The following is a 57,671-nucleotide window of genomic DNA, read 5'->3' as shown; positions in this document are numbered from 1 at the left end:
GGGAGACATGGCGAAGGCGATTAAGTCGTAATTGGTGATGGTGACATTGCCCGTTTTGGCAATCAGATGGCGCAGTAGCCAACCAAAAGACGGGACGATAATACCCGCCGACACTAAGGTGAATAACAGTTCAAATTCAATGAGTTTTCTACCGCAGCGACGAATGGCTTTAAGCGTGTCATGCCAGTAACTGTGTTCAGGATTGAGCATGCAGCTTCCTTAATCGTGCGAGTTTAGGACTGTAATTTAGCAGCGTTTCAGGTTGATGGTTAGTCATCGAATTTATTACCTTGGGTAAGAAGATGATTTATGCCTGTCTGTTGCTTTCGGTGGTGTGCTTTGTAAAACAGATAATTACACTCAATAGTGTATGCCATATAGGGGTATGAACCTTTATAATCCTGATGGATGTAGGGATAACAGGTTGATAGGGACAATGAGTAAGTTTTTTTGGGTACTGATGGCATTTTCATTACTGGCAGTATTGATTGTGCTGAATTCTACGGGAGTGATAATCCATATCTCAACATCTCGAGTTTTGAATAATATTGCACATATTGCCTCCCCTTTGCTGCTGGTGATTTCTATTGTTGTTGCCAATATTGTGGGTATCGGGATCTTTATCTATTTCAAACATTGGGTATATGTGGTTGTGAGCACGCTGATGGTAATACCTTCTATTTTGTTTTTATGGTTGATTTTTAATATGTTTTAGCCCGTTGCTTTTAAAAATGTTGAGAGGTAAGTCATCGATATTTGCAACCGATTGCTAAATCTCCCAAGATGAAACGCAACCATCGTTAATTCGGCGCGAAAAATGAGTGCTAGCTCAAAGGTTTGTGCATTCGTGGTGGATTGGGATGATATTTGCTGAACTTCGGTGGTACAGGATTATCAGAGGATTAAGCAAGCCTCTGATTTTTATGTTAGCCAAGGAGTTATTGATGAGAAATTCCGTACTTTCAAGCCTTGTTCTTGCCCTGTGTTTGGGGGCTCCACTGGCGAATGCCAATATAGAATCGATCGAAAATCTTCAGGGTATTCGTGCATTACAACAGCAAGCGCCGCAGTTATTAAGCTCAGGTTTACCAAATGAGCAGCAATTTTCACTGCTTAAACAAGCTGGTGTGGATGTGGTGATCAATCTTATGCCGGACAGCAGTAAAGATGCCCACCCTGATGAAGGTAAACTCGTGACTCAGGCCGGAATGGACTATGTGTATATTCCCGTGGATTGGCAAAATCCAAAGGTCGAAGATGTGGAAGCCTTCTTTGCGGCTATGGATCAGCATAAGGGGAAAGATGTATTAGTGCATTGTCTCGCTAATTATCGAGCCTCAGCGTTTGCTTATTTATATCAGTTAAAACAAGGCCAAAATCCCAACATGGCACAGACCATGGCGCCATGGAATAATGAGTTAGCGATTTACCCTAAGTGGCAAGCACTGCTGAATGAGATTAGAGCGAAATATAAACTTTGATTTATGTTCCGTTATAAACACTCTCTAAAAAGGTGCGGGAGTAGATTAGTTGACACAATCAACTAATCTCGATATTGTTGATATAGTCAACTATATCGAGAGCCTTCTATGTCGTCATTGTCACTCAGTGAAACCTTACACAGATTAGTGCATGCCTACAAAAAGCAATTGCGTAGTGATATTGCTGCACAAGAGATTGATTTACCTGTCACTCATATCCGTGCCTTGAAGGGGGTTTGTCGTAATCCTGAATCGACGGCCCAGTCTATCGCCCTACGTATGCAGCGGGATAAAGCACAAATTACCCGTGTTCTCAATGAGCTACAGCAGAGTGGGTTGATCACTAAAATCGATAACCCTAAGGATGGCCGCAGCCAGTTACTGCGACCCACGGCTGAGGGGGAAAAGATCATGACTCAGATCAATGCCTCAGAACGTAAAACCGTGGCGCGCATGACGCAGGCGCTCAGTTCAGACGAAGTCGATACTTTTATTAAACTTGCCAATAGGATCAGTAAAAGTGTGGATGATGCCGCTGCCGCCAAAAGTGAAACTGATTGCCTTACTCAAAAAAGACCATCTAGTAAGCCAAAAGATACGGCTGGAAAAGGAGCCATTGAGTTGCGCTTAACGGCAGAAAACGCAATAGGAGAAAATCATAATGAATAAACCTGCACCACGTGAGCTTGAAGTGATCCGCTCCACTTATATCACCCCGCATATGTTACGCATGACCTTAGGCGGTGCGGGATTCGCTGGTTTTCCTATTGATCAAGAGAGTGCCTATATCAAGTTGTTATTCCCACAGGCGGGTGAACGTCCATTAATGCGAACCTACACGATTCGCCAGCAACGTGCTGATGAAATCGATGTGGATTTTGTGCTGCACGATACCGACGGCCCCGCATCGAGCTGGGCGAAAACGGCGAAGGTTGGCGATGTCATTCAAATTGGCGGACCCGGGCTTAAAAAACTGATCAACTTTGAGGCAGATTGGTTTTTACTCGCAGGCGATATGACCGCCTTGCCCGCTATCAGCGTGAATCTGACACAATTACCAAACAATGCCGTGGGTTACGCTGTGATTGAAGTATTGAGCGAAGCCGACATTCAGTCTCTGGTGCATCCCGAAAATGTTGAGCTGCATTGGGTGATTAATCCTGAGGCCGATCCAGAAGGTCGCCCTTTAGTTGAGCGAATAGCCCAATTACCTTGGCTTACTGGTGAGCCCGCCGTGTGGATTGCTTGTGAATTTAACAGCATGCGCGCGCTAAGAAGATACTTTAAGCAAGCGCATTCACTGCCCAAGAGCCATTTTTACACTTCGAGCTATTGGAAAATTGGCTGTAACGAGGGCGAGCATAAGCTGGTAAAACAAGAAGATGAGCAGTTAGAAAATGCTTAGTTTGAGATAATGGCCTTAAAACAACTTGGTATCAATTGTTTAACATTTTAAGGGTTGGTATGATGAGCTAATGCATAAAGCATAGTAATCAATCATGGATGTGAGGTTCATTGTGTATGGGAAAACTATTTAATAAATATTTAGGTCTAGCTTTAATCTTTATTCCGTTCTTTGTAAGTTCTAATTTTGAGCCAGCAATAAAGGTTTTTGATACAAACGACGCCATTGTTTTGCCTAGTGTTGATACTTCTAGTTCGAAAGTGATATCAATAAAGGATGGTTTTTTATTTACTGGAATTAACCAGAATGGCTTTACTTCGTTATATTATTTTGACCAATCTGCCACAGCTCCCATCGAAGTAAATATTCCTGTCGCTAACAAGGAAAAATTCACAGTATTAGACCATAACTCCTTACAGAAAATAGGGGATGATTTATACATATTTTACTTAGATACGACTGACGATATTTTTTACTTTGATTTAGAGCATAAAAAGCTAGTTAATTGGGGGTTGTATCATGATTTAAAAAATAATAAAGAAATTTCACGGATTAGAGATGGTGTAGGCTCTCAATTATTTTCTGAGTTAAGTTGGATATCTTTTATAAATAATGAAAATTTGATATTTGCGAGAAATAATAAAGTTTACTCATATAATAGTAAGGATGATTTGCTTACCAAGTTAATGGATGGTGATGACTGGGGTAGTGAATTGATCCAGAATAATGGTAGTAATATATATTTTGAGTATGATGGCATACTTTATAAGACTGACGGCGTAAGATTGGATGATTTGTATAGTTATCCTAATGGTGAACAAGCTTTTGTATATAGAGATTCGGGTGATATTACATTAAGAGATAAGTACAACGCTCCGCCAGCAGATTTAAATAGTAAAGGTTTTTTTGCCATTTCATTCGGTTTTGAACAGTCGAATGATTATTTGTACTTAAATGGAGGTGGCTATTCTGGAGAGATAAATCTGGGGAATGGTTATGGATTTTCAAGTAACTCTGGCATTATCTCAAGTGAGAATACTATTACATTCTTGAAAAAGAGCCGTGCTACTAACTATGGTGATAGCTATCAGATACAAAGTTGTAGTCTAAATAAAGAACTTACCTGTAAAAATATAAATGTGCTACCTGAGATTACTCAAGGGCTAGATAATGTAACCCTATTTAATGTAGATGCCAGTAATGTTTTAGTGAATGCTAGATATGTTGAAGCTGGAATGATAGTTGAGACTAAGATGGTTTTAGTCAATCTTGTTACATCTGAGGTTAAAGAGGTTGGTGTTAATATAGATAAAAATGTTGTTGCTGATATATTGGCAAAGTCTGTAGATGAAATATTTATTCTCACTACAGCTGTTTTGGACGATAAAAAACGTTATACAAGTACAAAATAAAAGAGGCTGCTTTAAGTAGTTTTCCTATTAAAAACTATCATGGTCAGTATCGTAGCAGCTTTATTGTTAGCGGGAGGTTGTTTTCTTTAAAGCGTGATGTTATTTCTGAAAATTTATTAAGTAATCAAAGATTTGAAGGGTTGTTTAATTTTGATGAAAATTATGATTTATTTAATCTGATATTTCTAAGCAATTTTGGACGGAATACTGGGCAGTTAAATTTCTCAGGTATCCATGGCATTAATAAAGTGCGCGATGGGATTGTTTCTTCTAGCGTTAAAACTCTCGAGAATAATTCTTATTATACTTTTATGGTTCATGATGATCTTACAAAGACTGATATTTTTAACGGTTTTGTTAATTATTGGCTTGACTCTAACGATGGATTTATATTTAGTTCATTAAATAACGTCTCCATTTTTAAAGATGGCGCGGTAAGAAGTTTGTATTCATATAATGATTCGTCAAAGATTAGGTTATTTAAACCAATTTCATACAATAAAGGTAATATTCTTTTTGATAATAATTATGTTTTAAATGTTAATGATTACAATGTATTTGATGTTTTTAAGCCAAATTTGAATGGTTACATGAGTTCAAATCCTGTTCAATGTGATGATAGTATATTTTACATTTGGAGTGATTCTAATGGTAATAGCCTTTGGAGGAGTAATAATAACTCTTTATCAAGGATAGACCTGAATGGTAGGAACATTAGTTTAGAACTTGATTATTATAGTTTGTTGGACTCTTTGCTGTTATCTAGTTACAACAACTCTACATCTACTGATGATAGTTATTTTATAATTAACTGTAACGATTTTACAATTAAAGATATTTCACTTAAGCCAAATGATGCTACTAGTGTTAGTATTGTGAAAAGTGAACAAGGTGACTCATATGCTTATGTCAACTATTCTGATAAAATGGAGATTTATTATCTTAATGATTATGACTTTAAATTAAATAAAATATATACAACATATCTTTCTGATTATTTTTATCCAGAATATAATGTGATTCATCGAACTGCAGCAGGATTTTTTTATAATTATCAATATCAGTTCAGTAATGGAAACCTTGTTAAGATTGATAATGCTGATAATGAGTTGGTGGTTGCTAGCACTGGTGACTGCCACAGTGATGCTGATGACCCTCGAGGGTGGATTGTATGTGCTGTAACTATAAAAAATGGTAATTTAATGGAAGATGCCATACGTATTTATGATCTAAAGTTACAGAAACATGTTTACGTTAAGTTGAGCTATCTGGAGCCAGAGGCTAATATCAGTAACTTTACATATAGTAAAGGAAGATATTTTTTTAATGCGAATGTAGTTGGAATTGGTTATGAATTGTTAGCTCTCGATCAAAACTGCCTGATTGAATTAGATAATGGCGCAGATAACTGTACGTTACCACTTCCAAACACAGCTCCAAGAATTTATAGCCATGAAATAGAAAGTTATTACAATGGACAATCCGTTTATTTCCCCATTAGAGCTGTTGATGAGGATTTAGACCTGTTGACGTATAAAATTATTAGTAAAGATGTAAATTGGTTATCTATTTCCAATAACGGTGTTTTAAATGGTGTGATTCCTAATAATGAAAAACCAAGAGTAATTAATTTAACTGTTGGAGTCTCAGATGGGAATGTTGAAACTACAAAGGAGATCAAATTAAAAATTTTAGAAAGCAATAACAATCATGATACCACGGAGAATCCGTCTACACCTCCAAGCAGTAACGGGGAGGGGGGGGGAAGCCTATCGCTATTTTTACTTTTTATCCTTTACCTAGTATCAACTTATCGCAGAAAATTCCAATTAGGGTTCTAGTAGTCAGTTTTGAATATTCAAAATATTTAGTTAGTTTTGCCATTGATGGCTTTGTTTGTGAAGCTATCAATGGCATTTTCTTTAACTGGTGTAGTTAGGTGTGTTGATGCACTAACTTGCCATTCTTCACCACATCTTTGCAGGGATTGACGCCGTAGGAATAGGCTAATTGTGCTGGAGTGGCGATATCCCACAGACAAAAATCGGCTTGTTTGCCAACGACTAAACTGCCGACGTTATCTTCAATCCCGAGTGCTTTGGCGGCATTTAAGGTGAGGCCTTTTAAGGCTTCCTCTGGTGTTAAGCGGAACAAGGTACAGCCCATATTCAGCATCAACAGGGTTGAGCAAATAGGGGATGAACCTGGGTTGAAATCGCTGGCCAGCACCATAGGTACGCCGTATTGACGCAGTAAATCGATAGGTGGTTTTTGGGTTTCCCGCAAAAAGTAAAACGCGCCTGGCAGCAGTACGGCGCAGGTGCCACTTTCACTCAAGGCTTTTACGCCTGCCTCATCTAAATATTCGATATGATCCACAGACTTAGCACCAAGACGTGCGGCCAGTGCGCTGCCACCCATATTAGTTAACTGCTCGGCATGGAGCTTAATCTCTAATCCCGCTGCTTTGGCTGCGCTGAGTACGCGTTCTGTTTGCTCAAGGTTAAAGGCGATATTCTCGCAGAATACATCCACCGCATCGGCAAGATTTTCGGCGATCACTGCGGGTAGCATCTTATTGATAATTAAGTCGACATAGCCGTCGCTATTGTCTTTATATTCTGGCGGAATCGCATGGGCGCCAAGAAATGTGGTCTTCACATCTACGTGGTGATGCTTGCCGAGCTCGCGGGCGACACGCAGTATTTTGAGTTCAGTTTCAGTATCTAAGCCGTAACCCGATTTGATCTCAACCGTAGTCACTCCTTCTTTGGCCAGCGCGTTTAAACGCTGACGGCCGAGTTCAAATAATTCTGCTTCATCCGCTTCGCGGCAAGCTTTAACGGTTGAAATAATGCCGCCACCTGCACGAGCAATTTCTTCGTAACTGGCGCCCTGTAGGCGTAACTCAAATTCATTGGCGCGATTACCGGCAAAGATTAAGTGGGTGTGGGCGTCAATTAATCCTGGGGTGATCCAGCCGCCTTTGCCCCTGTAAACGGGAATTGACAAAACATCGAAGGCGGGCAGTTCGCTGCGGGGGCCAAGCCAAGCAATTTTACCATCTTTTACTGCGATGGCCGCGTTGGTGATCGCACCATAAGGTGCTGATACGGAAGGGTCCATTGTGGCTAAGTTAACGTCTATCCAAACCTGATCCCAAGACATGTATTCCCCTCGCTGTGCTGGCAGATGTTAACCAAGTGATTAACGGTTTATTAAATTTATGTGAGCTGGCTTGTATTTACTTGTATATACAAGCTAGGATTGTAGCCGCAATTTTGAACGTTTGAAAGAGTGAATAGTACCTAGATTCTAGCGCTTTATATTGAGGAAATGTTTTGGCTACTCCTAAGTTTGCAGAAATTAAGCAATACATTATCTCCTCTATCGAGTCGGGTGAGTGGGAAGAGCATGCTCGCGTGCCTTCTGAGAATCAGCTTGCCGATTTGTTTACCTGCAGCCGAATGACGGCGCGACGTGCGCTAACCGAGCTGACGGATAGCGGCGTACTCGAACGCTCCCAAGGGCTCGGCACCTTTGTGGCTGGGCGAAAATCCCAGTCGTCTATGTTGGCGATTCGCAATATTGCCGACGAAATTAAAGACCGCGGCCACGGCTATAGCGTACAGCAATGGGTGCTAGAACAAACCGTTGCCAGTACAACTATCGCAATTTCCCTTGGACTTGAGCACGGTGCAAAGGTATTCCATTCGATCTTAGTGCATTGCGAGCAGGGTTTACCGCTGCAAGTCGAGGAGCGTTATGTGAATCCCGAGTTAGTGCCCGATTATTTATTGCAGGATTTTACCCAGCAGACACCCCACGAATATTTGTCCCAAGTGGCACCGCTGACCGAGGCGCATCACACGATTGAAGCGATTATCGCCAGTGAAGCATTACAGCAAAGGCTCGAAATCCCCGCCACTGAGCCCTGTTTACAGATTTTACGCCGCACTTGGTCACGCCAAGGCGTCGTGAGTTTCGCAAAATTAGTTCACCCAGGTAGCCGCTTTAAACTCGGCGGCCACTTAACCTTTAGCAAGTAACGCCAGTGGCGTTATTAACAATGTAAATCAGTAACTTTGATAGCTGTACCCTTATAAGTTAAAAGATAAAAACACAATAAAAACAATAGTGCTAACCCGTATTAGCGACTTAGCGAATACGAGTTAGCACCACAGGTTGAAAGAGGAAAGTTCAATGGATAAGCGCCACGACCCAAGCCGCCGTATTATTGCACCGCATGGCACACAATTAAGCTGTAAGAGTTGGCTCACAGAAGCGCCAATGCGTATGTTAATGAACAACTTACATCCCGATGTCGCCGAGCGCCCAGAAGACTTAGTCGTCTATGGTGGTATTGGCCGCGCCGCCCGCGATTGGGACTGTTACGACAAAATCATCGAAGTCCTACAACGCCTCGAAGACGACGAAACCTTATTAGTGCAATCGGGCAAACCTGTGGGCGTATTTCGCACCCATGCGGATGCACCGCGCGTGCTGATTGCTAACTCAAACCTAGTGCCACACTGGGCGAACTGGGAGCATTTCAACGAGTTAGACAAGCTCGGTTTGGCCATGTACGGTCAGATGACGGCGGGTTCTTGGATCTACATTGGTACTCAAGGCATAGTCCAAGGTACTTACGAGACCTTTGTGTCGGTCGCAAAACAGCACTTTGAGGGCATCTCTAAAGGCAAGTGGATCCTCACTGGCGGGTTAGGCGGCATGGGCGGCGCGCAAACGCTGGCGGGCACTATGGCCTGCTTCTCAGTGTTAGCCTGTGAAGTCGACGAAACCCGCATCGATTTCCGCCTGCGTACTCGTTATGTTGACAAAAAAGCCACTTCGCTCGATGAAGCATTAGCCATGATTGAAGAAGCGAACCAAGCTGGTAAGCCAGTATCAGTGGGCTTATTAGCGAATGCCGCCGATGTGTTTGCTGAATTAGTTAAACGCGGCGTTACCCCAGATGTGGTGACCGACCAAACCTCTGCCCATGATCCATTAAACGGTTATCTGCCGCAGGGTTGGACTATGGCTGAGGCTGCGGCCATGCGTAAAACTGATGAAGCGGGCGTAGTGAAAGCGGCGAAAGCCTCGATGGCGGTGCAAGTACAAGCCATGCTTGACCTGCAAACCGCGGGTGCAGCCACGCTCGATTACGGTAACAACATTCGCCAAATGGCGTTTGAAATGGGCGTTGAAAATGCCTTCGATTTCCCAGGTTTTGTGCCTGCTTATATTCGCCCACTGTTCTGTGAAGGCATTGGCCCGTTCCGCTGGGTGGCGTTATCTGGCGATCCCGAAGATATCTACAAAACCGACGCTAAAGTCAAAGAACTGATCCCAGATAATCCACACCTGCACAATTGGTTAGACATGGCGCGCGAACGTATCGCCTTCCAAGGTCTACCAGCGCGTATTTGCTGGGTTGGCTTAAAAGATCGCGCTCGCTTGGCGTTAGCTTTCAACGAAATGGTCAAAAATGGCGAGTTGTCGGCGCCCGTGGTAATTGGTCGCGACCACTTAGATTCTGGCTCCGTGGCTAGCCCGAACCGGGAAACTGAATCTATGCTGGACGGCTCAGATGCAGTATCCGATTGGCCATTATTGAATGCACTACTCAATACGGCCAGTGGCGCAACTTGGGTGTCATTACACCACGGCGGCGGCGTCGGCATGGGCTTTAGCCAACATTCGGGTGTGGTGATTGTGTGTGACGGTACCGATGCGGCGGCAAAACGGGTTGGCCGTGTGCTGTGGAATGACCCCGCGACAGGCGTGATGCGCCATGCTGATGCGGGCTACGAGATTGCGAAAAACTGCGCCAAGGAGCAGGGCCTCGATTTACCTATGCAAGACTAACCGATGCTAACGACTCAATAACAATAATAACTAAAAGCTTGGAGCTAAAAATATGAAATCTGTGAATCACTTAGTGTTAACGCCAGGCAGCTTGAGCCTAGCGCAATTGCGCGAAATCAGCCGTCATAAGTTGACACTGGAACTCGCACCAGAGGCCATTACTGATATCAACACCAGTGCGCAAATCGTGCAAAAAGTGTTGGATGAAGGCCGTACCGTTTATGGCATCAACACGGGCTTTGGCTTGTTGGCCAATACCAAGATAGCGCCCGAAGATCTGCAATTACTGCAACGTTCTATCGTGTTGTCACATGCCGCTGGCACGGGGCAATACATGCAAGATGCCGCAGTGCGCTTGATGATGGTGTTAAAAATCAACTCATTAAGTCGTGGTTTTTCAGGCATTCGTTTAGAAGTGATTAACTTCTTAATCAGTTTAGTGAACGCCGAAGTGTATCCCTGCGTGCCAGAAAAAGGTTCAGTCGGCGCCTCGGGTGACTTAGCGCCACTGGCGCACATGTGTTTGCCTATGCTGGGTGAAGGCGAAATGAGCTATCGAGGCGAGTTAATTTCCGCCGCCGAAGGTTTAGAAATCGCCGGCCTTAAGCCAATCGACTTAGCGGCGAAAGAAGGGTTGGCCCTGTTGAACGGCACACAAGCGTCGACTGCGCTGGCGCTGGAAGGGTTATTCCACGCCGAAGACTTGTTCGCAGCAAGTTCAGTGATCGGTGCCATGAGCGTCGAAGCGGCTATGGGCAGCCGTAGCCCGTTCGATCCTCGCATCCATGCGGCGCGTGGTCAGAAAGGTCAAATCGATTCAGCCATGGTGTTCCGTCATCTGCTGGGCGAAGAGTCTGAGATCAGCGTGAGCCATGCAAACTGTGAAAAGGTGCAAGATCCTTACTCACTGCGCTGTCAGCCACAGGTGCTGGGTGCTTGCTTGACGCAAATTCGCCATGCGGCCGATGTGTTAGGCACTGAAGCCAATGGCGTAACCGATAACCCTCTGGTATTCCAAGATACTGGCGACATTATCTCTGGCGGTAACTTCCACGCTGAACCCGTGGCTATGGCGGCGGATAATCTGGCGATTGCGATTGCTGAACTGGGCTCCATTGCCGAGCGTCGTATTGCACTGCTAATCGATTCTAGCCTGTCAAAATTGCCGCCTTTCCTGGTGAAAAACGGTGGCGTTAACTCAGGCTTTATGATCGCCCAAGTGACGGCGGCGGCATTGGCGTCCGAGAACAAAACCTACGCACATCCGGCATCAGTTGACAGCTTGCCAACATCGGCTAACCAAGAAGACCATGTTTCTATGGCGACCTTTGCGGCGCGTCGCTTGCGCGATATGAGCGAAAATACCCGTGGTGTACTGGCAATTGAATTGTTAGCGGCCGCTCAGGGTTTAGATTTCCGCGCGCCTTTAGCCCCAAGTGCTGCAGTGGCTAAGGCTAAAGCCGAATTACGTGAAGTTGTCGCTTATTACGATAAAGACAGATACTTCGCGCCAGATATCGAAGCCGCAACAGATTTGTTGTATACAGCGAGCTTTAACACTTATCTGCCAGCAGGAACGCTAGCCAGCTTTTAGGCGTTTGTTTTAGTTTAATGGCTGAACAGGTGTTTACTCCGCGGGAATAGGCTGCACTGAGGCGCTTTTGTTATCGCGCCCAGATTTTGCGCCTCAATGTGCTAAAAATAAGCGTTAAAAGGCAAAATTTAAGGTGCAGGCAGATTGCTTGTGCCTTTTTCTTTGGTTTTTATCTGCTTTTCCTCGATCTTTGTCTTTGCCATTTTGGTGTGTTTAACACCGCAGACTCTGCACTTTTTGCCCTAATCTTTACATTGTCAGTTTTTGTGGCTGTCTATCCATCTAGAAACCGTTACCTTTGTGTTTTTATCCGCCATCATTATGCATATTTGAATGCATATAATCATTTTTAATAACCATAACTCTATGATGTGGGACAATATGGGGTTGTCATATTGGACAAAATGTCTTTTGTGGTTTATTGGTTTTTAATTCCTTAAATTGTGCTTTTATTATTATTTGTTGGTCTTTAGTGCTTTATTTGCAACATTTTTTTGGAGTTAAGCTCTGTGGTTGTTTATTTGGGATCTTGATCTCATGTCATTATTTGTTATCTATTTCTTCTTTGGGGATAATCTTAAATTAAGTGTGGTCTTTAGTAGGACTCACTCAATCGGTTGCCATTTTTACCACAGCAACCACTAGACTCATAACGACAAGAGTGTGAGAGGACGCAATGAACAGACGCCAGTTTTTTAGACTGTGTGCTGCCGGAGCTGCCACCTCAGCAATTTCAGCGTTGGGATTGATGTCCGAAAAGGCCTATGCGGCCGTTCGAGAATTCAAACTCATTAGCGCGAAAGAAACCCGCAATAACTGCTGCTATTGCTCAGTGGGTTGTGGATTGCTGATGTACAGCAAAGGAAGTAACGGCAAAAACGCCGAACAAAGTATTTTCCATATCGAAGGGGATGCAGACCATCCAGTCAACCGCGGGGCCTTGTGTCCTAAGGGTGCTGGTCTAGTGGATTATGTGAACAGCCCTAATCGTCTTAAATATCCTGAGTACCGTGCGCCAGGCAGTAATGAATGGACTCGTATCAGCTGGACTGAAGCTTACCAACGCATCGCCCGTCTGATGAAGAATGACCGTGATGCTAACTTGATTGAAAAGAATTCTGCTGGGATGACGGTTAACCGTTGGCTTAGCACTGGGATGATGACCTCGTCGGCGATGCCGAATGAAGGCGGCTATATCACCCAGAAATTTGCACGGGCACTGGGCCTAGTTGCAATCGATACAATTGCGCGTAACTGACACTCTCCAACGGTAGCAAGTCTTGCTCCGACATTTGGACGTGGTGCCATGACCAACCACTGGATCGATATTAAAAACTCTAATTTGATCATTATTATGGGCGGTAATGCTGCAGAGGCTCACCCTGTCGGATTCGGCTGGGTTACAGAAGCTATGCAACATAACAACGCTAAACTTTTGGTGGTCGATCCTCGCTTCACCCGTAGCGCCGCTGTGGCCGATTACTATGCGCCGATCCGCTCGGGCACAGATATCGCCTTCCTGCTCGGGGTGATCCGCTATCTTATTGAAACCAAACAAGTGAACTACGACTATGTGAAGGCTTATACCAATGCCAGTTACATAGTGCGCGAAGACTTCTCCTTTAGTGAAGGTCTGTTCAGTGGTTTCGATGAAGAAACAGATAGCTACAATAAAGAGTCTTGGTACTACGAGTTAGACGAACAGGGTTACGCGAAAATCGATCCTAGCTTCGAACATCCACGCTGCGTGTGGAACTTAATGAAGCAACATGTAGAACGCTATGACTTTGAAACAGTAAGTAATATTACCGGTACGCCGATTGCGGACTATGAGATGGTTTGCCAACAAATTGGTAGCACTCATACCCACGATAGAGCCGCGACCTTTATGTATGCCTTAGGTTGGACTCACCACAGTAAAGGGGCGCAGAACATTCGCTCTATGGCCATGGTGCAGTTGCTGCTGGGTAACATTGGGGTGTTGGGCGGTGGTGTTAACGCTCTGCGCGGACACTCGAACGTGCAAGGCGCGACCGATATGGGTTTATTGTGTCAAAGCTTGCCCGGTTACCTCAAGTTACCGAACGAAAAAGACATTAATCTTAAAACCTATCTCCACAACTATACCCCTGTCGCTCTGCGTCCGGGTCAAACCAACTATTGGCAAAATTACCCTAAATTCTTTGTTTCGCAAATGAAGAGCTTTTGGGGCGATAACGCCACGGTTGAAAATGACTTTGGTTATGACTGGTTACCGAAATGGGACAAGCAGTACGACTTTACTAAACACTTAGATATGGCTTTCCACGGCGAAGTGAATGGCTACATTATCCAAGGTGTTAACGCCATTAACTCTATGCCAAACCGTAATAAGGTACTCAAAGCCTTGAGTAATCTTAAATACATGGTGGTGTTGGATGCCTTGGCAACGGAAACCGCAACCTTCTGGCAAAATGCCGATGGCTTCAATGAAGTCAATCCCGCTGAAATCATGACGGAAGTGTTCCGTTTACCTACGACATGTTTTGCCGAGGAAGAAGGTTCCATCGTCAACTCTGGCCGTTGGATGCAGTGGCATTGGAAGGGAGCTAACCCGCCGGGTGAAGCCAAGCCAGATGCTGAGATTCTCTCTGGCGTCTTAATGGCAATGCGTGAACTGTACAAACAAGAGGGCGGTAAGCTGCCTGAGCCAGTGCACGCGATGAGCTGGAATTACCACAATCCTCACTCACCGCACGCTGAAGAAATCGCTCGCGAGCTTAACGGTAAGGATCTCGTGACTCAACGTCAGCTCAGTAGTTTTGCTGAACTGAAAGCTGATGGTAGTACCGCCAGCGCCTGTTGGATTTACGCGGGTTCTTGGACCGAAGAAGGCAACTTGATGGCTCGCCGTGACAACCATGATCCTTCCGGTAAAGGTGTTACTCCGGGTTGGGCATTTGCTTGGCCAGCAAACCGTCGTGTGCTGTATAACCGCGCTTCTTGCGATATCAACGGCAAACCTTGGGATCCAAAACGCACTATCGTCGAGTGGGTTGACGGTAAGTGGCACGGTATCGATGTGGGCGACTTCAATATGAAGTTAACACCACAGGAATCCGCTGGCCCCTTCATCATGCAACCCGAAGGTGTGGGTCGTTTCTTCGCCCTTAAATTATTGGCCGAAGGTCCGTTCCCTGAGCACTACGAGCCGATGGAGTCGCCTATTGGGTTGAACCCGTTACACAAGATCACCAGTAACCCTGCGGTACGTATGTTACCGGGTGTGAAGGAAACCTTAGGCTCCCATAAGGACTTCCCTTATGTGGCAACTACTTACTGTGTAACTGAACACTTTAACTTCTGGTCTACGCATGCTCGTTTAGCTGCGATTTCTATGCCTGAAACCTTCGTCGAAATCGATGAAATGTTAGCGGCAGAAAAAGGTATCGCCAATGGGGATTGGGTCACTGTCAGCTCTAAACGCGGCAGCATTGAAACCAAAGCCTTAGTGACTAAACGGCTACAGCCGTTAAAGGTAAATGGCCAGTTAGTCCATACCGTCGGGTTACCCCGTCACGGCAGCCATAATGCACTCACTCGTAAGAGTTACTCCTGTAACGTACTCACCACGGAAGTGGGGGATGCAAATACACAGGTGCCTGAGTTCAAAGCATTTTTGGTTAACATCACTAAAGCGGAGGGGATCTGATTATGGCATCACAAGACATTATCCGCCGCTCCGGTACTTCAGCGGTGACGCCTGCGGCAAAGGGGCGTAATTCATCAGAAAAGGTCGCTAAGCTGTTCGACGCCACTAAGTGTAATGGCTGTAAAGCCTGCCAAGTGGCGTGTTCTGAGTGGAATGATTTACGGGAAGAGGTGGGCACCTTCCAAGGCAGTTACCAAAACCCTATGTCGCTATCGGGCCAATGTTGGACCCTGATGGAGTTCCATGAGGTGATGGAAAGCAACAAGCTGCGTTGGCAATTTACCCACTCGGCCTGTATGCACTGTGCTGACCCTGCCTGCTTAACGGCCTGTTCGACCTCGGGCGCGATTATCCAGCACGCCAATGGTGTGGTGGACTTCGATTCGGACAAATGTATCGGCTGCGGTTATTGCGCCAGTGCTTGTCCTTTCGATGTGCCCAAAATCGATCCTAAGGATAACAAGGCCTACAAGTGCACTATGTGCTCTGACCGTTTGGCGGTGGGATTGGAACCTTCCTGCGTTAAGTCCTGTACCACAGGGGCGCTGCGTTTTGGCACCCGTGAGGACATGTTGTTCTACTCGCAAAAACGGGTCGAAGAACTGAAGGAAAAGGGCTTTGCTAAGGCAGGACTTTATAACCCTGAGGGTGTAGGTGGCACGGGTATGATGATGATATTGCACGATATCGATCAGCCCGAAAGCTACAACATGCCTGATAACCCGCAGATCCCACTGTCACTTACTCTGTGGCAGGACTGGGTCAAACCTTTAGGCACTATGGGCATTCTTGCCACTGCCGCCGTCGCTTGTCTGCATAAGATCACCGTCGGTCGCAACATAGTCGAAGAAGACCAACCGGGTTATCAACCGCCAGAGGAAGAGGCTAAGCAGGAAGAGGGGGCCGACAAATGAGCAAGCATGATAAGCAAGAAATGATAGTGCGTCACAAGCTGTTCGATCGCATCTGTCATTGGTTCATTGTGGCGGTTGGCCTAGTGACATTTCTCACTGGCTTTTCCTTCTTCTATCCGTCGTTTCAATGGCTTGGGGCGATAGCGGGCACACCGCAATTGGCGAAGTTTATTCATCCCATTGCGGGCTTGATGATGTGCTTACCTCTGATGTTGATGTTGGTGCGTTACTACAAACACAACAAATGGGAAAAGCACGACCTCGCTTGGATGCTCGCCATTAAGGATGTGATGTTCGAGAACGAGGAGAAAATCCCGCCTATCGGCCATTACAACCCTGGGCAAAAGGTATTGTTTCGCGCCTTCGTGCTGACATCTATCACTTTAACGGTGACGGGAATCATCATGTGGCAGCCTTACTTTGCGCCCTATTTCTCAGCCACTGTGGTGGGTTGGGCCATTCTGTTGCACGCCATTTGTGCGCTCATCATGTTGATTTTTGTGATGGTGCATTTCTGGATGGCGACGTGGGTGGAAGGGTCGGTTACAGGCATGCTTTACGGCAAAGTCTCTAAGGCTTGGTGCCGCAAACATCACCCTGTGATGTTGGATGAACATTCGGACGTGGAGAAACATTAATGAGTCATACAGCCGAGATACCTCTGGCCCAAGGCAGCGAATCGCCGCTGGAACTTAAACCGTTAAAAGCGGCAGATCCCCAAGCTGTGTATCACAGAAGGGCGCAGCGTTTGCTGTCATTGGCCAAGGACTCGCCGCTGGCTGACTACTTTGAGCTATGTCGCCGTTTGGTCTCTATACAGGCCAGGTTAGCGCAGGAGGCTGACTTCGGTAAGCTTCTCGCTTGGGGGAAAGATGAGGCGACTCCGCTTTCCCTTTTGGGCTCAGAGGCAGATAGCTATTGGCAAGGACTGCTACAGCAACTGTTAAGTGATTTGTTGCCGCAGGTGGATGAATCCATAGCTCGGGTAGTGCGTTTGTTGATGCAGCAATCACCCGAGCAACTGAGTTCGTGGGGGCGTTCACTACGGCAAGGGCATGTCAGTGAAGTGCCTGCCCGTTTTAGCTTATTCATCTGGGCAGCGATGGGCGTTTATTGGTCGCATTGGGCACCTATGGTCATCAAGCGGATGGATCAGCGCAAGGTGGCGCAGCAGAGTATGTGTCCCGTGTGTGGATGTCATCCGGTGGCGAGTGTGATTGTCGATCAGCCTCGAGCTGGTTTGCGCTACCTGCATTGCAGTCTGTGCGAGAGCGAATGGCATTACATTCGCGCCCATTGCACCAGTTGCGGTCAGGACAAAGAGATGACGATTTGGTCGCTAGATGATGCCAAGGCTCAAGTGCGGATCGAAAGCTGCGATGAATGTCATGGCTATACCAAGATGATGTTCGTCGAAAACTCGCCGTCTATGGATGTGGCGGCAGACGATCTCGCAACCTTGATGTTAGACAGTGAGCTAAATGCTAAGGGCTTTGGGGCAACAACACTGAACCCACTGCTACTGGCCCACGAAACCACGTAAGCCACATAGCTTAAACAAATGCGGGAGGGAGTCGGGTTGCTGATCCCTTCCTGCTTTTTATAAACCAATGGCAATAATATAAACAAAATGACACAGATGATGACCCAAGCACCTGAAACACTACAAGTTCTGTACCGAGCTTTGCCTTCAATGGATAGCCTACTTGCAGAGCCTAGTTTTGTGGTATTGCAGCAGTCCTACGGCAAAGCGGCGGTAAAGGCCGCACTGGATACCCAGTTAAAGGCGGCGCGCAGCTTAATCGGCCGCGAGCACCGTTTGCCGACATGGTGTGGTGAGCTTGCGCAATTGCATAGATGTTTGGTTGATCAACTGTCTAATGATTACAGCCACAGCTTAAAACCCGTGTGGAATCTCACTGGCACCATATTGCATACCAACCTTGGCCGAGCGCAACAGTCAGAAGCGGCAATTCGAGCCGTGACTTCTGTTATGCGCTACCCCACACCGCTGGAGTTTGAGCTTGCGGCAGGTGAACGTGGTCACAGGGATAATGCGATCAGTGCTTTGATCCAGCGCTTAACGGGTGCCGAGGCTTGTTGTGTTGTGAATAACAATGCCGCAGCTGTGTTGTTGATGCTGTCAGCGGTGGCTGCGGGGAAAGAAGTCATAGTCTCCCGTGGTGAGTTGGTGGAAATTGGCGGCGCGTTTCGCATCCCTGACATTATGCGCCAAGCGGGCTGCACTTTAGTCGAGGTCGGCAGCACTAATCGGACTCATCTTAAGGATTATGAGCAGGCGATTACTGAAAATACCGCTGCAATAATGAAGGTCCACACCAGTAATTATCATATCAGTGGTTTTACTGCCGCAGTGGAGGAGGCAAGGCTGGGTCAGTTATGCCGTGAGCGTGGCATATCACTCATTTCAGATCTTGGCAGCGGTTCACTTACTGATCTGCGCCGCTTTGGTCTAAAGCAAGAACCTACGCCCCAAGCCATGCTAGCCGATGGAGTCGATCTAGTCAGTTTTTCCGGCGATAAACTATTGGGTGGCCCTCAGTCTGGTTTGATCGTTGGCAAACAGTCGCTGATTAAGCAGTTACAGAGTCATCCACTAAAGCGCGCCCTGCGTTGCGATAAGCTGATTTTGGCGGCGTTAGAAGCAACATTGATCCACTATCTTAACCCTGAAACCTTAGACATTGAGCTGCCTATTATGGCGAAATTTGCCCGTAGCCAAGAGACGTTATGGCAGATTGGTCGTCGCTTACAGCAAGCTTTGGTTCCACATTTTGAACCTTGTTATCGCATTGAGTTAGTCGAGTGCCAAACACAGGTCGGCAGTGGCTCGCAGCCAGATACTTTTTTACCCTCAGTGGCGCTGTGTTTTACCGCACTCAATGGCGGCAGTTTAAGCCTATTAGAGCAACATTTTAAGCAGGCGGCACGGCCTATCATAGGTCGCATGAGTCAGGACCAACTCAGATTAGATCTGCGCGGTCTTGATAGTGAAGCCGAACTCCTCGCCGAGTTGAGCACTTTAGGTGTGCAGTTGTGATCATTGTGACTGCGGGTCATGTCGATCATGGCAAGAGTACGCTTATTCGTGCTTTGACTGGGATGAATACCGATCGTCTGCCGGAGGAAAAACGCCGTGGTATGACGATCGATCTTGGCTATGCGTTTATGCCACTTCGAGATGGTTTGCGGCTTGCTTTTATTGATGTGCCCGGCCACGAAAAATTTATCAACAACATGCTGGTGGGCGTGAGTCATGCTCGGCATGCCCTGTTGGTGATGGCCTGTGACGATGGCGTAATGCCGCAAACCCGTGAGCATCTGCAAATTCTTGCGCTCTTACCTTTGCACAGTTTGACCTTAGTGCTAACTAAGCGGGATTTAGTTGATAGTGACAAGGCGGCACAGCTTGTCGCCGATGGGCTCACTTTGCTGGCCGAGTATGGCATTGAGGCCAGTGGTGTTTTTGAAGTGTCGGCGAATGGAACCGCCGACTTAGCATCTCATGGTGTGGCGGCGCTGAAGGCGCATATTCTTGATTTAGGTGAGCAAGAGTCAAAGCGGGCGGAGGATGCCAGCAGCTTTAGGATGACGCTCGATCGCGCCTTTAGTGTGAAAGGTGCGGGTTGTGTCGTGACGGGCACAGTGATCAGCGGCAGCGTATGTGTGGGGGATAGTCTTTTTAGCTCAGGGCAAAAGGCCAAACTCAGAGTGCGAGGCATACATTGTCAGGGACAAGAAGCCCAAAGGGCTGTCACGGGTACACGCGTAGCACTCAATTTAACGGGTGTCGATAACCATAGGGAGCCAGAGCGTGGCGATTGGCTGAGCAGTTTGCCTCAAGCAGAGCTCTGTAGCCGCCCCGTTGTGCACATTCGAGCCTTCGATTTTTTAGGCTGTGAGTCATTAGTGCATTGGCAAAATGTCCACTGTCACCATGGCGCCGATCATACTTTAGGTCGAGTTTCCCTGTTAAATGAAGCTGATGAAGAAGGCTTCTGTCTGGCGGAGTTAGTACTCGAAAAGCCACTACTCCTATGTCAGGACGATCGAATTGTCCTGCGACACATTGGGGGAAAACAGACTTTAGGTGCGGGGCGAGTGTTGGCGCTGAAAGTCCCTAATCGTAAGAAACGCACGCCTGAACGAGTCGCGAGATTGCTGCAATTAGCGCGTTTGGATAATCCTGCCCATGTGGTGGCTTTACTCGGCCAAACTCAGGCGCTAGAGCTTGATGAAATCGCGTGGCGTTGGCAATTAACTGACGAAGGGCTGGCTATGCTGTTAGCCCAAGCGGGTTTAGTCCGTTTTGGGGCATTTGCTATAGCGACAAGTTTACTTGAGCAAGAAAAACAACAGTTTATTACTTTACTTAGCGAGTTCCATCAACAGCATCCCGATCAACTTGGGCTTGGGCGTAATCGCCTGCAACGCATGAGCCATAGCGCTTTGCCGCCCGAATTAGCCAATAAAGTGCTCGATACGCTTTGCCAAGAAGGTCGCATGGTGCTGCGTGGTGCCTTGTTGCAGCTCGCTGAACACAAAATAGTGCTAGATGCTGAGGCTCAGCATTGTTGGCAGGCACTTGCGCCTTGGCTTGCCGAGCAAACCGCCCCCGTGTGGGTCACCGAAATGGGCGAATACCTTGCGCTGGAACCTGCCAAATTAAGGCTGCTGTGTTTCCAGCTGGTGCAGCAGGGGTTTATTACTGCAGTGGTGAAAGACAGGTATTTGCTCAGCGAACAAATCTGTTACTACGCCAGCTTAGTGCGTACTCATATTGCAGAACACGGCAAGCTCGAAACGGCAGAATTTAAAGACATGGTTGGGCTTGGGCGTAAGGTGAGTATTCAACTGCTTGAGTTCTTTGACAGAAGTGGTTTTACCCGTAGGAAGTATCGCAGTAATAGCCGAGAAGTTCGGGATGCGGAGTTGTTTTTTTCCCATGAGAATTGGCGGAAGAACATAGGAGTCGAACCTACCCAGGACTGCTGGCAGCCCTACCCGGATTTGAAATCCGGACGCCTCACCGGAGACGACGTTCTTCCAATAGAAGACTTAGGGATAGTAGAAAATGCGTAAGGATGATTCAAGGCGATTCTTATTTAGTTTATGGGTTTGTGATACAAGTCTTAAATTGTCATCAAACTAATTGTTTTTATTTGGTTTTGTAGTTTTAAAGGGGCGCTATGGAATATCATTCACATGAAGTGGTTACCGAAAGAAACGTAGTCTTGTTAGAACATGGGCACGCATCTGAGCTGACTGACTACTTAGCTAATGAAGTGCGGGTCGCACTGGTCTATAACGGCATAGCGCATACCGTGATGTTGGCGAGCCCTCAAGATTTAGAAGCCTTCGCTATTGGTTTTACGTTATCTGAACGTATCGTTTCCCATATCAATGATATCAAAGGGGTGGAGCTCGAGTTCACCAGTGAAGGTGTGTTGATCCAAGTGGAAATCAACCAACGATGCTTTATGGAACTCAAGCAACAAAGGCGCAATATGGCAGGACGCACAGGTTGTGGATTGTGCGGCGTCGCCCAGCTCGAAGAGGCCGTTAAGCCTGTGATGCGGGTGGACTCAGATGCCAGATTCGATATCGAACACTTACAGGTCGCACTTGGGCAAATTCAAGATAATCAACAACATTTTAAGCTGACGGGTGCCACTCATGCGGCCATGGGGCTTAACCATCAAGGACAGATCATCGCCGCCTATGAGGATATAGGCAGGCATATCGCACTAGACAAGCTAATTGGCGCCTTTTCCGCTCACAATGTGGAACGTCCAGTGGCCGTATTGCTCACCAGTCGCGCGAGTTTTGAGATGGTGCAAAAGGCCGCTAGTGCCAATATCCAAATTCTGTTTGCTATGTCCGCCGTGACTTCACTGGCGTTGGAATTAGCAGAGAAAAGCAATATCACGCTTATCGGTTTTTGCCGTAATGGCAGGGCAACGCTTTACACCCACGGTTATCGCCTGTTGGGGCAGCAGTGTGTCAGCTTAGCTAAAGCCATTTAAGCGTGAGGCCACTTGAGATTGAAGTTGTCGAACGACTTCAATCATTCTGGCACACAGGTTATAAGCGCATTGCGCTTATTTTTTATAGTCTCGTTCATTAGGGTAATGACATGACATGGCAACAATTTAAACAAGAATATTTAGTCCGTTTTTGGGCGCCTATGCCAGCGGTTATCGCTGCGGGTATCCTTTCTACTTACTATTTTGGTTTGACCGGAACCTTCTGGGCTGTTACTGGGGAATTCACTCGTTGGGGTGGTCATTTACTGCAGTTTTTAGGTGCAGAACCAGAAACTTGGGGTTATTTTAAAGTGATAGGTCTGCAGGGCTCTCCTCTAGATCGTATCGACGGCATGATGATTATCGGTATGTTTGGTGGTTGTATTGCCGCTGCGCTTTGGGCCAATAACGTCAAACTGCGTATGCCACAGAGCCGTATCCGTATTGCTCAGGCACTGATCGGCGGCATTATTGCTGGCTTTGGTGCCCGTTTAGCTATGGGTTGTAACCTTGCCGCCTTCTTCACGGGTATTCCTCAGTTCTCTTTACATGCTTGGTTCTTTGCTTTGGCGACTGCGGCAGGCTCTTACTTTGGTGCAAGATTTACCTTACTGCCGATGTTCCGTATTCCGATAAAACTGAAAAAGGTAAATAAAGCGACTTCAATCAAGCAGGACGAAAACCAAGCTAGAAGTCGTTTCCGTATCGGTATGCTGGTGTTTGTAGGCATCGTCGGTTGGGGGTTATTGACTATGTTCAATGCGCCAAAACTCGGCATTGCTATGCTCTGTGGTGTTGGTTTTGGTTTATTAATCGAACGGGCGCAAATCTGCTTTACCTCAGCGTTCCGCGATATGTGGATCACTGGTCGTACTCACATGGCGAAGGCGATTATCTTAGGCATGGCGGTCAGTGCGATAGGCATTTACAGCTATGTGCAACTGGGTGTGCCACCTAAGATCATGTGGGCTGGCCCTAATGCGGTGATCGGCGGCTTACTGTTTGGTTTTGGTATTGTACTGGCTGGTGGTTGTGAAACGGGTTGGATGTATCGTGCAGTCGAAGGCCAAGTGCATTTCTGGTGGGTGGGCTTAGGTAACGTGTTGGGTTCAACCTTACTGGCGTATTACTGGGATGATATCGCTCAGCCATTAGCAACGAACTGGGACAAAGTTAATTTACTGACCAGCTTTGGCGATAAAGGCGGATTATTGCTGACCTATGTGCTGCTGGGGCTCTCCTTTGGCGCTATGTTGCTGTGGGAAAAACGTTTCTTTGCTCGTAAGGCGAAGCGTGATGAACAATTGCTAGCGGAGGCGGCGTAATGGCTCAATATATTCCAGATTATCAACTCGATATGGTGGGTGAACCTTGCCCTTATCCCGCAGTGGCTACCCTTGAGGCTATGCCAAAGTTAAAGCCCGGTGAAATTCTCGAGGTGATCAGTGACTGTCCGCAGTCCATCAACAATATTCCCCTCGATGCTAAAAATCATGGTTATAAAGTGCTGGAAATTGAGCAGAATGGTCCGACTATTCGTTATCTGATCCAGCGTTGAGGATAGGACTATGTTGACTATTCTCAGTGGCTTAAGTATTGGCTTAGCCATGGGGTTTGTGATGCAAAGGGGGAGATTTTGTATGGCGGGCGGGATCCGCGATACCTATCTGCAACGGGACTTTACCATGGTGATCGCTATTTTGATTGCCATCAGCATCCAAAGTCTAGGGCTGTTCCTGTTTTACGAATGGGGTTGGGTTAAATTGCCAGAAGGGCATTTCCCTTGGTTGGCAACCTTAGTCGGTGGTGTATTGTTTGGTGTGGGTATGGCAGCAGCGGGAAGCTGCTCCACTGGCGCCTATTACCGCGCTGCCGAAGGGTTGGCTGCCAGTGTGATGGCCGTTCTCGGTTTTATTGCTGCCAGTAAATTAGTGCGTCTCGATGAGTTGAAAGGTCTACTTAAACCTTTTAAGCAGCATCAACTTGAGGACCAAACGCTCTATCAAACTCTGGGCGTTTCCCCTTGGGTGATCGTGCTTGTCCTCGTATTACTCACATTGTGGTTGGCATTGGGTTATCTCAAACGCCGCAAACGTCCGGTTGCACTGATGGCACCCCGTAAAACGGGTTTAGCTCATTGGTTGTTTGAAGCGCGCTGGCATCCCTTTGTAAGTGCTTTGCTGATTGGTTTACTGGCGCTACTTGCATGGCCTGCAAGTCTTGAAAGTGGCCGTGTAGGCAGTGTTGGGATCAGTGGCCCGAGTGCGCAGTTATGGGATCTTGTCACCACAGGTAACACTAAGTTCTTTAGTTGGCCGGGATATTTTCTCTTGGGATTATTTGTAGGCGCTTTTATCGCTGCCCGGGGCAGTGCTGAGCAGCGCTGGCGCTACCCAGGTCATAAAGTGGTGTTATTTGGGTTTGTTGGTGGCCTATTGATGGGCGTGGGGAGCGGGCTTGCCGGAGGTTGCATGCTTGGTAATGCGCTCGTTGGCACGGCTTATTTGTCGTGGCAAGGCTGGCTATTTATCCCTGCTATTTTATTTGGCAGTTGGTGCTTTAACTATTTTGCGCTACTGAGGCCAATGCGTCTTGCGCAGATTTAACGTTTATAAAGGAGCTGTATATGGAACAGTATCTCGACACAATGGGTAAGCTATGCCCTTTTCCTTTAATTGAGTTACAACGCTTAATTGCGAGTCTTGAGACTGGCGATAAAGTGGTACTGGATTACGATTGTGGCCAAGCAACTGAGAATATTCCCCGCTGGGCGGCTGAAGCTGGGCATGAGGTGACACACTTTGCCCAGAAGGGCGATGCTGCTTGGACTATGACGATTCAAAAAGGCTAACTCGTCCTCAACTAAAAAGCGCTGCATTTGCAGCGCTTTTTGATCTTAGCCTTGGCAATCTACTGGCAGATATTCATCCGGAATACCGTTGCTGCTGCAAACCCAAGTGATATTATTTTGCTCATCAACTTGAGGCGATAGATAGACTTCATAGCCTTGATAATCCCCGAGTGCTTCGCTTCCTATAAAACCGACTATGCCATCTGTGTACAGATTAAATGTCGCAATCTGCTCGTCCGTGAGTCCAAGCACATCCAATTCGGTTGGCCAAGCTTTGTTGGTTTGATAGTAACCGACTAAGATGTCAGTGATCGGTGCCAGTGCTTGATGTTGCTGGTCGATACTGGCAATGGCCAGTGCCGCATCGGGTACATTCAATGCTGCTGGTGTGGCTTCGGTCGTGGTTGGTGCCTCATAACTCGTGGTGGCACCCATTTTCTCTTGATAGTCCTTATACGCTGGCAACGCGACTGCTGCAGCAATACCAATAATCGCAGCGAAGATTATCAATCCACCGCCTGCTGTGCCTAAACGTGGCATAAAGAAGCTGAGTACATAGGCCCATGCACTGCGTGATGGCGGTGCATATTCCACTCCTTGTGCTTTGGCTTGGACTCTTGCCATGCGCTTGGTCAACCAAGGATAGCTGCCATTAAGCTCGTGCAGCGACATCCAAAAACCACTCGACTCACTGGCTTGGCGGATATATTGATCCACATTCATACGTTTCCATTGCTCGACACCAGCGGCTAACACAGCAACGGCATTTGTGGCTGAACGTAAGCTGTTGCAGCAACGTAATCCGTGGAGATCGCAGGTATATTCACAGGCGCGAGAATAAGCCGCACCTACTAAAGGTAACCAAGTGGCGAAGACTAAGAAGGGCGCTTTACCTATATGATTGCGGCGAATATGGCCTAACTCGTGGCCGATATAGAAGTTGAGCGCATCTTTATCTGACTCAAGCGCATCCACAATCGATGAAAATAGCACTATACTATATAGTTGCGACCGAGGAAGCGTGTCGCCAGTGCGTTTAACATGCCATCAGCTGCCAATAAGTAAGCGCGTGGTGGCTCGCGTATTTCTAAACGTTCGCAACACGCTAAATATTGTTTATGTAATTCAGGAAACTGCTCTGCATTGATTTCGACAGCCGTGCCTTTTAAGTAGCTGATAAAAGCGGAGTGGCTAAAGAGATAAATAATAAAAAACATCAACACATAGAGCAGCGCCATGCCAAAAGTGCCTATGATCAATGCCGCCCAGACGATCCCAGAAATAATAGCTAACAGAGTGAACAGCGATTTTTCCTTCGAATAGACAATATCTGTCATTTGAATGGGATTCTCGTTCCCTGCGGTAATAACTTGTTCCATGTTGATCCTTTTCCTTGTGAAGAGACAAACGGCGTGAAAGTAGTCAATTTTACTCGAAAATTCAACCACTATCGTGTACAAAGCAAAAAATTAACCGTTTTGTCATTCAGTTTAATCAGCTATGCGCAAATTGGAGTAGGTCGATTTCATCAGGATTTTGTGGTTTTTTGGCGCTAGAGAGTCCGATTATGCAGGCGGACACAGATTGGTAAGTGGCTCTTAGTCTCTGGGCATTTTCCTCGCAGCGCACTAGAATTAGGTGTTTTCGCAGCATATCGGCTGAGGGTTAAGTCTTAAGTTAGAACCGAGATAAAAGTAAATCACATCACTATGAGTGCACTTTAAGGCATGGTTCTTCAAGGCAGAGTGCTTTGAGTCAGGCTCGGTTAAGCCTATATAGGGTTAGCTATGGCAAGCGTTAAAACAAACCACAGAAATATAAAGGAATTGAGATGGCTAAGTTAACAAATAAGATGATAAGTAATCGATTGGGTTTCAAATGGTATTGTGCCGCAGGCGTGATGGTTAGCGCGTTAAGTGCGGGAGTAATGGCGGCTAACGCACCTTCTTTTGACTGCACGAAAGTGAATGCTGGCAGTATTGAAGACATGGTCTGTAAGGATGCAGGGCTGAACCAACTTGATAATCAGTTAGCTAAGGTTTATAGCCAAGCGCTTGAAAAAGCGAAGAATGAACAACCTCCTACTTTAAAGGCGATGCAACGTGGCTGGGTGAAAGGCCGTAATGAATGCTGGAAGAGCGACGATAAGCACGCGTGTATTGAATCTAGCTATCAAACTCGCATTGCCGAACTGCAGGCACAATATCGTTTAGTCGACATGACCGGCCCAGTGTTTTATGCCTGTGACGGCAATCCAGCTAACGAAGTAGTGGTGACTTATTTTAAAACCGAACCTGCCACCCTGATTGCTGAACATGGTGATAGTACTTCATTAATGTTTGTGCAACCCAGCGGCAGCGGCGCTAAGTATCAAGGCCGCAATGAAAGCCTATGGGAACATCAAGGCGAAGCGAAAGTGGTTTGGGGCTACGAAGCACCAGAAATGACCTGTAAACTGGTGACTAAATAGGATTGATTTAAGGTCGCCATGAAACAAGCTCTCGTGCATATCGCCTTGGTCGTAAGAGATTACGACGAGGCGATTGATTTTTATGTGAATAAATTAAAATTCGAATTAGTCGAAGACACTTATCAAGCCGAACAAGATAAGCGCTGGGTCGTTGTTGCCCCACCGGGTTCTAAGGGCGCTTCTATCTTGTTAGCGCGGGCGTCTAAACCTGAACAGTTCAATTTTATCGGTAATCAGGCGGGTGGTCGGGTGTTTTTATTTTTAAATACCGATGACTTTTGGCGTGATTATCGCCGCATGGTCGCCGATGGCGTGGAGTTTGCGCGCGAGCCGCAAGAACAAGACTATGGCATAGTCGCTGTGTTTAAAGATCTCTACGGTAACTTATGGGATTTACTGCAATTGAATCCGAATCATGTCATGGCTAAGCGAATGAGTTAAGATTCAGTATTTCGTATGAATTACCGCGTAAGCTATTTAATGGAGTCAAACACTGGGAATACTCTTTGTGTTTGACCTCTGTTAAGTTCGTCGAAAATTCTCAGTTATTGATCATTTTTATTGGGCATTCACTGTAAATTTCAATCTATTCTTATGGAACGGATAGATTTTATAATGGATTGGTCAATGCCATTATGTTTTTATTCAAAATTAAATATCTATCGAATAAATTATTCTTTGGTTTTTATAATTAACTATTCACTTTTTTCGTACTTTAGTATTTAACTCACATTTAAATTAATGAGCGTCAGCTTTTGTTGACAGTTTTATTCGTCACTTATTTGCATAGGCGATTATTGTCACTTAGCTTCTTTAATGTTCTCTAGCTATAAAAATTTAGTCGTGAATAACATTACGTCTAAAGCAAGCTGGCATTTAAAAATAATATTTAATCTGAGTGACTTACTAAAGGAATCTGATAAGTATGAATTTTTTTAAAGTACGTTGCACGGCATTATGGATAGGCCGCGCGTTAAGTGTCTCCGCGATAATAGCGTTACCATCGTTCGCATCTGATATGCCAACCAGTCAGTATCATATTGATGCAGAAGAAATAAAAATGGTAGATATGCCTAGCGTATTACTGCCATTTAATAATCTGATATTTTTATATGGCGTAGATGCGTCGCAGTTTGATTTAGCTGACTTTATTTACGTCAATGTTCCTGACTTAATTGATAAAGAAGAGGCGATTACGCATTGGGCTGGATATTATAGTATTAACCCCAAAGTCATACTGACTTTGATGGAAATGCAATCTCAGTTAATTTCGTCTCCGACAGCTGAAGCGCTTAACCGACCTTTGGGAACATTATCGGATAAACAGGGTTTTGAGGAACAACTCCAAGATGTATTGGCTCAGCTATCACAACGTTTTTATGCCTATGAAGAGTCTCAATTAAAAGGCCTATACCCGCCAAGTACCGACGCAGTTAACGCATCGAGTTTCGCATTATTGGCTTTGTTAAACGGTCGTAGGATAGAGCAACAGCAACATGCCGTTATGACGGGTGAGCACGCTTTGGGATTGGACCCATTCATTGAGCAGTTTAGATTATTATTTGGCAATACTGACCGTGAGTTGTTAATGAGTTCCGTTGCTCAAAATCCGCCAGTAGCAGATTCGACTCAGTCGATGCAACAAGTCGTCCCATTGGCGAATATTACCGCGAGTAGTCTGCCACCCAGTAACATGTTGCAAATGCCTTGGCGACAGGGATATTCATGGCAATCCAATGGTGCTCATTCGCATACTGGGTCTGGCTATCCGCTATCATCAATCGATGTATCCTACGATTGGCCACAATGGGGAAGTCCGACGTATTCGGTTGCTTCCGCACATGATGGGACTGTCAATGTGTTGTCTCGCTGCCAAGTACGGGTGACCAATGCTAACGGTTGGGCGACTAACTATTATCATATGGATCAAATTACAGTGCGTAATGGTCAATATGTAAACCAAAATACCGTGATGGGCATTTATGCAAATAATAAAAATGCAGCCTTGTGTGAAGGTGGGAGTTCAACTGGGCCCCATTTGCATTTTTCTTTATTAAAGGATGGCCGTCATGTGTCGTTGCAAGATGTACATTTGGGGCAATATAGAATCAACATTGGTAGTTACAACTATGACAATAACTGTAGTCGTTTCAATCTGTTTGATGTAAGTAACAATCGTACAATGTGCGCTTGGGCGCCGCTGTATAATGCAGGAAGTCTCTAATCCATGATAGAAAGCCCCTCAATCGAGGGGCTGATATAATGCGAGGAAACCGTTGATCGATAAGCTAGCTAGACCCTCAAATTATTTGGATATCCCCCTACTTTATTTCTTGAATACCGATGACTTTTGGCGTGATTATCGCCGTATGGTCGCCGATGGCGTGGAGTTTGCGCGCGAGCCGCAAGAACAAGATTACGGTACAGTGGCAGTGTTTAAAGATCTCTACGGTAACTTATGGGATTTACTGCAATTGAATGATGAACATCCTATGGCTCACAGGTTAGCGTATCGGGAGTGAGGATTAGAAATTAACCCAGCTGGTATCTCTCGTATTGCCTATCACTGTTTTAGTGTCATTGAAGTCATATTTAAATGACAAATAAATCCGCTGAGTTAGCAGATATTTAAGTCCTACTGTCGAGTTTGAGATGTAATCAATCGAAGGCATATCTGGGAAGGCAATTTGCAGATCGGCATAGGACTCTAAAATGCCACCAAACCAATATTGTTTATAGTTAAGTGAGGCCGCCCAAGCATTTAGTTCTAGTTTAAAGGACTGTTGTTCAAGCCAAAAATGGTTGTAGGTTACGACGAAGTCTAATTTATCGCGCCCAGCACCCCAAAAGCGATAACCAGGACCGAGCGCTGCATAATAGCTATGGCTATCGATGCCGAGTTTATCTTCTTCATAAAAATCTTCCTGACGTAACAGCCAATGCTCATTGAGTAGATAGTCTAATGAATAATGTCCTTCGAGGGTGTTGCGCTTAGTCACGTCATCTTCGGTTTCGTAGCGCACTTCGGTCTTGAGATTATGTCGCCATTGCAAGGTTTCCGCTGTGATATCGCCTTTGATATGTAGCTTCTGACTATTTTTCTTGTTTTTGGTGACATCAAGTGTGGTTTCTACACTACCGTTAAAATTCCAATCTGAGTTTGCATAGTGCTGCGAAAATCTCAACTCACTCACGGGAGTGCGCTGGTTATTAATTAATACCATGCCATGTTCATTAGAGGCTTGAATTCTTATGTCCTGTATGGAACGACTGACACTCCAAGGTCTAGTATCTGTGACTTCGAGGCTGAGAATGGCACTGCGTTGAATGGTAATTTTAGGGGCATAACTGGTGTTGATGATGAGATTTTGATCGTTAAACTCTTTAATTTCACCGCTAATTTTATCGCCATTGAGCAAAAAAACTGTGTCGGCATAACACAAGGGGCTGACACTGCAGAGCGTAGCAACAAGGTACAATGCTGGATTGGATATCAGATTATGCATCTTGCTCGTGGGCTCAAAATAAAGGGAGAGTAAGTGTTGTCATTCTACTCGAACACAGGCTCTACAAAGCAATAACATTTGATAAAAGTGTTGATAAGGGATTGAAAACGGGTTTGCAATCCCTTACTTCTTGGCCATGTTAGCGTGAGTTAATTTCGGTGATTTTGAGGTTAATGAGCTGCTTCTGCCATTGGGATTTATCTATGCCTTCGACCCAAATGACGCTGCTTTTACGCTGTTCGCCTTTGCGTAGATAGGTCTCAGGCATACGGAAAATGGCTTCCCACACTTCGAGTTTTTCGGTTTTGAGCAAAGTACCATTATCGGCGAAGAAGCTAGCTTCAACTTCAACTAAGGTAACGTGTTCATTGCTGGTGCTGGCGAGATCGAAGCTGAGTCCGAGTTTGTCGCCTTTCCATTGACCTTCAGCAAAGCTGACTTTGATCCCATCTTTTGCCGTTGAGCCTAATAGCTCAGGTTGGGTAATCGCAGTGGCGGTCAATGTGGTGACTGGCGCAGCAACAGTTTGAGTGGTAACTGCGGCACTTGGGACACTGGCAACATTGCTCGATGCACTTGCTACGGCTGTAGCGGCTAAGGCATTGGGCGCGGCTTTGGTTTCAGTGATCACGTATTCCCAGGTAAAGTCGTCTTTGAGCCTGACTTGGGCGCCATTTTCTAGGGTGATATTGGCTACGTCGGCGGCCATAACCGATGATGTTAGCAATAACAATGAGCTAAGTGCGCTAAGGCGTAATGAAGTGTGCATTAATTTTCTGGCTCCGATATCCGTCTGAGTCAATATTCTGCCCTAACATAAACAATTTGCCGCATGTTAGTCACTGTCTAAGTCGTGTTTTGATGAATAAAGTGGATTAATGGCGAGATTTTAACGCTAGTACAGATTGAGCTAGCTGACTGTGGCACTATTAGATAGGTGTACATGAGCGGTATGCTCAATGAATAAAGTAACAGGAGATTAAGATGCAGATGAAACATGGAATTTATGGCTTAGTGATTGGATTGGCATTTAGTACTGTCACTTTGGCTGCTGAAGCACCGAAAGTGGGTTGCGCGGCGAAATTAGATGCTATTAGTGCCGAACTTGCCCAAGCAAAAGCGGCAGGTAATAAGCATAAAGTCGCGGGACTTGAAAAGGCCTATGACGAAGTTTCAACCCATTGCGACGATGATAGCTTATACGCCGAGCGAGTCGCTAAAGTTGAGGCCTTAGAGGAAAAACTCACCGAGCGCCAAAACGAATTGGCCAAAGCCATAGAAGAAGGTCGTTCTATGGATAAAATCAACAAGAAACGCAATAAAGTCGCCGAAGTCGAGGCTGAACTTGCTAAGGCGCGAGCCGAGCTAACGCAATAAATAGCTCAAGCCCAATCGCTAGGAGCTTAGCCCGCGTAACCTATGCTTAAAATAGTGGATTCTGTGCTGGAGTTATAACCGGCACTCAGTATGAAGTGCTCAGTGATTCGATATCTTAGCCCAGCTTCTGCGCCCCAACGGGTTGTTTTATCTTCTTCCCATGTGGGTTTGCCATCGACAATTTTGGGTGAAATGTTATTCGTGTAAGACACTGTGCTGATATAGCCACTGCCGCCGGCATAAAAGCTTAAATCTGCCGTTAAGCTGTAGCTTAAGCCTAAGCGGAAGAGGCTTTCTTGGCGATAGGATTCCGCGGGTTCTGGCACGATAATATCGGTTTCACGACTGCGGGCATAGCCTAGGTAATAACCCCATTGTTGGTAATTATTATCGAAATGATAGGGGGCGATTGTAATGCCATAGAGATTATCTGTGGCGGGAATATAATCGAGCATGAGAGCGATATAAGGTGCATTGGCAGTTTCGTCTGATTTATCTGGCCTAACTAATTGCTTAGAAGTGCTATATTCGGCCGCTTGAAGCGGTTGGCATAGGCTCAGGAGTCCAATGCTAAGACAGGCTAGCGTATATGAATGACGACACATGGGATGGTTTCCTTAGGGATAGGGGAAATATTGTTCATTTTCCTGTGTGCGGGGTCAATTCAAAATGCTAAAATCTCTTTTAAAATAAGTATTTGTAAATATTTTGTGTTTTGATTTGAGTGTTTTCTAGGGTGATATTTAACCGAGGTCAACTCGGCAGTTACCTTTGTATGGGTTTGTTGCGCTAGCGCCTACGTTGGAGTGAAATTGTGGATCAGGAAATAAGGCTCGAAATTTCGGCATGGTTAGCGGGCTTTGGGATTGATAGCCAACCCTCTGATGGAATATCGACCACAGTTATGGTCATTGCTTGCTTACTGTTAGCGAGCATCGCTTATTTTATTGTCCGACGCGTGGTGATTCGTGCGGTGAATATGGTAATCCTGCGCTCTAAGGCGACGTGGGACGATGTATTCATGCGTTATAAGGTGCTTGAAAAGCTGGCCATGCTTGTGCCCGCTATCGTACTTAATCTATTAGTGCCAATCGCGCTGACTGAGCATCCACTGCTAAGCGGGCTAGTCGACCGATTACTGAGTATTTGGTTAGTGGTGCTGATTATCCGCGCTATGTATGCAGGTATGGATGCGGTTGATGAAATTTCAGATGTGAATCTGGTGAGTCGGCGCTTGCCTGTTAAGAGTTTCGTACAGTTAACTAAGCTATTTTTATTCTTTGTTGGGATTATCGTTTCTATCTCAATCTTGGCCGATCAATCACCTGTGTACTTCCTCAGCGGCTTAGGTGTGGCAACGGGTTTTGTGATGTTAGTGTTCCGCGACACTATCTTAGGTTTTGTGGCGGACATTCAGTTAGCGGCTAACCGTATGGTGAGTAAAGGCGACTGGATCCAGATGGACAAATACGGCGCCGACGGTGCGGTAGAAGAAGTCTCGCTGACCACAGTGAAAGTGCGTAACTGGGACAAAACCATCACTATGATCCCTGCTTATGCCTTAGTGTCGGATGCGTTTCGCAACTGGCGGGGTATGTCTGAGTCGGGCGGTCGCAGGATCAAACGCGCGATCAATATCGATATCAACAGTATAAAGTTTTTGACCGAGGAAGAGCGCGAACGTCTCAGTAAGATCAATTGCTTAAAAGAATATTTCCCCGCAAAAATAAATGAAATTCGTGAGGCGAATGCCAGAGTCTCTGACCTTGATATGAAAGTGAATGGTCGCCATTTGACTAACGTTGGCACCTTCCGCGCTTACCTGCAGGAATACCTACAGCGTCACGATAAGGTGCACAAGGACATGACACTAATGGTGCGGCAGCTCGCGCCAACCACAGAGGGCCTACCGATCGAGATTTATATCTTCACTAACGACACTCGCTGGGCATTTTATGAAGCGATACAAGCGGATATCTTCGACCATGTTTTTGCAATATTGCCTGAGTTTGGTCTGCAGGCGTTCCAAGCGCCCACCGGCAATGATATTCGCAGTTTAAAGTCTGTTAAGGTCGACTAGTTTGATGACTGTCGATGATTATCGATTTAGTTTCGAGAGACAAGAATCGCGGCTAAGGTGATAAATACACCGCCGCTGGTTCTGTCAAACCAATGCAGCTTGTTGCTCGCCTTTAGGCTGGGCGCAAGTACATTGGCCATGCAGGCATAAATCATCACAAAGCTAAAATCCACCACGGCCCAAGTGACTGCAAGAATGGTCAGTTGCGGTAATTGCGGCGCGGCAAGATTGATAAATTGCGGAAACAAGGCGGCAAAAAACAGTAAATCCTTCGGATTACTGATCCCCACTAGAAACGCCTGTTTATAAAGCTGCCAAGGCGTACCTTTGCCCTCTGACGGGCTAACTTCAAGGGCTTGACCTTGGTTTTTCGTCAATAACAGCTTAATACCTAAAAATACTAAATAGGCCGCGCCGCACCATTTGAGCAGAGTAAAACCGTATTCTGAGGCGCTAATAATCGCCCCCAGTCCTGCCGCTGACGCCATCATTAAGATTAAAGCGGCGCTAACACTGCCAAGGCCTGTGGCTATGCTGCGCATCTTGCCGAAGTGGATCCCATGGGACATAGACAACATAGCGATAGGACCTGGTGAAATCCCAATCAATACAATGGCGAAGAGATAGAGTAACCAAGTTTCGGGTTGCATATTTGCTGCTCTAAATGGAATAAATGTTAATGTTTAGCACTTGCTATAAAATCAGGGATCACCTTGGGATGACGGCCTTTAATGGTGCGATAGAAGCTCAAAATCTCTTGCATGTCGGTCACGATATCGTCACTGGGTTGCAGTGGCGTGCGGATAACGACAGTGCGGCGGCTAAAGTCTAAGCCTACGGGAGCAATGGGTACTTGGGCCTTGGTGGCGATATGATAAAAGCCGCACTTCCAACGCGTCACTGGGCCGCGGGTGCCTTCTGGCGCTAGCGCTAACTTGTAATCGGATTTTGACTCAAACAGCTGCACGGCGGCATCGACTAAGTTGTTGTTCTTGCGCCGATCCACCGGACTGCCGCCAATGGCGCGGAAAAACCAGCCCCAAGGCGGGATAAAGAGTTGGTGTTTGCCGAGAAAGTGAATGCGGATACCTAGGGCGCCACGGGCTAAAATGCCGACAATGAAATCCCAGTTACTAGTGTGCGGCGCAACTATGATGATGTATTTAGCACAGTCGGGCAGTTGGCCTTCTATCTGCCAGCCTGAAGTTTTAAGTAGCCAACGGCAAAGTGGTGTAAACATAGTTCGGTGCCCAGAGTCGAAAAATTAATAATATCATTAGCTTTTTTAGATTTTAAACTGGCTTAAACAAGATAGTCTGTACTTAATTCGCGATATACCCAAACAACCTCAAGATGCAGGATTCAGCGGGAATTGAACGCATTTTAGGCAAGGCGGCTATTTGCGGACCTAGTGGACTAAGTTAAAAATAGCCAACACGGCATAAAATGCGTTAAAACCCGCCGGGACGGAGCGCCTAGGGCACCCCACTTCCGTGTTGCATCAATTCAAAAGGTGGTCGACATTCTTTCATTGAAGCGCCTTGAATTGGTGTACCCTAGACGCTCTGAAACTCGTATCTTGAGGTAGCTTGGGTATAATACAGTTTAACCTGATTGATTGTGGGGGAACGATACTATGTTGAAAAATGGACTATTAAACAAGGTTATCTGGCAGCGTGTTTTTGCGGCGCTGTTACTCTTGCTGACTTGTCATGTTAATGCGGTGCCGACGGATGAAATTACGCAGATGCTCAAAGGCCAAGAAGACGCCTGGAATCGCGGCGATCTCGATGCTTATATGCAAGGCTATTGGAAGAATGATCAACTGCGTTTTGTCTCTAATGGTAAGTTTCGTTTTGGCTGGGAAGAAACTCTCGCTGCCTATAAGAAAAATTATCCAAATAAAGAAGCGCTTGGTGAACTGAAGTTCACTATCAAAGAAATCAAAATGCTCAGTAATTACGCCGCTATGGTTGTTGGGCGCTGGGATTTACGGCGGATAAAAGATGCCCCAACGGGCGTGTTTACTCTGTTGATTGAAAAAATCGACGATCGTTGGGTGATCACTATGGACCACAGTTCAGACTAAACCGTGTCCTTTACACTCAGTGCTGCACAGCAGTTCAAATTAGATTTGCGATAATAAACAGTCTGGTTTGGCTGGCGGCTCGGCGGGCAGAGTTAAATGGAAATCCTGCTGTCCAAGCTGTCTACCTTTGCCATCGTATCTCACTTCGGTGAAATGCATACCGCCCTCAGCATCTTCAAGCAGAATGCTGGTGGAGCGGGTACCATAGTCGGGGTGACGAATATAAATCGCAGCTAAACGCCGTTCCCACTCGATCCCCACTCCCGTATTCGGCAGCTCATTATCTTGCGGCTGGGAATCGTCTTTCATTAGTTGTAACAGTACTTGCACTTCTATACTGCTGGACTGGCTGATTGCCGCTTCTAACGCCTGCTGTCCCTTCGCCATTTTCGGCCAAATATCATCGAGTGCACCATTGCTAATGGCATGAAATCCATCGGCAAGTTTTACTGTGTCTTTATTGATACTGTTAAAACAATATAAGTCAGTGCCTTGGCCGAAGATGAGATTGAACGGCTGATAATTGTCGCTATGTTCAACGAGCCAATTAGGGCACACGAGCGACCCTGAGTTGAGCGTCATAGTAATTAGCTCGCCACGACTACGCATGGCTTCAGGGTTCTTTTGCGGAACGCGCAGATTGGTTACGCCAGCGATTTGTCCTTGTTTATTGATGCCAAACCAAGTGCCACCGGCCTGCAGATCTTTACCCGCGAGTATGTTTTCTTCCGGCGGCCAAAAATGCGCTGGCGCAGTTGGTCTATGATGAAATTCATCGCGGTTGGCACAGATGATTAAGGGATACTTAGGATGGGCATTAATGGCGACAAAGAGTATGCACATAGCAGGCTAAATTAATCCAAAGGTAGATTAACTTAGCCTGTCTGCTCACAAATGAACAGCGTTAGTGGTGCGAGTGCTTATCCGTTTTTGCGTGTTCATGTACATGTTTATCAGCACTAGGTGTCGCAACAGGTTTCTGCTCGTCTGTGTGCGAAGCGCTAGATTCGTGAGTATGTGTATTCTCGTGGGAATGGCTATGGGCGTGACTATGCGCATGAGCTACCGGTTTGCTGAGCATTAAGCGGCGTAAAAATTTACGTGGACCTAAGCGCAGTAAGCTGGCAGCAAACAACCCTGAGAGGATCAGTAGTGCAATTAAGTTCACGACTTCAGGCAAGGTAAATAAGGAGAACCATAGTGGCAAGCGTAATGCTGCGGCTAAACTCAGCGCAATAATACTCAGTAATATCGCCCTTTGCGTCCATGTCATTAACTTAAGCTGAGCTATGTTGAGCACAGGTGCTGCAATCAGCGGCATCATAATCGCGATAGGACTCCAGCCACTATAGGCCAGTGCAAGAGCGAGGACGGCGGCGCCTAAGTTGCAGAAACGCATAGGTAAAAATACAAGCAATAGCACAACAACCTGTAGCAATGGATTGCTTAAGGGTATTGAAGGGTGGCCAATTAAATTCACTAATACTAGGCTGAGTAAAATCCAAGGTGCGCTGCGATCGACTAAATGAGCAAAGCCGAAACGCAGTGAATTGCTGGGTAATTTAGTGTGTGGATCGGTAATGGTGACGTTAGCATGGCTTAAATATGCACTCAGAATAAACACTACAAGCAATTGGAATAACGCTAACCAAGGACCAAGAAGTAGAGCTGTGATCACTAAGGCTTCAGGCCCTGCTAAGCGTTGGAACCAGCGACGGGCTAAACTGCCATCCTGCGGCGTCAAACCTAATTTAAAGCGTAGCGCAGCCGCACCATAGCTTAGCAGCAACACGGGTGCGAGCTTTAATAGCCAAGTCATTAATTGCTCTGTACTGTGATCATGGTGGGCATGTTCGTGGCCGCCTGAATCCATTAATAGCAATATCACGAGTAAACCGATGCCGAGCAAACTACCTATGCCAGCTTGGTATTCATATTTGCCTTGCGTATCACTTTCATGCTGACCATGGGGTTGATGTAGTACCACATGCAGAATTGTGCCAGTAATAAAGGCTTGTAAGTAGACAGTGTCATCGATATTTAAATAAGGAAGTAGTTGCTCACCGGCGAAATAGCCTATGCCTGTAAATAGCATCTGGGCTGCAAAGATCATGAGTGTCCAACGTGTTCCGAGATGGGGTTTTAGTATCCACCATACTGCAAAACCGACGGGTAATTGGTGGAGTATGACACCAAGAGCTAGCAGAATGGAGTTATCGTCTTGCTGCGCCAAAACCATAGCGGTGCCATCGGTGATGGTATGCAGTAATAAGCCACCAATACCCAAGAAAAGCGTAAAATTATGGGTGACTTCTGAATAACGGTGAAATAGGCGTTCGCTGGCGGTAGGCCCCCAGATGCCGAGGAGTACAAAGACGATCGCAAGCATGCCACCATGCTCGAGTAATTCTGGCAAGATGTGGATCAGCACTAATCCGCCTAATGAGACGAATATAAAACCATCGAGCCCCTTTTGTAAGCCACTACTCGATGAGAAGTAGCGATAAAACAGAGGGCCAATTAAGAGTGCGATACAGCTAGCAAGAAGATAGAGCATGGATTCCACGGAAAATTTGCTGAAAAAACGCCATAGTATACCAGCTGTAAAGCAAAGTGAGCAGTGACTTGCAGGCAATTTACTCAACTGACATTTTATACTGTGTTTTGAAGGTGAGAATTTTATTCACTTTGGCCATTCTGCGGAGAAATTTTCAGATCTAACTCGAGAAAAGGTTATACAATATCGGCCTATGTTGACTTGGGTGTTGATACGTTAAATGGATATATTTTCTGCTGCGGTAATGTTGTTTCTGATCATGGACCCTTTGGGGAATTTGCCGATTTTCGCGTCGATTCTACGGCATATCGATCCCAAGAAACGTCGTAAGGTACTGATCCGAGAGTTACTTTTCGCCTTAGTGATCATGCTGTCTTTTCTTTATGCGGGTGAAGCCATTTTAAGTTTCTTAAATCTTCGTTCCGAATCTGTGAGTATTGCAGGCGGTATTATTCTGTTTTTGATCGCGATTAAGATGATCTTCCCCCAACCCGGTGGTGTCGTTGGATTAGCCGCGGGAGAAGAGCCTTTTATCGTGCCTATGGCTATTCCCTTGATGGCTGGCCCATCGATTCTTGCAGCCTTGATTTTACTAGCGCATACCGATAGCTCACGTATGGGCGATTGGACCATAGCGTTAGTGTCAGCTTGGGGGGCGAGTGCGGTGATCTTAATGTTTTATAAACTTTTCACCCGTGTGCTGGGGGAAAAGGGGCTCACAGCAGTTGAACGTTTGATGGGTATGGTGCTGGTCATGATCTCAGTACAAATGTTCCTCGACGGTATTTCAAACTATCTGAAAACCGCTGGCTAACTTTATCTAGTTTGATCAAAACGAAACCGTATTAACGTTGTTAATGCGGTTTTTTTTATGGCAGAGATTTGGCTTGGAATTGAGTCAGCACAGAGGTTTGCTGAATGTTTGCTGACAAAAGTGCAAATCTTACCTGCGAACAGGTGTATCAAGTTGTTACTGAGGTGCAGTGCTGCTAATGTCGAAAACTCTGTCTCTATCACTTGAAGGCGGATAAACCCTGAGTAGGTTACTAATTAAAGGCAATTTGTCTTAATACAAAGAGACACTAGTCTTAATAAATAGAATGGCGTAAACGGCGTTAGCTGTTACAGAAGGATGTTAAAAATGCGAAGTACAAAAGGCGTAACAGCGTTTGGACTGATGTTGGCATTGATTAACGGCGCGAGTATTGCAGCTCCGAATCATACGCCTGCAGATGCGGGTGTGATTAATAAAGATCGAATTTTATATTGGTTGATTAAGCGTGGCGAAGTGGCCGCCGATGCCAGTGATAGCGTAAAGCAGGAGGCGATAGAAGCTTATATTCATCGCGCCACTTTGGCACAACCCAAAGCGCCGCGCATCGAAGTTGAAGCTGAACATGCGCGTCTACAAAGAGCTAAGTCATCGCAAATGATGCGCTCACCCGCACAGCGTTTACAGGCCGATGCGGATGTAAAGAAAACCGTTAAAGTGCTCACAGTATTAGTGGATTTTGCTGATCTAAAACATGATGACAATGGCTTAAAAGCGGGGGATACAGACATGTATTACCCGAGTTATCCTGCGTCCCACTACAAGGAATTACTCTTTTCGCCTACGGGCTTCAAAGGTCCACAGGGGCAGACGTTAGATTCGGGGTATCAATATTATCAAGCGGTTTCTGGGCAAACCTTCTCCTTTACTGGGGATGTGAAGGGCTGGTATACCGCCTCGCAAAATGCTGAATACTATGGTGTTAATGATCCAGATACCCGTAGTGATTCACAGGTCGAACAATTGGTAAAAGAAGCCGTATCTCAAGCTGTTGCAAATATGTCTGAAGCAGAGCTGGCTAGCTATGATATTGAAGATCAGAATGATTTGAACAATAACGGTATTTACGATGAGCCCGATGGCATTATCGACCATGTGATGATTTTCCACTCTAGCGTAGGCGAAGAGGTCGGCGGCGGAAAACTAGGATCGAGTGCGATATGGTCGCATCGATATTATGTCGACCAAGCAACCAATGGTTATGCGCTTCCTGGTACGAACAAAAAAGTATTCGGTTATACAATCCAGCCTATTGATGCGGCAACGGGCGTGTGTACCCACGAGTTTGGCCATGATCTAGGTCTGCCTGATGAGTACGATACCTCTGAAAATGATAAGAAAGACGGCTCGCCTGTGGGGCTATGGTCTTTAATGTCTGGTGGTAGTTGGGCTGGTGCTATTCCTGGCGCTCAGCCGAGTGGTTTTAGCCCTTATGCTCGATCTTATCTACAGAAAAGATACAAAGGTAAGTGGTTGAATGAACGTGAAATCACCTTAGATAGCATTCCCAAATCAGGCATGGAAGTGACGTTGAATGAGGCGGTTAATCATCAGGCGGTTAATCAGATCTCTATTCCACTTCCTCCAACGCTAATTCCTTTTAAAACACCTTATCAGGGCAGTTATCAGTACTATTCTGGCCAAGGAAATATGCTGAATAACAGCATGATTTTTAATGTTAAATTACCTGCCGTAACCACAGATAAACTGATTCTGAGTATGAAGGCCAGTTGGAGTATTGAACTTGACTTTGACTACATCCAGGTGAAAGTGGATGGTGCGGCCATTGCGGGTAATTACACTAAGTCGAACAATGGGATAAATAGCGCTCGTCATATCATCACTGGTGAATCGTCTGCGCTTGCTCAGGCGGAAGGTCGTGATGCTTGGGTAACATTAGAATATGATTTATCAGCATATTCTGGAAAATCTGTTGCTGTTGAGATCAACTATGTCACCGATGATTTAACCTCTAAGTCAGGGATCGCTATTGATAATATCAGCGTTAAACAAAATACCACTGAGTTATATAGTGATAACGCTGAAGTCGCGGATAAAATGACGTTTTACGGCTATAGCCGGATTAAGGATTCTCGTCCGGATCCCAAATCTCAGTCTCGTTATATTATCCAGCTGCGTAGCCATAATGGTGTCGATGCGGGTTTGAAAGCAAAAAGCTTTGATCCCGGAGTTTTACTCTGGTTAGAAAATTTTAGCTACAGTGACAATAACGTTTCAAACCATGCTGGCCATGGCTTGATTGGCGTGATTGATGCTGACCAAAACATGATTGGCACTCGCTCTACCGACGTACAAATTCGTGATGCGGCCTTTAGTACAGTAAATCAAACCTTCTATTTTGAGGACAATCATCGCGATGCTGTCAGCCTGTTCGATGACAGTTTTGATTACAGCGCGCCACTACAGCCACAGTCAGGTATGGTGTTGCAGCAGCTAGGGTTGACAATGCAGGTACTATCTCAAGCCAGCAACAATGGTACTGCGGTTATTCGTCTTGCGAATGCGAACTCTGATGCTATAGCGCCGTTAACTGTCAGTTTTGGTAAGACAGTTAGTCAATTAGCGGTGAACTTCACCAGTAACGTTGATGGTGGTATGGGAGTATTAACCTACGCTTGGGATTTTGGTGATGGCACGACAAGCACTGTCACGGCGCCAACCCATACCTATGCGAAGGCTGGCACTTATACAGTGACACTTACGGTTATCGATGCGCAAAATACTAAGGCGATTAGCAGTTCGACGGTAACGGTTGTTGCACCTGTTACGCCTCCAGTAACTCCGCCGGCCAGTGAGAGTTCAGGTGGCGGCAGCTTAGGTTGGTTAAGCCTTGCCTTCCTTAGCTTATTGACTTGGCGCCGCCAGTTAAATGTGCACTAAGTTAAATGTCCACTAAGTTGATTGTTTGAAACACGAACAAAAATGCCTCTGATCTAGAGGCATTTTTTATCTGTCTTGAGGCTAAATTCTGACTAAGCTTTGGATGAAGTCTAAAGTTTACAACTGACGGATAGCTTGCTCGGCCGCTGGCAGAAAGATTTCGCTGACGATCATTTCATGCTCACCGTGATGGAAATAGCGGCGGCGTCCCCAGAGTGCATGTTCGACACTTTGATCTAAACTTTCAGCTAAGTGGGCAAGGCGACTACAGGTTTCGAAACTGGCAACTTCGATTCTACCGGGGATGAAGTTATCTTGGCTAAACAGTAATTCACCTAAGGGGCGAGTACCCAAACTAAGGAAATCCATTTTGCGCTCGGCCATTAATTTTTCAGGGATTAAGGTTCTGGCAAATACCCAAGGTATCGAGTCGAGGCAAAGCAAGACTTCACGGATCCATACAGCACCTTGCTGGGGATATTCGCCCTCTAAGGGAGCATGCAGTCCTTCGCCTAGTATCTTTACTTCAAATTGAGCGCAGCAAGTTTTGAGTTTTTGCGTTAGGCTGCCAGTGGCAAGCAACCATTCTTTCAAGGGCGATTTGGGGAGTTTGTCGGCTAGATCGGCTGAAAACCACTGAATAGATTCACCATAGGGAAAGCTTAAGCTAGTCACATTCATTAAATACTCGTTACAATATAAACAAACGTCGGCAGTCTAGCATGTCGCGACGCGAGCATATATACCCAAGCTACTTCCAGATACGGACACTGCATCTTCAGGTTGTTTGGGTATATACCCAAGCTACTTCCAGATACGGATACTGCATCTTCAGGTTGTTTGGCTATATAGATTGGGAAGTTTCTTCCATTACCATTATTGTTTTAGGGAGCCGTAAGTCGCTATGAAAAAATTACTCTCAGTCTGTCTTATCCTGTTTACAAGTGTTTTCAGTGTTTATGCGGCCGATGAAAAAGAAGCTGCACCTGCAGCAGCAACCCCACCTACGGGTGAGTATGCCTACTATGGTTTCGAACCCGAAATTGTCACTAACTATATTTCTAATCGCAAGAAATTGGGTTTTGTGAAGATTAGCGTTGAGTTAATGGTAAAGAGTCCAGATGATCTAGTGACAATTGAGCTCCATAATCCATTATTGCGAGCCGCAATTGTTGAAGTGTTAGGCAATCAATCGGAAGAGAAGATTAAGTCGCTCACGGGTCGTGAAGAGATTCGTCGTGAGTGCTTTGAAATGGTCAACAACTTGATCACCAAAGAAGCTGGCAAACCCTTGATCGTAAACTTATTGTTCACCTCTTATCTGTACGATTAATTTACTGCCCCATTCCATGGGCTGACTCAGGTCGGCCCATTGCGTTACAAGAGCTATTATGTCAAAACCTGCCGTGAAACCCGTCCAATTAGTGACTGCGAAACGCCTAACTAGTACAGCCAGCATTGGTCATGCAAAAACTAAAGCACCAAAGCAGGCTAGAACTGAGGTGAAAGGCAAAGTGAAGTCGGTCAAAAACAGGCCTAGTGCTGAGATCAAAAAAGCTTTGCATCCTCGAAATGTACACTTGAACGGCTATGATTTTCCGGCGCTGGTGAGTTCATTCCCTAAGCTAAAAGCCTTTGTTCGACCCACGCCTTATGGGGCTTTATCGGTCGATTTTGCCGATCCGTTAGCAGTTAAAATCCTTAATGCGGCGCTACTGAAACACCATTATGGGATTGAATCTTGGGATATTCCTGATGGAGCGTTATGTCCTCCTATTCCCGGTCGAGTCGATTATTTACATTATTTAGCAGACCTTCTAGCCGAAGGCGATGATGTATTTGCTTTGGATAAAACTAGGGTATTAGATATCGGCACTGGCGCGAACGGTATTTATCCCATATTGGGTTGCCAAGTATACGGTTGGCAATTTGTCGCCTCGGATATTAATGCCCATTCACTCAGTAATGTGCAGAGTATTATTGAGCAAAACCCAGTGCTGCAAGGGCAGATAAGTTTACGATTACAGCCAAATGACAAGGCGGTCTTCAAGGGAATCATTCAAGCCGGAGAACGTTTTGCGTTAACCCTGTGCAATCCGCCATTTCATGCCTCTATGGCTGAGGCGAGCGAAGGTACAAAGCGTAAGGTGAATAATCTGCAGCTCAATCGGGGTGGCTTGGTAAAGGTTGCACCTAAGCTGAATTTCGGCGGTCAAGCGGCTGAGCTTTGGTGCCAAGGCGGTGAACGACAGTTTTTAACGACTATGATCCGTGAGAGCCAAATGGTTGCAGATCAATGCTTATGGTTTACCAGTCTAGTGTCGAAGAAGGAAAACCTGAAACCTTGTTATCAAGCCTTAGCGCAGTTGAAAGTCGATACTGTGAAAACGATTGAGATGCAGCAGGGTAATAAAATTACGCGGGTTTTAGCGTGGAGTTTCCAGTCAGCATCTAAGCGCAAAATCTGGCGCGGTGAACACTTAGCCCGTTAAGACTGTTGAGTATGACCCAATTAAGTACTGCTAACAAAACAGGCGCTAATGGCGCCTGTTTTTATTAAAGGTAAAAATAGCCACTGTTACTGCTACTGCGGCTTTTCTTCCTTATGATCGCGACGGAATAACGCCCACTCTTCAATTGCTTCACCGCTGGGTAAGGTGCAGATCCCATGTTCACCTTCAGCGGTTTTCTCAATTGTTAAGTTGCCACCAATGGAGACACAATACTCAGAGGCGGGATTGGCTATTTTTACTTGTTCAGTATCACTGCATCCGACTAATACCACACTCGCCAGAAGTGGAGCAGTAACAAGCAGGAATTTGATTTTCATAGACACTCCTTGGTGAGTTATTTTCGCCCTAAAATCCGCAGGATCCGTAGGAACAAGTTGATGATATCCATATACAAAGCGGCGGCGCTATCGATGGCATTATCTATGGTTTTAGGGATTTGATTCGCTCGTCCCCAGTCATAACCAATATAACCGCAGAAAATCAGCACGACTATCCAATCTAAAATGCCGTGGTGAGTATTAAAGATAAACACTTCAATCAGTTCGACGACGATAACGAGCAATAAAGCAATCGTGAGTGCGCCGGAAATTTTTTGGAAAAAGGCGGGGAAGAGTGTGCCTAAACACATCATGGCTATGGTCACTAGCCCTGTGATACGAATGGCTTCGGTCACCAATTCGGGATCGTATTGACTGACCACCATATTGATAATTAAGCCGAAGGGCACGACTACAAAGTTGTAGCCAATAAAACTGACAACGGGATTAGTCGATTTTTGGAACAGATAAATCCCAAAGAAACAGGAGGCGAAATAGCCGATAAAGAAAATCCAAGGATTAACACTGGCAATCGCCTCTGGGTCGATATTGGTGACCATCCAATAGTTAACTGCAAAACCCCAAATCAGCGTGAGGCCGATAACGAGGTTGTAAATACCTGCGCCAACTATGGGGTCGTCTGTGGTCATGCGGTCAAATACACTGTTTTCCGAATCCATATGTTTTCCTTATGATTTCCTTATTTTAACGGGCCATTAAGCGTCATCAGTGTTGAGCTATATGACGGCAAATTAAGCGGTGGCAATTAAGCTAGTGTAAATAAAGCCGTTTTTCAAGCGAGAACAACCTAAGCCCCTTTAGTGCCACAAACACTGCAGTTGGCTTGTTTCGGTAACTTCATCTCGCGAAACTCCATCGTCATCGCATCGATCATCAAAATGCGTCCTGCTAAGGTTTTACCCATGCCAGTGATCACCTTGATAGCTTCAACCGCCTGCAAACAACCTATCATACCGACCACTGGTGCTAGGATACCCGATTCAACGCAGCTCAGTTGTTGCTCGCCAAATAGGGCGCTAAAGCAATGATAACAAGGCGTTTCGCTGTGATAATCGAACACAGTGACCATGCCTTCCATCCGAATTGCCGCGGCAGACACTAAGGGCACTTTATGCTTAAAACAGCTGAGATTAAGTTGCTCGCGCACACTGACATTATCGGTGCAGTCGAGCACTAGATTGTGATCGGCGACTAGGGCGTCAATCTCATGATCATCTAATACTGCATTGATAATGTTGATCTTAATAAAGGGATTGAGCTGCATGAGGCTCTGTTTAGCCGATTCGACTTTAGGCTGGCCGACATTGGCATCTTGATGCAGCACTTGGCGCTGCAAGTTGGATAATTCAACTGTATCAAAATCGACCAGTGTCAGTTCACCAATACCCGCAACCGTGAGGTACTGGCTGGCGGCACAGCCCAAACCGCCAGCGCCTATCATGAGCACTTTGGCTTGTTTTAAGCGTTCTTGACCGTCGATATCCATAGCCTTGATGGATATTTGGCGGCTGTATCTTAAGAGTTCGCTGTCGCTGAGAATATCTTTTGGCACATTCATTGGGATTTTCCTAGCAAAGCACGCTGTTAAATGGCTCGACAGTCACTTGGGTGCCAGCGGGAGTATCACCTTGGAATTGCTCCAATAAAACGAAACAGTTTGCTAAGCTCATCGAAGTCAACATGCCAGAACCTTGGCTACCAGTAATGGCAACTTCAAGTTTACCTTGTGCATTACGGCTTAAAACGCCCCGTTGATATTCGACGCGGCCCGGTTGTTTACGTACAGGCGTGGTGAGCGTAGCGTCTAACATCAAAGGTGCAACTGGGGTTAAGCCCTGCATCTTGTTCAGTATTGGCCAAACGAGTTTGTAAAACGTCACCATAGAAGATACGGGATTCCCCGGTAAACCACAGAATATTGCTTTGCCGATACGGCCCATGGCAAAGGGCTTGCCTGGTTTGATGGCGAGTTTCCAGAAGGTAATTTTGCCTTCCTCATCAAGAATTTGTTTGGTGAAATCTGCTTCACCGACCGACACGCCACCCGAGGTTAATACCATGTCGGCTTGGCTGGCAGCATGGCGAAATGCCTGACGTATGGCTTCAGGATCATCGGCTATTACGCCTAAATCGAGCCATTCCACGTTAGCGCGGCTGAGTAAACCTTGGATCGAGTAACGGTTTGAATCGTAAATTTGTCCTAGGGCTAATTCGCTGCCAACGGGACGCAGTTCATCGCCAGTGGAGAAAAAGGCCACTTTAAGCTGACGATAAACTCGCACTTGGCTAACACCAATAGTGGCCAACACCCCGAGTTCGGCAGCACCAATTTGAATGCCAGCACTGAGCACTTTAGTGCCTTGGGTGAGTTCTTCACCGCGGCAACGCACATTGGCGCCTTGTGCCCTAGGATGGCGGATATGAATAATCTCACCTTCAACCTCGGCTTCTTCCTGCATTTGCACTGTGTCATAACCTGTAGGCACAGGCGCGCCTGTCATGATCCGTACGCAGGTATTAGGTTTGGCTTCACCTTTAAAACCATGGCCGGCGAAGGAACTGCCGATAAGGCGTAATGCGGTCTGATTGGTTTGCGTATTTAAGTCGACAAAACGGAAGGCGTAGCCGTCCATAGAGGAGTTGTTAAAGGGCGGCAGGTCGATGCAGGAAGCTAAATCTTCTGCTAGGACGCGGCCAAGGGCATGGGGAAGCAATACGACTTCGGTGTCTGACACTGGGCTAACTTGCTCGAGCAAAAGGGGAATAGCTTGATCTGGATGCATTAAGCTAGGTTGCGAACAAGGATCGGCTGTTACGGACATTAGGGTCTGCCTTATATGCAATGGGTCGTAATGACGCTGAATGAATTTCCACCTGATTATGACTGGCTATTATGCCACGGTGATCTGGGATGGCTATGATTTGCATGTGAGTTTCTGTGATAGGGCAGTCAGTTTTTTCTGCCACTTTGGGCGATAACCTCGCTAGAAGTCACACAATTTACTGCGCTAATTCGAGGGTTGAACGCGAGTCGATGAACAAATGAAAATCATTTTTATCAATGAATCATTAACTTAGCAAGAAATCCAAAGGTAAATTTTGTTGCTTTTGTCGACCCCCTTGATGACAATGTCCCCCATGATTCAGTTCGAATGCAAAAGAGGATTTACTATGCTGTCTGCAACTATGATCGAAAAGTTGAATGAACAAATTAATATGGAGTTCTTCTCCTCAAATTTATACCTGCAAATGAGTGCGTGGTGTGAAGATCAGGGATTTGAAGGCGCAGCTAAGTTTATGCGTGAGCACGCGGATGAAGAAATGGGCCATATGCGTCGTCTGTTCACGTATGTGAGTGAAACCGGTGGCTTACCTTTGTTAGGTGCGATTGCGGCGCCACAGTCACAGTTCGATTCTTTACTGGCGTTGTTTGAATTAACCTATGAGCATGAGCAGCTTATTACCCGTCAGATCAATGCCTTGGCCCATGCCGCATTTTCGAATCAAGATTACTCAACCTTTAACTTCTTACAATGGTATGTCGCTGAGCAGCATGAAGAAGAAAAGCTGTTTAAGTCGATTGTCGATAAGATACGTTTAGTGGGCGAAGATGGTAAGGCACTGTTCTTTATTGATAAAGATTTAGCTAAGCTAGCCTCTAAGGGTGGCGAAAGCATAATGAACGGCCAAGGCCAACCACAGGCTTAAGTCCGTTTTATTTGCCACAAAAAAGCAGCCTAGGCTGCTTTTTTGTTCTTTATCGTTTTATTTTTTATAAGCTTAGATATTCACGCATTTATCTTGATAGCCATCATTCAACAGTGCTGTGTGCTTGATGCGTAGCAAGGGAGTGATTTCATTGAAGGGGAGCGGTTTGGAGATCAAATACCCTTGAGCGAAGTGACAACCTAAATCTCGTAGGAAGTGCCACTGTGCTTCGGTTTCTATGCCTTCAGCAACTAACTCCATTTCTAGGCTTTGCCCCATCATGACAATCGCTTTGACTAAGTTGGCGTTCGAGTTATTTTCGAGGGCATTTTCCACAAAGCTGCGGTCGATTTTAATCACTGAAATCGGGAATTTTTTCAGATAACTCAGGGAAGAATAACCCGTACCAAAGTCATCGATATAGATTTGCGAGCCTAAATGACGAATAGACTCGAGCGTGCTCAAGCAATGGCTGGCATCGCCCATCAGCATGCTTTCAGTGATCTCAATATGCACATTTCGTGGGTTAACGTGGTGGCGGTTGAAGCACTCTTGCAACACTTGGTCGAATCCCATGCCGCGTGTATTGATACATTGGCGGCTGGAAACATTAATCGCGACATTGATATTTAAGCCACTTTTCTGCCATTGTCTCAGATCATGCATGGCTTGGTTGAGCACCCATTCGCCCATAGGCTCTATCAATCCGGTTTCTTCGGCTAATGGGATAAATTGATCCGGCGGGATCAACCCAAGCTCGGGGTCTTGCCAGCGGATAACGGCTTCGACGCTGCAGACACTTCCGGTTTGCATATCCACGATAGGTTGATAATGCAGGGCAAATTCATTTTGTGCCACGGCACGGCGTAGACGTTGTTCTAACTCCATCCGGGCGAACATGGCTTGATTCATACCCGCGGTGAAGTATTTAAAATTGTTCCGCCCTGCATCTTTGGCTTGATACATGGCGGTTTCGGTATTGCGGGTGAGTGAGCTGACATCGAGGCCATCTTCGGGATAGACGCCGATACCAAAGCTGGCTGAAATCTGGATCTCGCGGTCATTTAAGTTAAATGGCATACCTAAGGTTTCAATGATTCGGGTTGCCATGTGTTCGATGGCGAGTTCGTTAGTCAGTCGTGGCAAGATAAGCACAAACTCGTCGCCACCGATACGTGCGATAAAATCGGTTCTCCCCGCAATGCCTTCTAAGCGCTTTGCGACATCTTTAAGTAATAAGTCGCCAGTGGCATGGCCTTGTACATCATTGATATATTTGAATTGATCCAAATCAATCAGCAAGATAGCCAGCTTGCGAGAGTCATGCTGCGCCACATGGATTTCGTGCTGCAGTCGTTCATTGAACAGCTTACGATTAGGCAGTCCAGTTAATCCATCGAAGTTGGCCTGATACCAAAGATCCTGCTCATATTGCTTTCGCTTACTGATATCCATAAATAAACCAATATGTTGGATTATTTTACCTTGCTCATTTCGCACCACAGTAATCGCTAGATACTCGGGATATACTTGGCCATCTTTGCGTTTATTCCAAACTTCACCCTCCCATTTCCCTTCTTTTTGTAGTGACTCCCACATGGCGGTGTAAAAGTGCTTAGGATGACGGCTAGAGCTGAGTAGGGAGGGACTGCGGCCTTTTACTTCTTCCAATGAATAGCCCGTAATGTGGCAAAACGCGGGGTTGACCAGTTCAATATGGTTGTCGGCATCTGTCACCATTATGCCTTCGGCAGAATAGTCAAACACAGCTGCGGCACGGCTTAGGGCATGGTTTGCTTTTTGCCGTTCGCTAATCATACGGTTCATGGCACGGGCCATGCGAGCGAGTTCATCTGTGCCTGAGACTTGGATATTAATATTGAGCTGTGGATCTGCTGCCATTTGCTGCATGTCATTGGCAATCTTAGTGATCTTATCCATAAAATTGCGGATGATCTTTTGTCCAAGCCAAAGTGTGATGGTCGCGGTGAACAAAGCCGAGAACAAGTATAAGCCGAGTAAGATTAAGGTGTGGTTTTGTTGATATTCGCTCTGCTGCGCCATGTTCTTGGTGATATTTTGCGCCAGCAAATGTAGTTGATTGATACGCTGAGTGGTGAGATCCCACCACTCCTGGCTATCAATTGGATGTGGCGGCATTAATAGTTGGCTCATCGCTTGGCTTAATTTGTCCTCACTGGCTGGGACTTGCGCGATGGCTTTGATCTCCATCATCGGCAAACCTTGCTGCTTCAGTTGCTGCAACTTGACCATGCTGAACTGGTATTGATTTATGCTGTCCTCAATGGTTTTCAGCGCCACCTTAAATTCGGGTAGAGAACGAGTCTCGTGACTGAGTTCATCCAAATTAAGCTGAATCGTCGCAAGTGCTGCATTAAATTTTTGCAGTGAAATCTCATCGCCCTTAAGCAAATAGTCCTGAAAACTGCCCATTAAGCCACCGTAACCTAAGTAGGCATTAATATTTTGTGCCAGAGCGCTAATGCGAGTTTGTTGTTCAATTTGCTTGCTGATTTGCAGAATGCGTTGATTTTCTGGCGAATCTTGTAGGTTTTGCAGTAAGGACCTTCTATCGGAAATTGATGCATTACTCGCGTGCATCACGGCTCGCTCATATTCATACATAAAGGAGATTATGGTGCGGTAATCATTAATATTGAGTGATTTGCTGAGCAGTAATTGATTGATGGCACTTCGTTCTTTTACGGCCAACTCCTGCACCATAAGTAGGTTCAATAGATCGGTATAGGCACGGGACTGACTGATTTCATTGGTTTGTAACTGTAATAACTGAATGAGCTGCAAAAGCTGAGTGTGGAATTGATTATAGAGTTCCGTAAACTGACTCAGTGTTTCGTCTGTGTGGTTTTGGTGAACGTTAGCGAGCTTGTGGCCAGTGAGTTTGAGCGCATCCAACAATGCGTTCATTTTGTTTGCTTCAATACTTTTAGGGTCGAGCGCCTCCAGAAGATGCTCTAAAGGCTCACCGTTCAATAACGCATTGAGTGCTTTTGATCTAGTCGCTTGTTGCTGTAATAGCACTTCATCGGTTGGTCGCTGATTTGTACTTAGACCATATTCGTTTTGCAACTGATAGAGTAGCTCTGTGATTTGTACCGTTGTTTGTACCGCAAGATGATTGTGCTTGGCCGAGTGTGATTCCTTTATTAAGTCATGCATGCGCGTCAGAATGAAAAAGCTCATCATTAATAATGGGACTAACGAAAACAGAATGAGCTTTTGCTTCAAACTGAGATGGTGTAGCGCTGACGGCATTAAAGATCACTCCACTCGTTCGCCTAGGCAGAAAAAGAAAATTCAACGTAATAACGTTGAATCCGAGTTACAAATAGGACTAGGCACAGGGTGAGGATATTTAACATAGGCAGCCAGCTACCGCGACCTTTAGTTTATGGATATCTAATCTAGGTCACGAAATTAAGCAAATTGTTATATATCATGCTAAGAGACTATTTTTATTAACCTATTTTGCACCTATCAAACAAGCATTTGCTTTGTCTGTGATGTGAAGCAGTATTTCATCATTCGAAAGAATGACTTGTTTAACTTTACCTTTCATCGGTTTTTTAGTGCATTAGGTGGAACGCGATTGTTAACGGTAAATCTACTTAAATAAAAAGGACGTTTGCGGCAGCTAAACGTCCTTCTATTTAAATCAATGCCCTAGATTCAGGCGATTGGCGTGTTATCTAGCCGACATTGGCCAGCAATGATTTGCGATAAACGACAATATCTTCAATCGTTAATACGGGTATATTGTGCTGCGCCCCGAAGGCAATAATTTCGGGCAAACGCGCCATAGTGCCATCGGTGTTAGTGACTTCACACAATACGCCAGCGGCTTTTAAACCCGCGAGTTGCATTAAATCAATAGTGCCTTCAGTGTGACCACGGCGGGTCAATACCCCACCCGGTTGGGCGCGAAGTGGATACACATGGCCAGGACGAGCGAGATCACTTGGCTTAGCGCCATCGGCAATCGCCGCTTTAATGGTGGTCACGCGATCGGCGGCAGAAACCCCTGTAGTCACACCGACTTTAGCTTCAATACTCACAGTAAACGCCGTGCCGTATTGGCTCGAGTTGTTTTCCACCATAGGGGGTAACTCTAGGGCTTTGACTTTTGCATCGGGTAAACACAGGCAAACAATACCGCTACATTCACGGATGAGCATGGCCATTTGAGCGTTCGTCAGTGTCTCGGCAGCGAAAATTAAATCGCCTTCGTTTTCTCTATCTTCGTCATCGACAACTAACACACCTTGGCCTTGACGCAGGGCATTAAGACCCGCTTCAACGCGTTCGATAGCAGTACCAAAAGGAGCAAGTAAAGACTGATTCATGGTTAATATCCTTAAATAAACGACATTGGAATATCCAGAATCAGGGCGTGCAGAAATACAACGTAATCAAACCAAAAGGCTCGATTTTGCTGTAGCAATATCACTTCACTTGGGGTGAAGTTATTGCAAAACATGAGGCTAACACTGCAATACATAAGTGCGTTGCACTTAAATACCGCAAGGTGTTGTCTTACATTCTCTTCCATCCGGACTCAGCACTGTCGCCATTGAAGCAAACAGTCCATTACCGTCGGCTCTGGAATAGTCAGTTTTGCACTAGGCAAAATCTAAGGCACCAGATCTGCTGACCCCGAAAGTGATTTCGGGCGCTCGCGGGCTTTGGGTGTCGCTCAGCAAAATAATCACTTAGTCGTTACCCATTTACCGCCGGTGGGGAGTTTCACCCCGCCCTGAGAATTTGCTTTTGAGCCATTTGCGCTCAAAAACGCGGTTATGTTGCTCTTATTTACCGCGAATGGCAACTTCTCACGTTCAATGTTTGCGCTAGTGCACACCTGACCACTATCATACTGAACACATAAGCTAATTGACTTGCCGTCGCATTCTTCGACGGTCGTTATGGACGTCACAAGGACGTATAAATGCGCTCTCTGCTACTCACTTTAGGTATTGTTATGCTGTTATCCGCTTGTTCGACCTCCAAAGGGCAAGTACCCGCCCCGGTTGCTGAAAAAATTCCCCATGTGATGACTTTACATGGCGTAACACGTACCGATGATTACTATTGGCTGCGTGATGATGAGCGCAAAGATCCTAAAGTGTTGGCCTATCTCAACGCTGAGAATCGCTATACCGCTGCTTATTTCAAACCATTAAAGCCGCTGCAAGATGGTCTTTATAAAGAGTTAACCGAGCGTTTAGTCGCCGATGAGTCGAGCGTGCCGTACCAATGGCATCAGCACAGCTACTATCACAGATACCAAGAGGGCAGCGAATATCCGCTGATCAGCCGTAAGGGCGCCGATGGTGTTGAGCAAGTGATGCTCGACGTTAACGAGCGAGCTAAGGGCCATGAGTTTTATGGTTTAGGCGGCGCCAGTGTCAGCCCAGATGAAACCATGTTGGCCTTTGGCGAAGACGTCCTCAGCCGCCGTGTATATCACATCTATTTTAAAGACTTGGCTTCGGGCGACATGATCACCGACGTGCTTGAAAATACCGAAGGTCGCGTAGTGTGGGCGAACGACAACAAGCATGTGTTCTATATCGCCAAAGATCTAAAAACCTTGCTGGGCTATCAAGTGTATCGCCACGAGCTGGGCACTAAGCAATCGAGCGATGTCTTAGTGTATGAAGAACAAGACGATTCATTTTATATTTCACTTGGTAAAACCTTAGATGAGTCGCAAATTGTGTTGTTCCAAGAAAGCACCACGACCAGCGAAGTGTCGGTGCTCGATGCCAAAGATCCTCTGGGTTTATTCAAGCCAGTATTAGCGCGGGAAGAAGGCCACGAATACAGTGTGTCTAAGCTGGGTGATACTTATTACATTCTCACCAACTGGCAGGCGACTAACTTCCGTTTGATGAAAGTCGCCATTAAAGATGCAGCGGACAAATCTAAGTGGCAAGAAGTGGTTGCGCATAATCCCAATGCCCGTATCGAAGACGAGTTGGTGCTCAAGGATTATCTGATTATTCAGACCCGTGAAAATGGCCTAACGCGGATTAAAGTGATGCCGCTCAATGGTCAAAAGCCCTTCGAGTTGAGCTTTGATGAGCCTGCTTATGTGATGGGTTTAGAGATTAATTCCCAGCAAGACAGCAATAAGTTACGCATTTTCTACTCCAGCCTAACGACGCCAGAAGCCGTATACGAATATTCGCTGGTGAATCCCGATAGACGTGATTTATTAAAACAAGATCAAGTCTTAGGCGGCTTCGATGCCAGCCAGTATCGTGCCGAACGGATATTTGTGACGGCCCGCGATGGTGCAAAAGTGCCCGTCTCTTTGGTGTATCGTAAAGATAAATTCAAGAAAGATGGTACTAACCCTCTGTATCAATACGGTTATGGATCTTACGGTTACACAGTAGAACCCGATTTTTCTTCATCTGTTATTAGTTTGCTCGACCGCGGTTTTGTGTATGCCATTGCCCATGTACGCGGCTCAGAAATGCTCGGCCGTCCTTGGTATGACAATGGTAAGCTGTTGAATAAGCAGAATACCTTCAATGATTTTATTGACGTAACAACGGCATTAACGGCGCAAGGTTATGGCGACAAAAACAAGATCGTCGCTTCTGGTGGCAGCGCGGGTGGTTTGCTAATGGGCGCGATTGCTAACCAAGCTCCGGATAAGTATTTCGCCCTTGCAGCCCATGTACCTTTTGTTGATGTGGTGACGACTATGCTGGACGAGTCGATTCCGTTGACGACCAATGAGTATGACGAGTGGGGCAATCCGAACGAGAAAACCTATTTCGATTACATGCTGAGTTACTCGCCCTACGACAATGTCACCGAGCAAGAATACCCACACATGCTAGTGACGACAGGTTTGCATGATTCCCAAGTGCAGTATTTTGAACCCGCCAAGTGGGTCGCTAAACTGCGCGATGTACAGAATAAGTGGTACAAGATGGATGATAAGGTGTTGTTATTCAATGTGGATATGGAAGCTGGCCACGGCGGTAAGAGTGGTCGCTATCGCCAATACCAAGACACAGCCCAAGAATATGCCTTCTTCTTGAGTCTGTTAGGTATGGCGAAGTAGGTCATTCGCAAGTGACTGGATCAGCCGTCAACCTAGGCAATACTGACAGAGGCGCTTTACAGCAACATGAGTCACTGGTGGCAGACACACTTGCTCCAGTGACTAGCGCTGTCGCTACGACAGAAGATGCGCTGAATCCCGTACCATTAAATCCTGCACCTCTGAAGCCTACACCCATAAAATCAGCATCCCTCTGGTATTTGTATCTAGTCCGCTGCGCCAACGGGCATTTATACACAGGTGTCACCACAGATGTCACACGACGCTTTAGCGAGCATCAGTCGGGTGGCATCAAATCCGCTAAGTATCTGCGCGGTAAAGGTCCATTAACGCTGATGTATCAAGAAAAAGTCGGCACTCGCAGCGATGCCCTAAAGCGTGAAATCGCGGTTAAAAAACTGAGTCGTGCTCAGAAATTGGCGTTGATCGAATCTGTACTCAGATGACACTGAACTCTGACATCATTCAGATCTTATTGTTTTCAGGCAAAAGCTAAATCAACGTCGTGGGGCTTGACCCCACACCCGACCAAGGAGGACTGCTCGTCCTATCCTCCTTGGATTCTCCAAGACGCCCCTGACGGAGTTGGAAGCCCCTTGTGCTCATCGACAAATTTGCTATCGCTTCCGAAGGATGCATCCCTGCACCTGCGAAAGCTAGCTCGCCATATATGGACCCATCCGGTTTGCAAGACATTCGATAGCGATTATGAGAAGAGTTCATTGCACCCATATATTCGGCCTGTTATTGAGGTATGCCTCTGGCCCTGATGGATATCTGCTTCTACTGTCCTTATCATCCTTGCGGCTTCATTATGAGCCTATGGCGAGCTAAGGTTTTCAGTAGATCAGTCTGACTGTCTCATCATCAAATCAATTGTCATAGCAACTTGCTGGTTGATTAATTATTAA

48 protein-coding genes, 1 tRNA gene, 3 pseudogenes and 1 riboswitch (1 of these 53 running past the window's edge) are annotated in these 57,671 nt (G+C 46.0%); of the genes and pseudogenes, 34 read left to right on the top strand and 18 right to left on the bottom strand.

The features are described from left to right. A protein-coding gene (locus L5M38_RS13535; RefSeq protein ID WP_263179435.1) for a glycerophosphodiester phosphodiesterase crosses the window boundary here: on the bottom strand, nt 1-210 show its 5' portion. It extends 1,614 nt beyond the left edge of the window; only the first 210 of its 1,824 coding nucleotides appear in the window; its start codon is at nt 208-210; its stop codon lies off the left edge, out of view. 226 nt (nt 211-436) lie between these two features. Between L5M38_RS13535 and L5M38_RS13530 the strand changes: the two genes are divergently transcribed. From L5M38_RS13530 to L5M38_RS13505, 6 genes are all read left to right on the top strand, one after another. Next, a complete protein-coding gene (locus tag L5M38_RS13530; RefSeq protein ID WP_263179433.1) occupies nt 437-715 on the top strand; it encodes a hypothetical protein in 279 nt (92 codons plus the stop codon). Nucleotides 716-944: 229 nt separating this feature from the next. Then, complete coding sequence (locus L5M38_RS13525; protein ID WP_263179431.1) at nt 945-1,481, top strand: protein tyrosine phosphatase family protein; 537 nt, start codon at nt 945-947, stop codon at nt 1,479-1,481. Between the two features lie 108 nt (nt 1,482-1,589). Beyond that, nucleotides 1,590-2,150 (top strand): MarR family winged helix-turn-helix transcriptional regulator, encoded by a 561-nt coding sequence (locus tag L5M38_RS13520; RefSeq protein WP_113941237.1) that lies wholly within the window; start codon nt 1,590-1,592, stop codon nt 2,148-2,150. Then, nucleotides 2,143-2,886 (top strand): siderophore-interacting protein, encoded by a 744-nt coding sequence (locus L5M38_RS13515; protein ID WP_263179429.1) that lies wholly within the window; start codon nt 2,143-2,145, stop codon nt 2,884-2,886. Before L5M38_RS13520 ends, L5M38_RS13515 begins: the two co-directional genes overlap by 8 nt. Nucleotides 2,887-3,002: 116 nt before the next feature. Continuing rightward, nucleotides 3,003-4,298: a hypothetical protein gene (locus tag L5M38_RS13510; RefSeq protein WP_263179427.1), complete on the top strand. Its 1,296-nt coding sequence runs from the start codon at nt 3,003-3,005 to the stop codon at nt 4,296-4,298. Between the two features lie 77 nt (nt 4,299-4,375). Continuing rightward, entirely contained in the window at nt 4,376-6,139 is a 1,764-nt protein-coding gene (locus L5M38_RS13505; RefSeq protein WP_263179425.1) for a hypothetical protein, read from the top strand. Between the two features lie 94 nt (nt 6,140-6,233). Here the strand turns inward: L5M38_RS13505 and hutI are convergent, their stop codons facing one another. Beyond that, nucleotides 6,234-7,466, bottom strand: coding sequence for an imidazolonepropionase (gene hutI / locus L5M38_RS13500; protein ID WP_263179423.1), 1,233 nt, complete (start codon nt 7,464-7,466; stop codon nt 6,234-6,236). A 173-nt stretch (nt 7,467-7,639) separates the two neighbouring features. Between hutI and hutC the strand changes: the two genes are divergently transcribed. The 9 genes and pseudogenes from hutC to selB form a co-directional block, all read left to right on the top strand. After that, on the top strand, nt 7,640-8,347 hold the full coding sequence (gene hutC / locus L5M38_RS13495) for a histidine utilization repressor (RefSeq protein WP_263179421.1): 708 nt from the start codon (nt 7,640-7,642) through the stop codon (nt 8,345-8,347). A gap of 154 nt (nt 8,348-8,501) precedes the next feature. Next, entirely contained in the window at nt 8,502-10,169 is a 1,668-nt protein-coding gene (gene hutU / locus L5M38_RS13490) for a urocanate hydratase (protein WP_263179420.1), read from the top strand. 52 nt (nt 10,170-10,221) lie between these two features. Further along, nucleotides 10,222-11,763, top strand: coding sequence for a histidine ammonia-lyase (gene hutH, locus L5M38_RS13485; protein WP_263179419.1), 1,542 nt, complete (start codon nt 10,222-10,224; stop codon nt 11,761-11,763). Nucleotides 11,764-12,439: 676 nt separating this feature from the next. Then, complete coding sequence (fdnG, locus tag L5M38_RS13480) at nt 12,440-15,454, top strand: formate dehydrogenase-N subunit alpha (RefSeq protein WP_263179418.1); 3,015 nt, start codon at nt 12,440-12,442, stop codon at nt 15,452-15,454. A gap of 2 nt (nt 15,455-15,456) precedes the next feature. After that, nucleotides 15,457-16,368: a formate dehydrogenase subunit beta gene (fdxH, locus tag L5M38_RS13475; protein WP_275956790.1), complete on the top strand. Its 912-nt coding sequence runs from the start codon at nt 15,457-15,459 to the stop codon at nt 16,366-16,368. Beyond that, nucleotides 16,365-17,006, top strand: a complete 642-nt coding sequence (locus tag L5M38_RS13470; protein ID WP_011982054.1) for a formate dehydrogenase subunit gamma — start codon at nt 16,365-16,367, stop codon at nt 17,004-17,006. Before fdxH ends, L5M38_RS13470 begins: the two co-directional genes overlap by 4 nt. Next, nucleotides 17,006-17,911: a formate dehydrogenase accessory protein FdhE gene (gene fdhE, locus L5M38_RS13465; RefSeq protein WP_168826884.1), complete on the top strand. Its 906-nt coding sequence runs from the start codon at nt 17,006-17,008 to the stop codon at nt 17,909-17,911. Before L5M38_RS13470 ends, fdhE begins: the two co-directional genes overlap by 1 nt. Before the next feature lie 96 nt (nt 17,912-18,007). Beyond that, a complete protein-coding gene (selA, locus tag L5M38_RS13460) occupies nt 18,008-19,429 on the top strand; it encodes an L-seryl-tRNA(Sec) selenium transferase (RefSeq protein WP_263179417.1) in 1,422 nt (473 codons plus the stop codon). Then, nucleotides 19,426-21,273: pseudogene (gene selB, locus L5M38_RS24605) on the top strand (selenocysteine-specific translation elongation factor); the annotation flags it as partial. The gene selA and the pseudogene selB, both read left to right, overlap by 4 nt. 69 nt (nt 21,274-21,342) lie before the next feature. On the opposite strand, the gene L5M38_RS13455 reads toward selB, so the two are convergent. Continuing rightward, nucleotides 21,343-21,437: transfer RNA gene (locus L5M38_RS13455), tRNA-Sec, on the bottom strand. 141 nt (nt 21,438-21,578) lie between these two features. Between L5M38_RS13455 and fdhD the strand changes: the two genes are divergently transcribed. From fdhD to L5M38_RS13430, 5 genes are all read left to right on the top strand, one after another. After that, nucleotides 21,579-22,415 (top strand): formate dehydrogenase accessory sulfurtransferase FdhD, encoded by an 837-nt coding sequence (gene fdhD, locus L5M38_RS13450; RefSeq protein ID WP_219254663.1) that lies wholly within the window; start codon nt 21,579-21,581, stop codon nt 22,413-22,415. 110 nt (nt 22,416-22,525) lie between these two features. Beyond that, a complete protein-coding gene (gene yedE / locus L5M38_RS13445) occupies nt 22,526-23,740 on the top strand; it encodes a selenium metabolism membrane protein YedE/FdhT (protein ID WP_263179415.1) in 1,215 nt (404 codons plus the stop codon). Next, the gene (gene yedF / locus L5M38_RS13440) at nt 23,740-23,973 is read left to right on the top strand and encodes a sulfurtransferase-like selenium metabolism protein YedF (RefSeq protein WP_107946196.1); all 234 of its coding nucleotides are present in this window, start codon (nt 23,740-23,742) and stop codon (nt 23,971-23,973) included. Before yedE ends, yedF begins: the two co-directional genes overlap by 1 nt. A gap of 10 nt (nt 23,974-23,983) precedes the next feature. Further along, on the top strand, nt 23,984-25,021 hold the full coding sequence (locus tag L5M38_RS13435; RefSeq protein WP_263179414.1) for a YeeE/YedE family protein: 1,038 nt from the start codon (nt 23,984-23,986) through the stop codon (nt 25,019-25,021). 20 nt (nt 25,022-25,041) lie between these two features. Further along, complete coding sequence (locus tag L5M38_RS13430; RefSeq protein WP_263179413.1) at nt 25,042-25,266, top strand: sulfurtransferase TusA family protein; 225 nt, start codon at nt 25,042-25,044, stop codon at nt 25,264-25,266. Between the two features lie 45 nt (nt 25,267-25,311). On the opposite strand, the pseudogene L5M38_RS13425 reads toward L5M38_RS13430, so the two are convergent. Further along, nucleotides 25,312-26,645 (bottom strand): annotated as a pseudogene (locus L5M38_RS13425) (M48 family metallopeptidase). A 452-nt stretch (nt 26,646-27,097) separates the two neighbouring features. On the opposite strand from L5M38_RS13425, the gene L5M38_RS13420 reads away from it, so the two are divergent. The 4 genes and pseudogenes from L5M38_RS13420 to L5M38_RS13405 all read left to right on the top strand — a co-directional run. Beyond that, nucleotides 27,098-27,736, top strand: a complete 639-nt coding sequence (locus tag L5M38_RS13420) for an MliC family protein (RefSeq protein ID WP_131524607.1) — start codon at nt 27,098-27,100, stop codon at nt 27,734-27,736. 18 nt (nt 27,737-27,754) lie between these two features. Further along, nucleotides 27,755-28,177: a VOC family protein gene (locus L5M38_RS13415; RefSeq protein WP_263179412.1), complete on the top strand. Its 423-nt coding sequence runs from the start codon at nt 27,755-27,757 to the stop codon at nt 28,175-28,177. Nucleotides 28,178-28,661: 484 nt separating this feature from the next. Next, a complete protein-coding gene (locus L5M38_RS13410; RefSeq protein WP_263179411.1) occupies nt 28,662-29,960 on the top strand; it encodes a M23 family metallopeptidase in 1,299 nt (432 codons plus the stop codon). A gap of 106 nt (nt 29,961-30,066) precedes the next feature. Beyond that, nucleotides 30,067-30,258: pseudogene (locus L5M38_RS13405) on the top strand (VOC family protein); the annotation flags it as partial. Between the two features lie 3 nt (nt 30,259-30,261). Here the strand turns inward: L5M38_RS13405 and L5M38_RS13400 are convergent. Both L5M38_RS13400 and L5M38_RS13395 read right to left on the bottom strand, forming a co-directional pair. Continuing rightward, on the bottom strand, nt 30,262-31,242 hold the full coding sequence (locus L5M38_RS13400) for a DUF481 domain-containing protein (RefSeq protein WP_263179410.1): 981 nt from the start codon (nt 31,240-31,242) through the stop codon (nt 30,262-30,264). Between the two features lie 139 nt (nt 31,243-31,381). Beyond that, nucleotides 31,382-32,011: a DUF3157 family protein gene (locus tag L5M38_RS13395; protein ID WP_212600821.1), complete on the bottom strand. Its 630-nt coding sequence runs from the start codon at nt 32,009-32,011 to the stop codon at nt 31,382-31,384. Between the two features lie 215 nt (nt 32,012-32,226). On the opposite strand from L5M38_RS13395, the gene L5M38_RS13390 reads away from it, so the two are divergent. After that, nucleotides 32,227-32,619 (top strand): DUF1090 domain-containing protein, encoded by a 393-nt coding sequence (locus L5M38_RS13390; RefSeq protein ID WP_263179409.1) that lies wholly within the window; start codon nt 32,227-32,229, stop codon nt 32,617-32,619. Nucleotides 32,620-32,645: 26 nt separating this feature from the next. On the opposite strand, the gene L5M38_RS13385 is transcribed toward L5M38_RS13390, so the two are convergent. After that, on the bottom strand, nt 32,646-33,224 hold the full coding sequence (locus tag L5M38_RS13385; RefSeq protein WP_105250961.1) for a hypothetical protein: 579 nt from the start codon (nt 33,222-33,224) through the stop codon (nt 32,646-32,648). 209 nt (nt 33,225-33,433) lie between these two features. On the opposite strand from L5M38_RS13385, the gene L5M38_RS13380 reads away from it, so the two are divergent. Further along, nucleotides 33,434-34,699 (top strand): mechanosensitive ion channel family protein, encoded by a 1,266-nt coding sequence (locus tag L5M38_RS13380; protein ID WP_263179408.1) that lies wholly within the window; start codon nt 33,434-33,436, stop codon nt 34,697-34,699. Nucleotides 34,700-34,725: 26 nt separating this feature from the next. On the opposite strand, the gene L5M38_RS13375 is transcribed toward L5M38_RS13380, so the two are convergent. Both L5M38_RS13375 and L5M38_RS13370 read right to left on the bottom strand, forming a co-directional pair. Then, nucleotides 34,726-35,349, bottom strand: coding sequence for a LysE family translocator (locus L5M38_RS13375; RefSeq protein ID WP_263179407.1), 624 nt, complete (start codon nt 35,347-35,349; stop codon nt 34,726-34,728). Between the two features lie 26 nt (nt 35,350-35,375). Further along, nucleotides 35,376-35,939, bottom strand: a complete 564-nt coding sequence (locus L5M38_RS13370) for a lysophospholipid acyltransferase family protein (protein WP_263179406.1) — start codon at nt 35,937-35,939, stop codon at nt 35,376-35,378. A 396-nt stretch (nt 35,940-36,335) separates the two neighbouring features. On the opposite strand from L5M38_RS13370, the gene L5M38_RS13365 reads away from it, so the two are divergent. Further along, nucleotides 36,336-36,788 carry a YybH family protein gene (locus L5M38_RS13365; protein ID WP_113941260.1) on the top strand — a complete coding sequence of 151 codons (453 nt, stop codon included), beginning with the start codon at nt 36,336-36,338 and terminating at the stop codon, nt 36,786-36,788. Between the two features lie 39 nt (nt 36,789-36,827). Here the strand turns inward: L5M38_RS13365 and L5M38_RS13360 are convergent, their stop codons facing one another. Then, nucleotides 36,828-37,631: an NRDE family protein gene (locus L5M38_RS13360; protein ID WP_113941261.1), complete on the bottom strand. Its 804-nt coding sequence runs from the start codon at nt 37,629-37,631 to the stop codon at nt 36,828-36,830. A 61-nt stretch (nt 37,632-37,692) separates the two neighbouring features. Then, nucleotides 37,693-39,345 (bottom strand): metal transporter, encoded by a 1,653-nt coding sequence (locus L5M38_RS13355; RefSeq protein ID WP_219251754.1) that lies wholly within the window; start codon nt 39,343-39,345, stop codon nt 37,693-37,695. A gap of 220 nt (nt 39,346-39,565) precedes the next feature. On the opposite strand from L5M38_RS13355, the gene L5M38_RS13350 reads away from it, so the two are divergent. Together L5M38_RS13350 and L5M38_RS13345 are read left to right on the top strand one after the other, a co-directional pair. Continuing rightward, nucleotides 39,566-40,159 (top strand): YhgN family NAAT transporter, encoded by a 594-nt coding sequence (locus L5M38_RS13350; RefSeq protein ID WP_011848195.1) that lies wholly within the window; start codon nt 39,566-39,568, stop codon nt 40,157-40,159. A 327-nt stretch (nt 40,160-40,486) separates the two neighbouring features. Next, nucleotides 40,487-43,078, top strand: coding sequence for an immune inhibitor A domain-containing protein (locus L5M38_RS13345; protein ID WP_263179405.1), 2,592 nt, complete (start codon nt 40,487-40,489; stop codon nt 43,076-43,078). A gap of 117 nt (nt 43,079-43,195) precedes the next feature. Here L5M38_RS13345 and L5M38_RS13340 read toward each other — a convergent pair whose 3' ends face one another. Beyond that, on the bottom strand, nt 43,196-43,759 hold the full coding sequence (locus L5M38_RS13340; RefSeq protein WP_131525672.1) for a chorismate--pyruvate lyase family protein: 564 nt from the start codon (nt 43,757-43,759) through the stop codon (nt 43,196-43,198). Nucleotides 43,760-43,982: 223 nt separating this feature from the next. On the opposite strand from L5M38_RS13340, the gene L5M38_RS13335 reads away from it, so the two are divergent. Together L5M38_RS13335 and rlmF are read left to right on the top strand one after the other, a co-directional pair. After that, nucleotides 43,983-44,411 (top strand): flagellar basal body-associated protein FliL, encoded by a 429-nt coding sequence (locus L5M38_RS13335; protein ID WP_105250969.1) that lies wholly within the window; start codon nt 43,983-43,985, stop codon nt 44,409-44,411. Between the two features lie 58 nt (nt 44,412-44,469). Then, entirely contained in the window at nt 44,470-45,570 is a 1,101-nt protein-coding gene (rlmF, locus tag L5M38_RS13330) for a 23S rRNA (adenine(1618)-N(6))-methyltransferase RlmF (RefSeq protein ID WP_263179403.1), read from the top strand. 92 nt (nt 45,571-45,662) lie between these two features. On the opposite strand, the gene L5M38_RS13325 is transcribed toward rlmF, so the two are convergent. From L5M38_RS13325 to glp, 4 genes are all read right to left on the bottom strand, one after another. Beyond that, nucleotides 45,663-45,908, bottom strand: a complete 246-nt coding sequence (locus tag L5M38_RS13325) for a DUF333 domain-containing protein (protein WP_263170257.1) — start codon at nt 45,906-45,908, stop codon at nt 45,663-45,665. Nucleotides 45,909-45,925: 17 nt separating this feature from the next. Beyond that, on the bottom strand, nt 45,926-46,588 hold the full coding sequence (locus L5M38_RS13320) for a Bax inhibitor-1 family protein (protein ID WP_168826929.1): 663 nt from the start codon (nt 46,586-46,588) through the stop codon (nt 45,926-45,928). A 128-nt stretch (nt 46,589-46,716) separates the two neighbouring features. Further along, the gene (moeB, locus tag L5M38_RS13315; protein ID WP_263170254.1) at nt 46,717-47,487 is read right to left on the bottom strand and encodes a molybdopterin-synthase adenylyltransferase MoeB; all 771 of its coding nucleotides are present in this window, start codon (nt 47,485-47,487) and stop codon (nt 46,717-46,719) included. Nucleotides 47,488-47,497: 10 nt separating this feature from the next. Then, the gene (gene glp / locus L5M38_RS13310; RefSeq protein ID WP_168826933.1) at nt 47,498-48,751 is read right to left on the bottom strand and encodes a gephyrin-like molybdotransferase Glp; all 1,254 of its coding nucleotides are present in this window, start codon (nt 48,749-48,751) and stop codon (nt 47,498-47,500) included. Nucleotides 48,752-49,100: 349 nt separating this feature from the next. Here glp and ftnA point away from each other — a divergent pair, with 349 nt between their 5' ends. After that, on the top strand, nt 49,101-49,637 hold the full coding sequence (ftnA, locus tag L5M38_RS13305; protein ID WP_105250975.1) for a non-heme ferritin: 537 nt from the start codon (nt 49,101-49,103) through the stop codon (nt 49,635-49,637). 72 nt (nt 49,638-49,709) lie between these two features. On the opposite strand, the gene L5M38_RS13300 is transcribed toward ftnA, so the two are convergent. Next, the gene (locus L5M38_RS13300) at nt 49,710-52,934 is read right to left on the bottom strand and encodes an EAL domain-containing protein (protein WP_263179402.1); all 3,225 of its coding nucleotides are present in this window, start codon (nt 52,932-52,934) and stop codon (nt 49,710-49,712) included. 434 nt (nt 52,935-53,368) lie between these two features. Further along, the gene (gene ribB / locus L5M38_RS13295) at nt 53,369-54,022 is read right to left on the bottom strand and encodes a 3,4-dihydroxy-2-butanone-4-phosphate synthase (protein ID WP_105250977.1); all 654 of its coding nucleotides are present in this window, start codon (nt 54,020-54,022) and stop codon (nt 53,369-53,371) included. Between the two features lie 190 nt (nt 54,023-54,212). Beyond that, nucleotides 54,213-54,444, bottom strand: a riboswitch (FMN riboswitch). Between the two features lie 180 nt (nt 54,445-54,624). Here ribB and L5M38_RS13290 point away from each other — a divergent pair. Beyond that, on the top strand, nt 54,625-56,760 hold the full coding sequence (locus tag L5M38_RS13290; protein ID WP_263170250.1) for a S9 family peptidase: 2,136 nt from the start codon (nt 54,625-54,627) through the stop codon (nt 56,758-56,760). Between the two features lie 11 nt (nt 56,761-56,771). Beyond that, entirely contained in the window at nt 56,772-57,206 is a 435-nt protein-coding gene (locus tag L5M38_RS13285) for a GIY-YIG nuclease family protein (protein ID WP_263170248.1), read from the top strand. Nucleotides 57,207-57,671: the final 465 nt, after the last annotated feature.

It is taken from the genome of Shewanella sp. SM101, from assembly GCF_025654465.1.
GTDB lineage: Bacteria > Pseudomonadota > Gammaproteobacteria > Enterobacterales > Shewanellaceae > Shewanella > Shewanella oncorhynchi.
Note: the sequence above shows the minus strand (reverse complement) of the source record. Positions and strands in the feature narration are given on the sequence as shown.

What these genes read in the sequence shown, in the direction of transcription:
- L5M38_RS13530 (WP_263179433.1), top strand. Translation starts at nt 437, where the DNA reads ATGAGTAAGTTTTTTTGGGTACTGATGGCATTTTCATTACTGGCAGTA.
- L5M38_RS13525 (WP_263179431.1), top strand. Translation starts at nt 945, where the DNA reads ATGAGAAATTCCGTACTTTCAAGCCTTGTTCTTGCCCTGTGTTTGGGG.
- L5M38_RS13520 (WP_113941237.1), top strand. Translation starts at nt 1,590, where the DNA reads ATGTCGTCATTGTCACTCAGTGAAACCTTACACAGATTAGTGCATGCC.
- L5M38_RS13515 (WP_263179429.1), top strand. Translation starts at nt 2,143, where the DNA reads ATGAATAAACCTGCACCACGTGAGCTTGAAGTGATCCGCTCCACTTAT.
- L5M38_RS13510 (WP_263179427.1), top strand. Translation starts at nt 3,003, where the DNA reads ATGGGAAAACTATTTAATAAATATTTAGGTCTAGCTTTAATCTTTATT.
- hutI (WP_263179423.1), bottom strand. Translation starts at nt 7,466, where the DNA reads ATGTCTTGGGATCAGGTTTGGATAGACGTTAACTTAGCCACAATGGAC.
- hutU (WP_263179420.1), top strand. Translation starts at nt 8,502, where the DNA reads ATGGATAAGCGCCACGACCCAAGCCGCCGTATTATTGCACCGCATGGC.
- hutH (WP_263179419.1), top strand. Translation starts at nt 10,222, where the DNA reads ATGAAATCTGTGAATCACTTAGTGTTAACGCCAGGCAGCTTGAGCCTA.
- fdxH (WP_275956790.1), top strand. Translation starts at nt 15,457, where the DNA reads ATGGCATCACAAGACATTATCCGCCGCTCCGGTACTTCAGCGGTGACG.
- L5M38_RS13470 (WP_011982054.1), top strand. Translation starts at nt 16,365, where the DNA reads ATGAGCAAGCATGATAAGCAAGAAATGATAGTGCGTCACAAGCTGTTC.
- fdhE (WP_168826884.1), top strand. Translation starts at nt 17,006, where the DNA reads ATGAGTCATACAGCCGAGATACCTCTGGCCCAAGGCAGCGAATCGCCG.
- selA (WP_263179417.1), top strand. Translation starts at nt 18,008, where the DNA reads ATGATGACCCAAGCACCTGAAACACTACAAGTTCTGTACCGAGCTTTG.
- fdhD (WP_219254663.1), top strand. Translation starts at nt 21,579, where the DNA reads ATGGAATATCATTCACATGAAGTGGTTACCGAAAGAAACGTAGTCTTG.
- yedE (WP_263179415.1), top strand. Translation starts at nt 22,526, where the DNA reads ATGACATGGCAACAATTTAAACAAGAATATTTAGTCCGTTTTTGGGCG.
- yedF (WP_107946196.1), top strand. Translation starts at nt 23,740, where the DNA reads ATGGCTCAATATATTCCAGATTATCAACTCGATATGGTGGGTGAACCT.
- L5M38_RS13435 (WP_263179414.1), top strand. Translation starts at nt 23,984, where the DNA reads ATGTTGACTATTCTCAGTGGCTTAAGTATTGGCTTAGCCATGGGGTTT.
- L5M38_RS13430 (WP_263179413.1), top strand. Translation starts at nt 25,042, where the DNA reads ATGGAACAGTATCTCGACACAATGGGTAAGCTATGCCCTTTTCCTTTA.
- L5M38_RS13420 (WP_131524607.1), top strand. Translation starts at nt 27,098, where the DNA reads ATGGCTAAGTTAACAAATAAGATGATAAGTAATCGATTGGGTTTCAAA.
- L5M38_RS13415 (WP_263179412.1), top strand. Translation starts at nt 27,755, where the DNA reads ATGAAACAAGCTCTCGTGCATATCGCCTTGGTCGTAAGAGATTACGAC.
- L5M38_RS13410 (WP_263179411.1), top strand. Translation starts at nt 28,662, where the DNA reads ATGAATTTTTTTAAAGTACGTTGCACGGCATTATGGATAGGCCGCGCG.
- L5M38_RS13400 (WP_263179410.1), bottom strand. Translation starts at nt 31,242, where the DNA reads ATGCATAATCTGATATCCAATCCAGCATTGTACCTTGTTGCTACGCTC.
- L5M38_RS13395 (WP_212600821.1), bottom strand. Translation starts at nt 32,011, where the DNA reads ATGCACACTTCATTACGCCTTAGCGCACTTAGCTCATTGTTATTGCTA.
- L5M38_RS13390 (WP_263179409.1), top strand. Translation starts at nt 32,227, where the DNA reads ATGCAGATGAAACATGGAATTTATGGCTTAGTGATTGGATTGGCATTT.
- L5M38_RS13385 (WP_105250961.1), bottom strand. Translation starts at nt 33,224, where the DNA reads ATGTGTCGTCATTCATATACGCTAGCCTGTCTTAGCATTGGACTCCTG.
- L5M38_RS13375 (WP_263179407.1), bottom strand. Translation starts at nt 35,349, where the DNA reads ATGCAACCCGAAACTTGGTTACTCTATCTCTTCGCCATTGTATTGATT.
- L5M38_RS13370 (WP_263179406.1), bottom strand. Translation starts at nt 35,939, where the DNA reads ATGTTTACACCACTTTGCCGTTGGCTACTTAAAACTTCAGGCTGGCAG.
- L5M38_RS13365 (WP_113941260.1), top strand. Translation starts at nt 36,336, where the DNA reads ATGTTGAAAAATGGACTATTAAACAAGGTTATCTGGCAGCGTGTTTTT.
- L5M38_RS13360 (WP_113941261.1), bottom strand. Translation starts at nt 37,631, where the DNA reads ATGTGCATACTCTTTGTCGCCATTAATGCCCATCCTAAGTATCCCTTA.
- L5M38_RS13355 (WP_219251754.1), bottom strand. Translation starts at nt 39,345, where the DNA reads ATGCTCTATCTTCTTGCTAGCTGTATCGCACTCTTAATTGGCCCTCTG.
- L5M38_RS13350 (WP_011848195.1), top strand. Translation starts at nt 39,566, where the DNA reads ATGGATATATTTTCTGCTGCGGTAATGTTGTTTCTGATCATGGACCCT.
- L5M38_RS13345 (WP_263179405.1), top strand. Translation starts at nt 40,487, where the DNA reads ATGCGAAGTACAAAAGGCGTAACAGCGTTTGGACTGATGTTGGCATTG.
- L5M38_RS13340 (WP_131525672.1), bottom strand. Translation starts at nt 43,759, where the DNA reads ATGAATGTGACTAGCTTAAGCTTTCCCTATGGTGAATCTATTCAGTGG.
- L5M38_RS13335 (WP_105250969.1), top strand. Translation starts at nt 43,983, where the DNA reads ATGAAAAAATTACTCTCAGTCTGTCTTATCCTGTTTACAAGTGTTTTC.
- rlmF (WP_263179403.1), top strand. Translation starts at nt 44,470, where the DNA reads ATGTCAAAACCTGCCGTGAAACCCGTCCAATTAGTGACTGCGAAACGC.
- L5M38_RS13325 (WP_263170257.1), bottom strand. Translation starts at nt 45,908, where the DNA reads ATGAAAATCAAATTCCTGCTTGTTACTGCTCCACTTCTGGCGAGTGTG.
- L5M38_RS13320 (WP_168826929.1), bottom strand. Translation starts at nt 46,588, where the DNA reads ATGGATTCGGAAAACAGTGTATTTGACCGCATGACCACAGACGACCCC.
- moeB (WP_263170254.1), bottom strand. Translation starts at nt 47,487, where the DNA reads ATGAATGTGCCAAAAGATATTCTCAGCGACAGCGAACTCTTAAGATAC.
- glp (WP_168826933.1), bottom strand. Translation starts at nt 48,751, where the DNA reads ATGTCCGTAACAGCCGATCCTTGTTCGCAACCTAGCTTAATGCATCCA.
- ftnA (WP_105250975.1), top strand. Translation starts at nt 49,101, where the DNA reads ATGCTGTCTGCAACTATGATCGAAAAGTTGAATGAACAAATTAATATG.
- L5M38_RS13300 (WP_263179402.1), bottom strand. Translation starts at nt 52,934, where the DNA reads ATGCCGTCAGCGCTACACCATCTCAGTTTGAAGCAAAAGCTCATTCTG.
- ribB (WP_105250977.1), bottom strand. Translation starts at nt 54,022, where the DNA reads ATGAATCAGTCTTTACTTGCTCCTTTTGGTACTGCTATCGAACGCGTT.
- L5M38_RS13290 (WP_263170250.1), top strand. Translation starts at nt 54,625, where the DNA reads ATGCGCTCTCTGCTACTCACTTTAGGTATTGTTATGCTGTTATCCGCT.